Genomic DNA, 57671 nt, shown 5'->3' on the forward strand with positions numbered 1-57671 from the left:
AAGTGCACGGGCGTCGTGTCTGCCGAGATCGTCACCTCGAAACCCGGATTGTCGATCAGAAACCTGTTGAGACGCGGCGCCAGCCACTGCGCCGCGAAACTCGGGGATGAATGCAGGCGCAGCACCAGCGACTGGCGGGCGGATAGCGTCTCCATCGCGCCGCGCAGCAACGCCATGGCCTCGACGACGGGTCGCTGGAACATCAGCCCATCGGCGGTCAGTCGCAACTCGCCGTGGCTGCGGTCAAAGAGAAGCGTGCCGATCTCTCGCTCCAGCTTGGTGATCGCATGGCTGACGGCGCTGGGCGAGAGGTTCAGATCCTTGGCGGCCAGCTTGAATGAGAGATGCCGCGCCGCGGCCTCGAAAGCCGGCAGCCCGCCGATTGGAATCCGCTTCATCAGTTGTCGATCCGTCCGTTTCGCAGTCGCGGCAGGGCTATGACATTTTGTCACCTTGCGAAAGCGAAATGAGAAAATTTCACCCGGCCGGATATGTTTTCACCCGCGGCCATCATTGCTTGTCCAGACAATGTCAACGGCGCAAAACGCGGCGTCACTTTGACCCGCGTCAATTTGCGCGGGCCTTCCAATCACGCCGACCTTTGCCGCGAGGCATCGTCTTTCTGTGAGGCAATCTTGTTATCTAATAGAGGCGCGAAGATCGCGCAGATCATATTCGGAGCGGTGTTATCGTTCCTGGGCTTGTACTTTGCCGCGAATGGCGGCTGGTTGGTGACCTTAGGCGGCACCTTCTATTATCTCATCGTCGGTCTCCTGATGGTCGCCAGCGGCGTCCAAGTGGCGCGCGGCCGCAATTCCGGCTTTGTCATCTATTTCGTGGCCTGGGCCCTGACGCTGGTTTGGAGCTTCGTCGAATCCGGGCTCGACCCGTGGAAGCTCGAGGTACGCCTGTTTGCACCGAGCGTTCTGCTTGCCGCCTTTCTGCTGCCGGGCCTTGGCCGTGGCGTGAAAGCCGCGAGCCCGCGTTTCTGGCGTGGCTTCCAGGCAGCGACGGGTGTCGTTGCCGTGCTCCTGGTGGGCGCGATCCTCTACGCCGCATATGGCCCCGCTTCGGGCGAGACCACGCGGATGACAGCCCAGGCTGCACCGATGCCCCCGACCGACTGGCAGCATTACGGCAATGACGCCGGCCAGAGCCGCTTTGCCGATCTGGCCCAGATCACGTCTGATGCAAGTGGCCTGGAGCTCGCACTCGGGCGACCTGCCTGACGACATCGAAGTGCATCGCAAAGGCCGCGAGTATCACTCGGAATCGACGCCTATCAAGGTCGGCAACACGCTCTACAGCTGCACGCCGCATTCCTGGGTCATTGCCACCGACGCCACCACCGGCAAGGTGAAATGGACCTTCGATCCCAAGCTGCCGCGCACCAATCCGTACATCGTGTGCCGGGGCGTCAGCTACTACGAAGCCCCTCAGGCCGATACCTGCAAGACCCGCGTCTTCGCGCCGACCATGGACGGACGCATGTATGCGCTTGATGCCGAAAACGGCCAGATTTGCGAAGGCTTCGGCAACGGCGGCTTCATCGACCTCAAGGACCAGACCGGCAAGGACGACAATGGCAAGTCCTGGGGCGGTGGCTGGCAGGTCTCGACCTCCACCCCGCTGGTCATGAACGACCGGCTTGTCGTCGGCAGCCGCGTCATCGACAACATGTCCACGGACGAACCCTCGGGCGTCGTACGCGCCTTCGATCCGCTCGACGGACATCAGGTCTGGGCCTGGGACGTTGGCCGCTCGGAAGATGCCCTGCCCGGCCGCCTGCCGGAGGGTGAAGTCTACACCAAGGGCACGCCGAATGTCTGGGGCACCATCACAGGTGATGCCAAGCTGAACATGGTGTATCTGGGTACCGGCAACGCCGCACCCGACTACTACACCGCCTTCCGCCGTCCTTTCGACAACAAGTTCGGCACCTCGCTTGTCGCGCTTGATGTGACGACCGGCAAGCTGCGCTGGCACTATCAGCTCGTGCACAACGACATGTGGGACTTTGACGTGCCGGTTGGCCCGTCGCTCTTCGACATGCCCGACGGCACGCCGGCCCTCATCCAGACCACCAAGATGGGCGAGGTCTTCATGTTCAACCGCGCGACGGGCGAGCCTTTGGTCGAGACCAAGGAAATGCCCTTCGCGCAGAACGGTGGCGCGCCGAATGTTCCCGTCTCACCCACCCAGCCGGTGCCGGTGGGCATGCCCTCGCTGGTCCCGGAGAAACTGACCGAACAAGACATGTGGGGCGCGACGCCGATCGATCAGCTCGCATGCCGCATCGACTTCGCCCGTGCGCGCAGCGAAGGCATCTTCACGCCCATCGGCCCGACGCGTTCGATCGGCAACCCGGCCTTCGACGGTGTGACGGACTGGGGCGGCGCCTCGGTCGATTCGGTGAACAAGGTCATGTACGTCAACACGATGAACATGCCCTTCTATTTCCAGCTGGTCGACCGCGACACGCCTTATGGCAAGGAACTGCTGAAGCAGAAGAGCAGCGGTGGTGAGAACGCCCAGAAGCTCGATGTGCGCCTGCAGGAAAACACGCCCTACCTGGCGACGCTGCGCGCATGGCTCAGCCCCTTCATGGTGCCTTGCGTCCCGCCGCCATGGGGCCAGATGGTGGCGATCGACCTGAAGACGCAGAAGGTGCTCTGGCGCAAAACGCTCGGCAATGCTCGCAAGAACAACGCCTTCGGTCTGACGCGGAACCTGCCGCTGCCCACCGGCACGCCGAACCTTGGCGGTTCGCTGGCAACCGCGGGCGGCCTGGTGTTCATCGGCGCAACCACGGATAACTATGTCCGCGCATTCGATGCCCACACAGGCAAGGAAGTCTGGCGCTACAGCCTGCCCGCGGGCGGACAGGCGAACCCGATGAGCTACGTGGGCGAGGATCGTATTGCCTCATCGAAGAATGCTCCCGAACGGATAGCATATTGCCTCACCAGAATGCTCCCTATGCCCTGCTGAGCTCTGGTAGTTGTTGATCTTCGCCAGGCTCGTTTCCGAATATCATTCTATGCGCGCGATCGCGACGCCAGCCTTTCACCCGTCGTTGCACCGTACGGATTAGTCCATCAGGATACTCGCCGGGATAAATGCTTTGAAGTCGCTCCAGAAGCTCCCGGCCGGTTCTCCATGGCTCAGCTTCAAACCAACTGTAAAGATCATTCGTGACGTTAACCAGCGGGTCAGGCCGCCGACGCTCGCGTTTTAGTTTTGGCTTTGCTTTCGCGGTCGGACGAACTTCGCCCTCCGTCCACGCGATACGCAGGCTTCGCAAAAAGCTCTCGATATCGGGAGCCTCGCTTGAGGGTGTTCCCTGATGCGCAATTTCGGCAAGCCGCTGTTGTCCTGCACGAATGTTGCGGAGGAGCGTCACAGGGTCGAGTTGCTCACTCATGCGCACCAAGGGGTCGCGTACCTCCACCGCCGTCCTTGCATCCGACAATAGCCGTTGATGTGGCGTCGCGGGAGAAGAGTAGAGCTTCTTGACCATCGCTCCATTTCGCTGCTTTTCGAGCAATTTAAACGACGGTTGAAAGAAGTTCACGAACAAGCGTACCGAACGATAAAGCTCCGCAAGTGTCGCTGCAGCTTCAACACCCTCATACCGATGATAGCCAACAATTCGGCGGACGACCGATCCGTTTTTCTGCTCCACATAAGCCTGATCATTTTTGCGATATGGCCGACAGCGCGTGAATTCGATATCTGAATGAACGCAATAGTCCCGGATGGTCTCGTTGATGAATACGCTATCGTTGTCCGTATCAAAGCCAAGCAGCGGGAACGGCATCATGCGGCGAAGCTCGGTCAAAACTTCCGTCAAGAGCTTCTGTTCGCGAACAATCAGAGGCGCGCATTCGGTCCAACCGGTCGCAATATCCGTAAGGACAAGAGTATGAATAAAGCTGCCGCGTGCGTTGGGACCGGAGTGCGACACCAGATCGGCCTCGATGAAGCCAGGTGCGGGATCACCCCAGTCGGAGAACTTTCGAATTGGGATACTCCGCTTCAATGCCGATGAAGCAACGGAACGTCGGCGTCGACGGCCGCCTGCTGTTTCTCGCACGCTTTTCAACGCACGGTCGATGGTAGCCGCACTCATCTGTAGCAGAAGTGTGCGGACCTGATCGTCTAACTTCAAATGGCCATGTTGTTCCATCGATGAGATCAGAATTGGCAGCAAGGGTTTCAATCGCTTGCCACAGATGCGGTCGGAGGCTTCCCACAAAACAATAAGAGCCTGTCGGGTCGCCTCGTCATAAATCTGCGCCCGCGTTCGCGATTGCGGTTGCCTATCCGCCCCCCGCAATAAACGCATCGCGTGTTTGCGATGCATCCCACTAATCGAAACGAACTGATCGAGGATCCGCGATTTTTCCTCCCGCTTTCCGGCCACATAGCGCTTTGCCAGAGCAGCAACCAATTCCTTCTTCGTCGTCACGCTGATCAGCCTCATCTGATTTGCTCCGCACCCACAAATGCTGGGAGCAAATCAGATGAGGCAACGGCCAACAATCAGGGAACATTTCTAGTGAGGCAATGCGGGATGGCCGACAGTATGTCGTCATCACCGCTGGTGGCCATGGCGCGCTCGGCACGTCCTATGGCGACGAAACGATCGCATTCGCCCTGCCGAAATAACCTCGAAAACCTCCACCCGCTCGATCAACGTCGAGTGGGTGGATGTGCCTGTGCAATGAATGCATGTGCATGAACCGCCGCGGCAAGACAGACCGTCGTGCCGCGGCATCGTGACCACCGCTGTCAATATCGGTGGCGCCTGAAATCAAACACGAAAGGAATACCACCATGAAATGGTCCGCACCAAAGTTCATCGAAGTCAGCTGCGGAATGGAAATCAATCGCTACGCACCGGCTGATGGCGGTGAGCCAATCCTGTTCTAAGCAATTGGACATACCGTCTCGCTAAGTCTGCCGGCGACGGCGTTGCGTTGTTTCGACGACTTGTATCGACGCCTCCGCCGGCAGCTCGTCAGTCACCACCATCCGGCTTTTGGACGACATCTTTCACGGAAGCCGCGACCGGTCTCCCATCGACAACATGGCGGCCGCGGATCAGCCCATGCGCTCGGACTTGTAAGAACCGGGGCTCGGCGGGAAGACGATGGTCTTGTTGCCGTTCATGAAGACGCGGTGGTGGATATGGGCATGCACCGCGCGGGCGAGCACCTGGCTCTCCACGTCCCGGCCGATCGAGACATAGTCTTCAGCGGATTGCGCATGTGTGATCCGGGCCACGTCCTGCTCGATGATCGGACCTTCGTCCAGATCTTCCGTGACATAGTGTGCCGTCGCGCCGATAAGCTTCACGCCACGCTCGAAGGCCTGCTTGTAGGGGATGGCTCCCTTGAAGCTGGGCAGGAACGAGTGGTGGATGTTGATGATGCGGCCCGACATCTTCTTGCAGACCGCGTCGGACAGTACCTGCATGTAGCGGGCAAGCACGATCAGCTCCGCGCCCGAGGAGGTGACGATCTCCATCAGCCTCGCTTCAGCCTCAGGCTTGTTTTCCCTGGTCACCTTGATGTGGTGGAACGGGATGTCGTGGTTGACGATCACCTTCTGATAATCGAAATGGTTGGACACGACACCAACGATGTCGATCGGCAAAGCGCCGATCTTCCAGCGGTAGAGCAGATCGTTGAGGCAATGCCCAAAGCGTGAGACCATGAGCAGCACCTTCATGCGCTCGTCGCTGTCATTGAACCGGTACGTCATCGCAAAAGCTTTGGCGACCGGACCAAAGCCTGATCTGATCTCCTCTTCCGAAACGTCTTCCTGTGACAGGAAGGTCAGGCGCATGAAGAACAGACCGGTCTCCTGGTCATCGAACTGTGAGGAGTCGGAGATGTAGCAGCCCTTTTCGGCCAGATAGCCGGTGATGGCTGCCACGATGCCACGGCTCGATTGACAGGAAACGGTCAGGACGTGACTTTTCATTGGTGGATCTCGTGGACAGGGATGTCAAAGTGGTGGCGTGGCCCTTCAGGCCAAGCCAAGTGATGCATGACGGCAAGCTCATGCGGCGAGCAGCGCCTTGAGCCTGATGTCAGGTGACGCGAGCGCCGCGGGGTCGACGGACCTGCCTGACGCGATAAGCATTTCGGCAAGCCGGATGTCGCGGGCAACAGCATTGCCGGGACCTATGCCACTGGCTGAGAGCAACAGGCCGACATCATTCATTTCGAAGATGATGAAGGCGCCGTTGCCGAGGTCACGCCGAACGGATCGGGTGCCGCCGGTGGAGAGGCCCGCGACCTGGAGCGTGAGGTCGAATTGATCGGACCAGAACCATGGCACGGCGGCAATCGTTTCGCTTGCGCCAACAAGATTGGCGGCGGCGATCAGGGCATGTTCCTGGGCGCTGCGCCATGACTCCAGACGAACGCGCCGGCCACCGTAATGAGCAAGTGGGAATGAACAGCAATCCCCGGCCGCCCATATATTTGGGTCGCTCGTCTGCAAATGCCGATCAACGGCGATGCCGTTGTCGATGGCAAGGCCTGCTTCCGCCGCGAGTTCGACATTCGGGAGCGAGCCGATGCCGACAACGAGCATATCCGCCTCGATGACGCGGCCATCCGACAACGTCAAACGAATATCCTCGTCCGAGGCGCATAAAGTCTCAACACGAGCATTGCAGACGATATCAACGCCCTCGGCCTCATGTCGCGCCGCCACCGCGGCGGCGATCTCGGCGAGCACGCCGCGAGACAGGATCCGTGGCAGGCCTTCCAGCAAGACAACATAGGCCCCAAGACGTCGAGCGCTTGCCGCCAGCTCCAAACCGATGAAGCCACCGCCCAGGATAGCGAGCCGACTGTCGTGCGTCAGGTGCTCCCGGATGTGGAGAGCATCGGCGTGTGTGCGCAGCGACAGGACGCGCGGGCATTCAGCCTGATCGCCCGGCAGACCTCGCGCGCGGGCACCCGTGGCCAAAAGCAGCTTGGCATAAGGCAGACGCTCGCCACTATCGAGTTCCACCGCCCTGTTCACGCGATCGAGACGTGTCGCGGATGCGCCAAGCCGCAGCTCGATGCTCTTATCGGCATAATCGCCAAGATTTGCGATGAAGCGCGGATCGGCACCGGCGACGATGCCGTCCTTGGACAGAGGCGGCCGCTCATAGGGCGGATGATCCTCGGCTCCGACAAGCGTAATCGCTCCGTCGAAGCCGCGATCGCGCAGGCTGAGCGCGGCGCGACCACCGCATTCTCCGGCACCGATGATAACGATGGAAGTCATTTAAGAGACCCTTGATGCTGGACGATCGGATCAAGCGGCCCGGCGAGCGAAACGCGGCGCTGCCGGAGCCTCCAGTCGAGGTCAGCCAATCATGCTTTCAAGCAAGACCGGAGCACCCGTTTTTGCCGACAGCGTCGCTCCTTCCGCCATGGCGAGCGCGGCAACGCCATCGTCAAGCGTCACCGGCAAGGACTTGCCGCCGTTGACCGCATCCACGAAGGCTGCCCACTCGGCCGCATAGGCGGGCATGTAACGCTCAAGGAAGAAATAGGTGGGCTTGGCGCCGGTCACGCCCCGCGTCGTTGATTTCACCACGGTGTTCTCAAGCATGTTCTGCGCCTGCAGCAGCCCCTCGGAGCCCAACAGTTCCAACCGCTGATCATAGCCATAGACCGCGCGTCGGCTGTTCTTGATGACGGCGATGCGACCGTCGGCATAGGTCAAGGTTACGACGGCGGTATCGACATCGCCGGCGCTCCCGATCTCGGGATCGACGATCGACGAACCGACCGCCGTCACGGTTGCGGGTGCCGCACCCATGATGAAATTCGCCATGTCGAAGTCGTGGATCATCATGTCCCGGAAAAGGCCACCCGAGACCTTGATATAGGCGACCGGCGGTGGGGCCGGGTCGAAGGAGGTGATCGACAGCAGCTCTGGCTTGCCGATCTCGCCGGCATCGACGGCCTTCTTGAGCGCGGCGAAATTCGGGTCGAAGCGGCGGTTGAAGCCGATCATCACCGGGCGGCCCGCCTTTGCGACGACCTTCTGGCAAGCCCGCGCGCGCTCAAGGCTGAGATCGACAGGCTTTTCGCAGAGCACTGCCTTTCCGGCCGCTGTTGCTCGCTCGATGAGGTCGGAGTGGGTGTCGGTGGAGGTGGCGATCAGGACGGCATCGATCGTGCTATCGCCCAAAATTGCGTCCGTGCTGCGCACTTCGGCGCCATACTGGGCCGCGATCTTTTCCGCGGCGGATGTATTGATATCGGAGACGGCGGCGAGCGTGCTGCCGGGATGGCCGGAGATAGCGGTGGCGTGGACGCCAGCGATACGGCCGGCGCCGAGAAGGCCAACTTTAAGCATCGGATATTCCTTTTCGTTAGAGACCGAGTTCGGTCTTGAAGGCATTGAACTCGCTGTCGCCGATCGCGACATTGTGCTTGGGCTGCGGGTATGCGCCGCTATTCACATCCGCGATGAACTCACGGAATGCGGAAACACGTTCCTTCTGCAGCCGCTCGAACTCGGCGGCGAAGTTGCGATAGGTCTTGGCGTGGCGGGGTCGATGTCCGTCCGTGTGGCCAAGCACGTCCTCTGCGAAGAGATATTGTGCGTCGGCGCCCGGTCCGGCGCCCATGCCGAGCATGATCATCGAGGTGTTCTTGGAAATCAGCTCGCCAACGCGATCCGGCACCACTTCCAGTTCCGCGCCGAAGCAGCCGATCGCCTCCAATTGCTTGACGTGACGAAATACGTCGACAGCCTCCCGCGCCGTCTTGCCAACGGCGCGAAAGCCGGTCCAGGTGATGTAGGACGGGATGAGCCCGACATGCGCGACAATGGGAACGTGATTGTCACAGAGCACCTTCTGGATAGCGAGCGAGGCGGCGCAATAGAAACAATCCCCACCCATGGCGGAGAAATGGTAGGTGCCACGCAGATAGTCCTCGGCGGTTGCCAGCGGCCGCCCTTCGAACTTGCCCCAGCCGCCATAGGGAAGGCCGACCTGGACGAAACAGCGACCGGCAGCCTCGCGCATTTCCGGCGAGAAGAAACGGCCTTCGATCGACAACATGTGGATGCCCGCCGCGTTGGCGGCAGCAGCCTCCTCCAGTGTTGTCACGTAAAGCATCGATATCTTTTCGCCGCGCGCCTTCATGGCGCGAATGTCGGCGACCGTCGGTCGGGTATTCTTGTGAACCATTGGACTACACCGTGAATGCGTTGCGGAAGGCAGTGAGTGCGGCCTCCGGATCGCCGGAAGCAAAGGCTTCCATGCCGACGGGGCCGCTATAACCCATGGCCTTGAGTGCTCTTGCGATGCCGTGCCAGTTCACTTCGCCCGTTCCCGGCTCGCAGCGGCCGGGAACGTCGGCGACCTGGATCTCGCCGATCCATGGCAAGGATTTGCCGCAAAGTTCAATGAGGTTCCCCTCGCCGATCTGCGCGTGGTAGAGGTCGAGATTGAGCCGCAGGCGCGGGTGGTCGATGCTGGAGACGAGTGCCAGCGTATCCTCGGCGCGAGCGAAGGGGACACCCGGATGATCGACCGGCAGGTTGAGGTTCTCAAGCGTGAAGGTCACGTTCTCCGCCTCGGCCATATCGACGATACGACGCAAGGTGTCGCTCGCCTTCAGCCACATGGCGCCGGTAACGACCTCGATCGGCTGGACAGGCAGACCGCCCTCCCCAAGCCCGGTTCCATGCAGGTTGAGACGCTGGACACCGAGCCGCTTTCCGATCTGAGCCGTTTCGCGTGCACTGCGTAGAAGCTCGTCGGCCCCTTCGTCATCCGTCAGCCGCCCCGTGAGGTAGCCATTCATGATGGTGAAGGAGGCGCCTGTCGCCTCGAGCTTGGCAAGATCATGGTCCGGCCAGTTCCAAAGGCCGACGCCGAAGCCCATGTCCTTGAGACGGGAGGCGCGCCATTCGATGGGGCGGTCCCGCCAGATCATTTCGGCGCAAGCCGCTAAAGCAAACTGTGTCATGTGATTATATCTCTATAAAAACGTCGCCATTCTCGACCTTCACAGGCCAAGTCTTCAAGTTGATGCAGGCAGGCGCGCGCTTGGCCTCGCCGTTCTTGTAGTTGAAAACGCCTCCATGTTTCGGGCACTCGATCGTGCCTTCCATCACCAGGCCGTCAGCGAGATGCACATGCTCGTGCGTGCAGATGCCATCGATGCAGAAGAATTCGTCCTCGGGGCTTCGAATGACCAGGAAGGAGCGTCCTCCCTGGTCGAAGACGATTTGCTCTTCGACTTCCATGTCGTCGGCTGCACACGCGCGGGTCCAGGTGCCCATCATTTCATCCTTCGGTATTTCGGTTCATGAATAGTCGACATCAGCCGGCCGCAGTGGAAAGCTGCGCGTGGCCATCATGGGTGGTGCGGTAGCCGTCGATTTGGGCTTCGAGTTCCGCCATGGTCTCGCCGCCCGCCATTAGGTCGGTGATCTCCTCACGCGTCTTCTCCCCCTTGCGGAAATCCGCCGCGATCGCGCCACGGATCAGCACCGCGAAATGATCGCCCACCGCCATGGCATGCATCACCTGATGGGTGATGAAGACGACCGCCAGACCACGGCGCTTCGCCTCGTTGACGATCCGGAGTACATGGGTCGCCTGCTTGACGCCGAGCGCGGCCGTTGGCTCGTCGAGGATGAGCACCTTCGCACCAAAGTGGACGGCACGTGCGATGGCAAGCGACTGCCGCTCGCCTCCGGACAGGCCTCCGACCAGCCGGTCGCCGTCATCGATACGGGTGATGCCGAAATCCCGGATGGCCTTGACCGCGACCTCGTTGGCCTTCCTTCGGTCGAACACCTTGAACGGCCCCCAACCCTTGGTCGGCTCGACGCCGACGAAGAAGCTGCGGCCAATCGACATCAGCGGAAACGTGCCGCCGAACTGATGAACCGTCGCTATTCCACGGCTGCTCGCATCGCGCGGTCCAGTGAACTCGATCGGACTGCCGTCCATCTCGATGGTTCCTGAATTCGGGCGATAGACGCCGGACAGCGTCTTGATCAGGGTGGACTTCCCCGCGCCGTTGTCGCCGAGCAGACAGAGCACCTCGCCTGGACAGATGTTCAGCGAAATGTCGTTGAGGACGTCGATCGGGCCGAAGGACTTGCAGATATTCTTGAGCGTCAGAATGGGCGTGGACATGATCGTTCTCACTTCTTCTTCGGCGAGTAGGACAGGGCCATGCTGCGGAAGGTGTTGTTCATCAGCACCGCGAGCAGCAGCATCACGCCGATGATCAGGCTCGACCAGTTGCGGTCGAAGGACGTGAAGTAGATGCCCTGGTTGACCACCGCGAAGGTGATGGTGCCGAAGAAGATGCCGATGATGGAGCCAAAACCACCTGTCAGCAGCACACCCCCCACCACCACCGAGATGATCGAGTTGAAGATGAAGGACATGCCTGCCGAGACCTGAGCAGAGTTGAACAAGATCGCTTGACACATGCCCACAAAGGCCGCGCTGGTCGACGACAGCACGAAAAGCACGATCGTCAGCTTCGTCGTCGGGATGCCAGCGTTGCGAGCGCTGATCCTGTCGCCACCCATGGCGAAGATCCAGTTTCCAAAAGGCGAGAAGTGGATGAAGAACACATAGATCGCAGTCAGCGCCAGCCACCAGAAGATGATGACCTGGAAGGTGTTGCCGACAAAGGATCCGAACACGAACTTGGCTGCTTCCGGTGCCTTGAGCGCCACGCTGGTCGTACCCGTCAGCATGACCGAGAGACCGAGCACGAAGCCCGCGACCGCGAAGAGCGTTCCAAGCGTGACGATCAGCGACGGCACATTGGTGCGAATGACGAGGTAGCCGTTGATCAGGCCGACCAGCACTCCCAGGCCGAGCGAGGCCGCGATCCCTAGCCAGATGGGCATTCCGTAATAGCCCGAGATGATCGCGACGGTCATGGAGCCGGCCGGAATCATCGAGCCGATGGAGATATCGAGTTCGCCGGCAATCATCAGCAGTCCGATCGGAAATGCGACGATGCCGAGATTGGCGGCGACGTTCAGCCAGCTCGCGGCTCCCGCCGGCTTCAGGAAGTCCATGCTTCCGAAGACGAGGAAAAAGGCGAAGACGCCGACGAGGCCGAGAAAGGCTCCGGCCTCGGGCCTGCGAAACAGGCCGCCAACGGAGAAGCTGGTGACGGACGTTACTTTCGGTGTCCGCGCCATGGCGATTGGCTGGCTTGCGGTTTTCAAACTCATGATGGTTCCCCTTCCCGGCTTGCGGGTTGTCGTAAGGCCGCTCCCTGGGAGGTGCAGGGAGCGGCCGGCGAGCGCGCGTTCTTAGCGGGCGCCCTTCGATACGCCCTGCAGCGTCGAGTCGATGTTGGAGGCATCGACGATACCCGGTCCGGTCAGAACGGGCTTCACCGGAAGGTCCGTGCCGAAATCGATGTGAGAGGCAAGCAGCGTGACGGAGAGAAGCGACTGCAGGTAGGGCTGCTGGTCGATGGCAAAGAACTGCGCCTTGTTCTTGATGCGGTCAAGCGCTGCCTCGTTGAAGTCGAAGGAGCCGAGCTTGACGCTTTCGACCTTGCCGGCCTGCTGAATGCCGCTTGCGGCCGCATCCGCGTCTCCCGCGCCAATGGTGATGACGCCGTCAATCGTGCCGTCCTGCGTCAGCGTCGCCTTGACGGCCTCGGCAATAGCGGTCGGATCGCCAAAGCTCGTCGCCGGGAGCGGCAATTGCTTGCCGGTGCCGCCCGCCTTGGTGATGCCGTCGATCACGCCTTTGCAGCGGGCCTCCTGGTTGGCGCTGCCTGGCAGGGTGTTGACGCAGAGCACATTCTTCTGACCACCCTTGCCGAAATAGTCGCCGCCCGCAACGCCGGCGATATATTCATCCGAGCCGACATAGTTGAATGCACCGAGCTCCTTCGCCTTTTCGAGCGAACCGGCATTCATGAGAATGACCTTGATGCCGGCGCTGGTCGCGGCCTTGATCGCCTCGTCCTCGGCCTCCGGAACCCAGTTCGGGACGACCAGCCCGGTCACGCCCTGGCTGATCGCGGTGCGCACGAGGCCGGCGGCGTCGGGGCCGAGATTGTCGTAGGTCTGCAGCTGAAGATAAGTCACCTTGCCGCCATTGGCCTCGATGACGAAGCGGCTGTCATCGACGCCTTTCTTGATCTTGGTCCAGAAGGCATCGTCCGTCTTGCCACCGACCACGGCGACATTGGCGGCCAACGCCACGCCTGCGGTGAGACAGATAGCAACCGTGGCCGCAAGGGCCTTGGTCATGGTGGTCAGCATTGTCATTGGGTTTCCTCCCCCAGTTTCCGCCGGATGGCGGGTTCAAAGATATGATGCTTCCCCTTCAAGCACCCGCCTCCTCGCGGGTATCTTGGGTCGTCGTCTGCTCAAGAGTTGGCGCGGGCCGCCTTGGCATTCACACGCGCTTTCTTCTTCTCGAAGCGCGCCTCCATCTGCACGTCGCCCTCCTTGGTGCCGTCGTGCCAGGTGCCAAACCACTTATCGAGCGGGATCAGACCGTCGCCGCCGTAATTCACCTCGAAATACTTGTGGTGCAGGTAATGGGCATAGGCATGCGTATCGAGCGGCGTATCCTCGGTGACCTCAAGCTTGTCGAAGCCGATATGCCCGTTGACCGCGCCGAAACCTGCAATGTGAAGCTGAAACAGCGCAATGATCGGGTTCGAGGGGATCACGAGGTGCCACAGGGCGACGGCGTGGTAGAGAAAGCCTTCGACCGGGTGCATCGACAGCGACGACCAAGGTGACGGGTTCACCGAGTTGTGGTGCACCGAATGAACCCAGCGATAGAGCGGCCCCCAGTGGATCAGCCGGTGAATGATGAAGAAGTGCACTTCATGGATCATCGGCGCGGCGACGACGAGAAACGCCAGATAATAGGGATTGTTCGCCCAGGTGAGCCACGGCACCCAGCCATTGGCGAAAACCCAGAGGAAGGCCACTTCGACGACTGTCCAGAGCGGGATCGACAGGAAGAACGAACGCAGGAAATTGTCGATGTTCTGGCTTTTGAACCAGAAAACATCGGACGGCTGCTCGCCGGGGAATTTGGCGTTGTACTTGAACCGGTTGCCTTGCCTGCGCTTGACGTAGAAGAAGAATTCCACGGAGCCGTAGAAGACGAAGATGGCGGTGGCATTGACCGCGTAGAGCCAAAGCGCCCAGCCCCAGCTCAGCGTCTTCATCACTTCCGCGTCGGGCACGACATAAAACCAGTAGAGAAGAGCCGTCGCCATGTGGAAGGCATTCCACGGCCAGATATATTCCGGCAGCCATTTCAGGATGGATGGAATTTTCGGTGGCCACGCCCAGAACGGCGCTATCTCGATACGCCCGTTCGGCGCCCAGTCGCCGCGCTTGTTGCGCTTTCCATATTTGAGATCATCCATCTTCATGCCTCCCCGACGCCGCGTGTCCAATGTTCCTCATGGCGGGAGGCCGCCCGACATCCGGGCATAGTTCCACCGTCTTCGGGCACGTGCCCAAAGCGATCAAACCAACGATGTCGAGACCATTTCCTCCCGAGCCGAGCGACCGCTGCCGCGCTCACCCACCTTCCTCTGACCGGTACAATGCCAACTTGACGCCCGCCAAATCAAGGCGCATTTCTTTCGCAAGATGCATTCGTATCATTCATCTCAGAAAACTCGAGCAATGATATATTTCGTATCACGGAGCCATGATGAAGAGACCGACAATCCGCGACGTCGCCGAAAAGGCGGGCGTCTCCGTGGCGACGACCAACCGGGTATTGTCGGGCGCGGAAAGCGTCAGCGCGAAGACGCGCGAGAAGGTGCGCGAAGCGGCTGAAGCGATCGGCTTTTACGGTCTGGGAGCGATTGCTGCGCGCAACAACGCCGCGCGGCCGCGATATCGCTTCGGGGTCATCCTTCTTCAACCGCACCGCCCGTTTTATCAGCTGGTGGCACGCGCGCTTGCCGAGGCAGCGCGGGCACAAGAGGCTTTCGATATCGAACTCCGGATCGAACATCTGGAGGACCTGTCTCCCCAGAACACGGCGGAGCGCGCCTTGGCCCTCGCAAGCGAATGCGACGCGGTGTGCGTGACGACCGCCGTGCATCCCGTTGTCACCAAGGCGATCGAGGAAATCCGGGCGCGCGGCATTCCCGTCTTCGCGCTGATCTCTCAGCTCGCCGCCACCGGCCAGATCCACTACATCGGCCTTGATCACTGGAAGGTAGGAAGGACCGCCGCCTGGGCTTTTCATCACATCTGCAAGTCTCCGGGAAAAATCGCGCTCCTGGTGGGCAATCCACGCTTTCGGAACCAGGAAATGAACGAGACCGGCTTCCGATCCTATTTTCGCGAGCATGCCAGGGACTTCACGCTGCTTGAACCGTTATCGACGTTCGAATCCTCCGCGGTCGCCGAGGAGATGACGGAGAGGGTATTGAGCGACCATCCGGATCTGGCGGGGCTCTATGTGGCTGGCGGCGGGATTAGCGGGGTGCTCGCCGCGCTGCACACGACAGGCCGCGCCGGCACGCTTGTGGTGGTGGGATACGAACTGATGGACAATGTACGGTCGGCCCTGCTCGACGGCGCGCTGACCTTGTCGATCTCGCATCCACTCGCGCAGCTCGCCGGCGAGGCGATCACCGGGATGATCAGCGCGGTCGCTTCAAAGGAAGCGAATGCCAGTTATACGAAAATAGTACCCTTCAATCTCTATACGCGAGAGAACGTGTGAGATTTCGCAGCGCGCCCTAGTCGTCATTGCGCAAGACGTTCATGCCGCAATGCGTTTGCGAGGTAAAGCGCAAAGACATTCTCACTACAATATAATATATAGATTTTATCGTCTTTTATTCCGATGAGACTTCTTGCACCCCTATTCCTTCAATCCGGAGCGAAGGAAACGGCATGGCACGACATCAGATAGATCGAATTGAACAACGGTCAGCACGCCTGACAAATGAGGAGGAGGCGATTTCGGCGGCTCGCGTGTTGGCGGAACGCTTCAAAATTGAAGCCTCGTCGCGCGACCAGGAGCGCTTGCTTCCCCATCACGAGCTGGATGCCTTATCACGGGCAGGTCTTCTGGCGATTACGGTTCCTCACGAATACGGCGGGATCGATGTCTCCAACAGCGTGCTTGCCGAGGTGACCGCCATTCTCGCCGAGGCAGATGCATCGATCGGCCAGATCCCGCAGAATCATTTCTACATTCTCGAAGCGCTTAGAACGGATGGCACGGAAGAACAGAAACAATTCTTCTTCGCACGCGCGCTGGCCGGCGACCGGTTCGGCAATGCCCTGTCCGAACGCGGCACCAAGACCGTCGGACACTACAACACCCGAATTGTCCGTGATGGGCTCGGCTATCGCATCAATGGCCGAAAGTTCTATTCGACCGGTGTCATATTTGCCGACTGGATCACGGTCTTCGCATTGGACGAGAACGATCGACTGACAATGTCTTTCGTGCAGAAAGGAAGCGATGGTGTAGAGATCATCGATGATTGGGATGGCTTCGGGCAACGCACGACCGGCAGCGGTACGACGGTGCTTGATAATGTCTACGTCCCGGCCGATGCTGTCGTGCACCATCACAAAGGTTTCGAGCGGCCGACGACGATTGGCTCGGTGGGGCAGATCATCCATGCCGGGATCGACCTCGGCATTGCCCGCGCGGCTTTTAAAGAAATGGTCGAGTTCGTGAAGACCCGATCGCGGCCGTGGACAAACAGCGGCGTCGACAAGGCATCGGAGGATCCGTTGACCATCGCCAAGGCCGGCGAAATCGCGATCAGATTGGAAGCGGCGTCCGCGCTGGTCGAACGTGCCGGAAACAAGGTGGACATCGCCCAGATCGACACCACCGAGGAAAACGTCGTTGCGGCAACGCTCGCCGTGGCGGCAGCGAAAGTGCTGACATCGGAAATCGCGCTCGACGCCTCCAACGCCCTCTTCGAACTCGCCGGCACGGCCTCCACGAGCACAGGCCTCAACCTCGACCGGCACTGGCGTAATGCACGGACGCACACGCTGCACGATCCGGTACGCTGGAAATACCATGTGGTTGGCAACTATCATCTCAACGGCGCAATACCGCCGAGAAGCGGTGCACTCTGAGAGACGAAAATAGCCCCGCCGCATGCGACGGGGCTATCTAGCTAGGTCGGGAGCACCACTGTTTAGCTATAGAGGCTGACTTCGGGGATCTTGTCGTTGAGAACGAACTCGCCGACTTCCTTGGCCTTGTAGAAGACGGGATCGTGCAGCGTGTGCGTTCGGACATTTCTCCAGTAGCGGTCGAAACGATAGGACTCAGCCGTCGAGCGGGCACCTGTCAGCTCGAATACGCGGGAGGTGATGTCGAGCGACACGTTTGTGGCGTGCACCTTGGCCGCATAGGCTTCGGCGGCTGCTTCCCCGCGCTCGCGCGCCGTGACGTCAGCACCACGAGACAGCGCATCCTGAACCGCACCGGCCGCCTGATCCGCCAAGGCAGCGGCGGCCTTCACCGACGCCGTAAACTCGCCGACGCGCTCGAGGATGTAGGGATCGTCCTGTGCGCGGGCGACGCCCGACGTGACCCAGGGGCGCGTGGTCGTCCTGACATAGTCGACAGCCTGCGCAAGAGCGCCTTCGGCGGTGCCGAGGTAGAAGTTCACGAATACAAGCTGGATCAGCGGCGTGTTGAAGCTAGCCAGCACCGGGGGTGCTGCTCCCTCCTCCGCCGGTGCGCCAATCAAATCCTCTTCGTAAACGGGGAAATCCCGAAACTCGACGCTACCGCTGTCGGAAAGCCGCTGGCCGATATTGTCCCAGTCATCGTTGGCGATATAGCCCGGCCGATCGGTGGGAACCGCGAAACTCGCGACCTTTCCGTCCAGCGTGGCATTAGCGTTAATGTAGTCGGAGATCCGCGCCGCCGTGGAGAAGGACTTGCGGCCGTTCAGCACATAGCCGTTGCCACGCCTCGTCAGTGTGAGGCCCGGATCGCGAGGATTGACGGCGGCACCCCAGTAAAGGCCCTTGGCGACCGTTTCGGTGCCAAGCGCGTTGGCGCGAGCCGCGTCCTCGAGCGCCCAGTAGATGTATTGGCTGTTGACGAAGTGATAGCCGAGCAGCTGTCCGATCGAGCTTTCACCACGGGCAAGGATGCGAACGAGCCTCAAGCCATCGACCCAGTCGAGGCCGCCCCCTCCGATCGCAGGGGCGTGCAGCGCGTTGAGCAGTCCGGCATTCTTGAGCTTGACGATCTCACTGAGCGGCGGGCGGCCGTCACGGTCGAGTTCGGCGCCTCGGCTTGCGAGGTCAGCTGAAATCTCCTCCGCCCGCGCGAAAAGCTCGGCCCTTGTCGCGCCTCGCGCGGCGACGTGAATGACATTGGATTGGCTCATCGAAAACTCCCATTGAAAATAGAGCAGTCCGGCAGGTGATCCGCCGGACTGGCGTGCCTGCGGTCAGAAAAGCTTTGCTGGAATCCAGGGAGCGGTGACCACGTCGCTGGTGTTGAACTCGGGCAGCTTCTTCGCCAGATCCTCGATCGTCTTGACGTTCGCCGACCTCAGCGCCGCTTGCGTCAACAGCGTCGGCTTCACCGTGATGTTGTGGGGCACCTCTTCGCCGGCGATCTGCAGGGCCGCGGCGCGAATGGATACGGCGCCGACGACGGCGGGATTGGTCGCGACGCTCGCCACCCAGGGGCTTCCCTCCTCGGTGATCTCCTGGATATCGGCGGTGGAAACATCGGCGGAATAGATCTTCAGCTTGGATGCGATGCCGAGGTCGTTGGCCGCCAGTTTCACGCCGCGCGCGAACTCGTCATAGGGAGCGAAGACGACGCTGATGTCGGGATTAGCCGTCAGCGCCGCCTTCGCCTGGTCCGCCGTCGATGTCGCGGTCGTGTCGCTCACATTGCCGAAGCGTGCCTTCTCGACAACGCCTTTGCTATCGGCCTTGAATTTTTCCCAGACCTCGTTGCGGCGATCGAGCGGCGCGAAACCGGCGACATAGACATAACCGGCATTGAAGCTCGCTCCGTTTTCCTTCACCGCCTGCTCGAGCGCCTGCTTCGCAAGCTCATGATCACTCTGCTCGACCTGCGGTATCTTGGGGTTGTTCAAATTGACGTCGAAGGCGACGACCTTCACGCCCTTGTCGAGCGCCAGCTGCACGACGTCGCCGAGAGACTCCGGCAAGCCGTGATCGACGACGATCCCCTGAACGCCGAGGTTGACGGCCTGGAGGATCTGCTCGCGCTGTTCGGCGGCGTTCTGGCGGCCGGGGAAGACGCGGAGGTCTATGCCGAGCGACCTTGCCTGCGCCTCCGCGCCGGCCTGATAGGCCTGGAAGAAATCTCCGGCCGAAATGTAGCTGATCAAGGCAAGCTTGACGCCGCCCTTGTCGAATGGCGCGGGCGCACCGGCCAGCCCCTCGGCGTGAGCACAACTCAAGGCAACGAATGAAATCGCGGCGGCGGAAAGCGCCAGGCGGCTGAAGGTCTTCATGATGCGCTCCTAAAAAGATCCAAGTTATCCGCGGCTTTTCACCCGCATTTTCATTAGGGTATAATTTCTACCTTTTTAGTAGACAAATTGCTCCGATATTTCCGCTGAACAGGAAAAACTTTGTGCGATTTGCGTGCGGGGCGGGAAACGCTTTGCCTGTCGCGACACCGGGTTCCGGTGCAACTTGTCGGCAATGAAACCGGTTTCATTGAGGGCAGATCAGAACGAAATAGCTCGCGTAAAAGACATCTAAATCAGAGTGATGCCTCCCAACAGTCGCCTCTCGATCCCCCTCACTCGTGGTTCGCCCATGTCTCTGCTCTCCGTTGAAAATCTATCCCGAAGCTTTGACTCAACGCGTGCGCTGTCTGGTGCCTCGCTATCGATCGCCCGCGGCGAGATCGTCGCGCTCATGGGCGCGAACGGCGCGGGCAAATCGACACTCGTGAAAATCCTCTCCGGCGTGCTCTCCGCCCATGGCGGAGAGGTGACCATTGACGCTCGACCCTTCGCGCCGCGAACGCCGGCGCAAGCAGCGGCGCGCGGCATCGTGACCGTGCATCAATCGACCGATCTGGTCGGCGCACCGGGGCTGACGGTCGCCGATGTCTTGCTCCTCAATCGCTTCGCCGACCGCAGCCAGCCGTTCTTCGTCTCAAGACGCGCTGTCCGCGCGCGGGCAAAGGCCATGCTCGACACGGCTGGCTTTGAACTTCCGCTCGATCGCGATTTCGCGGACCTCGGCGCCGCCGACCGGCAGTTGGTCGCGATTGCGCGTGCCCTTGCCAACAAGGCGGACCTGCTGATCCTCGACGAGCCGACAGCCAGCCTGTCGTTCGAGGAAAGCCAGCGACTGTTCGACATCCTGCTGCGCCTGCGCGCGCAAGGTCTCGCCGTTCTCTACATCTCGCACCGGACCGCAGACCTGCGGGCCATCGCCGATCGGGCGTTGGTCATGCGCGGCGGCCGTGTGGTCGGCGCCTTCGAAAAACCGATCGACTTCAGCGCCGCGATCGAAACGATGATCGGTCGCAAGCTGGAGAAAGCCCGGCGGGATACGCGCGCTGAAACGGGCCTTGCCATTTTCGAGATGGCGAATATCAAGCTTCTCGCCAACAGTGCGCCATTCGACCTTTCCATCCGCGAGGGCGAAGTCGTCGCCATCACCGGCGTGCTCGGCGCCGGCAAGAGCCGGCTACTGTCGGCCATCTTCGGCACCGGAACGCTGGCCTCGGGCACAATGACACTCGACGGCCACATCTACCGACCCAGCGGTCCTGCCACTGCCATCGCGGCCGGTGTTGTGATGGCCGCCGAGGATCGGCATCATTCCTCCCTCATGCCGCCGTCATGGCCGGGAAACAGCGTGGCCGCGACGATCAGCCTTCCGCACCTGCGCAAATGGTATCCACAGGGCTTCTTGTGGGGCAACCGCGAAACACGCGAGGCCGAGCAGGCGATCAGGCGGCTGCGCATCAAGGCCCCCGGTCCGGACGCATCGATATGGACCCTTTCCGGTGGCAACCAGCAGAAGACCGTTCTCGCTCGCTGGGAAGCGGAACCGAGCCGGCTTCTGTTGCTCGACGAGCCATTCCAGGGCGTCGATGTTGGCGCCCGGCAGGACATCATCGAGGCGATCAGGGGACGGCGCGATCGCGCCACGCTGATCGCGACCTCCGATCCCGAAGAGGCCTTCGAGGTCGCCGACCGCATCCTCGTCATCGATCACCACAGCGTCCGCCCGGCGCAAGAACACGAAGACCAAACCGCTGCCGAAGGAATTCCAGCATGAGCTCCATCCAGGATGAAACCATTGGCGAGACGCCGTCACGGCAAGGCACAGGTCCGTTTCTAAGCCGCGCGGCCGCGGTCATTCGCTCCGGCGCGGTCTTCCTGCTCCTCATCGCGCTGGTGATCGGCTTCACCGCGGCCCAACCTGCCTTCATCAACATCAACAACCTGATGAGTATCCTGCAGGCCGTATCGGTTGTCGCCATTCTCGGCGCCGGCGTTACCGTCACGCTCGCCGTCGGCGGCTTCGATCTCTCGATCGGTGCTGTTGCCGCCTCCAGCGTCATGGCCGCCAGCTATTCGATGATCGTGCTGGGCCTCGACGCTTTCGCGACAGTTCCGCTGGTGCTCGCCTTTGGCGCGCTCATCGGCCTCATCAATGCCTTCGTCATCGTGAGGTTGAAGGTGCCGGATCTCTTGGCGACGCTGTCGATGATGTTCCTGCTCTCGGGCCTGCAGCTGATCCCGACCGCGGGTCGTTCCATCTCGGCCGGCCTCATCCTGCCTGATGGCTCGACGGCACCCGGCGTCTACGATCCACGCTTTTTGCTTATCGGCCGCTACAGCATCGCCGGCACCGTTCCGGTGGCCGTCGTCCTGATGATCGTGGTCGCCTTAGTGCTCTACGTCCTGACGGAGCGCACGCGCATCGGCCGGCTGCTGTTTGCCACCGGCGGAAACGAAGTCGCCACCCGCCTCGCGGGCGCGTCCACCACGCGTCTCAAGACGCTGGCCTACGTGATCTCCGGAACGCTGGCATCGCTCGGAGGCATCATCGTTGCCGCCCGCGTCGGGCGCGGCGACGTGTCCTCGGGCGGTTCGCTGCTGATGGATGCCGTCGCGGCCTCGCTGATCGGCTTCACCGTCATGGGTCTCCGCCGCCCGAACGTGCTCGGCACCATCGTCGGCGCCGTCTTCGTCGGCGTGCTGCTCAACGGCCTGACGATGCTGAATGCGCCCTACTACACCCAGGATTTCGTCAAGGGCGCCGTACTGGCGGGCGCGCTGGCGCTCACCTACGGCCTCGGCCGCGCCAATCCATGAACGAACACGAATGACACGCCATAGCCCAAGGAGAGGCTGACCTATGAAGACCACACTGAAATCCTTCGCCGCCGCGCTCATCGCGGGCGCGTTACTTGCAAGCTCCAGCCTCGCGGCTGGCATCGAAGGCGCGCCGGCGCCGTTCGACAAGCGCCAGGTCAATATCGCGGTTGTCAGCTATCTCGGCGGCGGCGACTGGCTGCAGGCCTTCGAGGCCGGCGTCAAGCGGCAGGCCGACGCGCTCGGGATCAAGACGACGATCTCCCAGGCCCGCAACGACAACGACACGGAACGCACGCTGATCGAGCAGGCGATCAACCTTGGCGTCGATGGCATCATCATCAACAACGGTCGCCCCGAGGTGCTCAAGGACGTCGCGCAGAAGGCGCTCGATGCCGGCATCAAGGTCGTGGCTTACGACGTTGACCTAGACAACCCGGCGATCCCGCAGATCGAGCAAAGCGACAAGGACATGGCGAGCCTCGTGCTCGAGCAGGCGGTGAAGGACAAGGGTGACGGCTTCGTCGGCGGCGCCGTCCATGTCGCGGGCTTCGCGCCGCTCGATCGTCGTTATGCCGTGTGGAAGGACTTCGTCGCCAAGCACAAGCTGACGGAAAAGGCCGTGTGGGGCGCGGTCAACGACACGGTTCCGGCCTCCGTGGCTGATCAGACGAAGGCGGTGCTTCGCGCCAATCCCGATATCTCGGTGATCTTCACGCCCTGGGACGAATTCGCCAAGGGAGCCAAGCTTGCTATCGACGAGCTCGGCGTCGCCGACAAGGTGAAAATCTACGGCGTCGACACTTCAACGGCTGACATCCAGCTGATGATCGAGCCTGACAGCGCCTGGGTGGCGACCGCCGCCACCAACGCGGCCGTCGTCGGTGAAGTCTCGGTCCGCGCCGTATCGCTCGATATCGCTGGCCAGTTCCCGGGCCGCTCGGTACTCCTGAAGCCGACGCTGGTGACCCGCGATGATCTCATCAACAACAAGATCGCCAAAATCGAAGATCTGCAGCAGAAGTTCCCGGCCTTCCTGAAGAGCGATGCGGCGACCGCTCCGTGGATCCAGCCGCTGAACTAACATTCAAGACAATCAGCGCCGCCCCACCGAGGCGGCGCTTTTCCATGTTCAATTCACATTTTACAGGTGACCACATGGCCGACAGCCTCGACCTCCCACGCCCGGACTTCGCCCTCAACATGAAGCTGATCGGGCATTCCGCCATTGGCGGACGCGGCGACGGATTGCAGCTGATGGTGCATCGCGGCCATGCCTATGTCGCCCATCCCTGGTCGCGGGGTTTCTCGATCGTCGATGTCCGCGATCCCAAGCGGCCGGGCGCGGTTAGCTATGTCCCAGCTCCCGCAAACACCTGGAACATTCATTTGCAGACGCATGACGATCTTTTGCTCGTCATCAACGCGCTCGATCTCTTCGCCGACGTCGAGACGTTTTCCAGCGAGAAGGACTACTACACCAAATCGATCGGTGAGACTGTCGCGGGCCGGAAGAAAGGCCGATCCTGGACGGCCGGCATGACCGTCTACGATATCTCGACGCCGGACAAGCCGCGCGGGATCGGCCAGTTGGATGTCGAGGGCGTCGGCTTCCATCGTCTCTGGTATGTCGGCGGCCGCCATGCCTATGCATCGGCGCTCCTCGACGGCTTCTCGGACTACATTTTCGTGACCATCGATCTCGCCGATCCGACGCGCCCCGAGATCGTCGGGCGCTGGTGGCTACCGGGCATGAACCGCGCGGCCGGCGAAACCTCCACGGCGCCGGAGGGCAAGCGCTATGCGCTGCATCACGCACTGGTTTCCGGCAACACGGCTTACGCCTGCTGGCGCGACGGCGGTTTGACGCTGCTCGACATATCCGACCACGCCGCGCCGAAGCTTATCGCGCATCGCAACTGGTCTCCGCCCCATGGCGGCGGCACCCACTCGCCTTTGCCGTTGCCCGGACGCGATCTGCTCGTCGTCGCCGACGAGGCTGTGGCCGACAATGAAGAGGACGGTCGCAAGCACACCTGGATCTTCGATATCCGCGAGCCGTCCAACCCGGTCAGCATCTCCACCTTCCCCATTCCCGACGAAGTCGACTACACCAAGAAGGGCGGCCATTTCGGGCCGCATAACCTTCATGAGAACCGCCCTGGTTCTTTCGTGTCGGAGACGCTGATTTTCGCGACCTGGCAGAATGCCGGCATCCGCGCCTTCGATATCTCCGATCCCTATTATCCCATAGAGACCGGCGCGCTCGTGCCCGCCGCGCCGAGAGCCATGACCGACAAGCGCCCGGGACGCCCTCAGGTCATCCAGTCCGCCGACGTCTTCGTGGATGCGTCAGGCCTTATCTACGCGACCGACTACAATGCCGGCCTGGAGATCATCGAGTACGGCGGCTGAGTGTTTAAGCAGCCTCGACAAAGCTGCCGGCCGATCCGGATTCGGTCGACCACTCCTGGCCTCGTGCCCTTCTGTCGCGCTCCGCGAACCACGCCGAAAAAGCCTATCGGCAGCCCTTCGTTCCTCCGGTTCATTTCCTTCTCACGCCGCCTTTTGGAAAGGCGTTTCTCTCAATTCCATTTAATCTACATATTCTATGGACATTAATCATTGAGGACATCGAGATGACTGAACCAACCTTTTCCGGCCTTGGCCGCCGCGAAATCCTGAAATTCGCCGCCGTGGCTGGCGCGACCTTCGCAGGCACCAGCCTTCTTGCAGGCGCCGGCACCGCTGCCGCGGCCGACGACGAAGGCCTTTCCTTGAAGGGCAAGCGCATCGCCATCAGCGCCACGGGCACCGACCACTATTTCGACCTGCAGGCCTATAACGCCCAGATCGAAGAAGTGAAGCGCCTTGGCGGCGAACCGATCGCGGTCGATGCCGGCCGCAACGACGGAAAGCTGGTCGCGCAGCTGCAGACGCTGGTGGCGCAGAAGCCCGATGCGATCGTCCAGATCCTCGGCACGCTCAGCGTCATCGATCCCTGGCTGAAAAAGGCGCGCGACGCGGGCATTCCGGTTCTCACCGTCGATGTCGGCTCGACCAACTCGATAAATAACACCACATCGGACAACTGGGGCATCGGCAAGGATCTCGCGCTACAGCTGGTCTCCGATATCGGTGCCGAGGGTAACATCGTCGTCTTCAACGGCTTCTACGGCGTGACGCCCTGCGCGATCCGCTACGACCAGCTGGTGAATGTCGTGAAGTACTTCCCGAAAGTGAAGATCATCCAGCCGGAACTGCGCGACGTGATCCCGAACACCGTTCAGGACGCCTTCACGCAGATCACCGCGATCCTCAACAAGTACCCGGAAAAAGGTTCGATCAAGGCCATCTGGTCGGCCTGGGATATTCCCCAGCTCGGAGCCACGCAGGCGCTTTCCGCCGCCGGCCGCACGGAGATCCGCACCTATGGCGTGGACGGAAGCCCCGAGGTCCTGCAGCTCGTCGCCGACCCGAATTCGCCGGCCGGCGCCAACGCCGCGCAGCAGCCCGCCGAGATCGGCCGCACGGCGATCCGAAATGTCGCCAAGCTGCTCGCCGGCCAGAAGCTACCGCGCGAGACCTACGTTCCGGCGCTGCTCGCCAACAAGGCGAACGTCAACGACGTCACCAAGAAGCTCGGCATCGGCTGATTGCGGACGGGTGATGCGGCAGCGCCGCCTCACCCTCGTCTCCACTGGGGTTCCCGACATGACGGCAATACTTCCTCCGCAGCCCGCCAGGCGGCCTGACGACATCATCCGCTTCGATCGCATCGTTAAGCGTTTCGGCGGCGCGCAAGCCCTGGCCGGCGCATCGCTGGCGATTAGGCGCGGCACGATCCACGGCCTCGTCGGGCAGAACGGCGCGGGGAAATCGACGCTGATCAAGATCCTCGCCGGCCTGCACCAACAGGACGAGGGCACGATCGAGATCGAGGGGCAGCGGATCGATCACCTGACGCCGCATTTGGCCGAAACCCACGGTATCCATTTCATTCACCAGGACCGCCTGCTCATTCCGACCTTCACCGTCGGCGAGGCGCTGTTTCTCGGCCGCGAACCGCGCCTTCCTGGAACACCGTTCCTCGATCGCCGCAAGATGCAGCGGCAGGCGAACGAGACGCTGGCCGATTACTTCGGCATCAAGTTGCCCACGCACGCCCTGATCTGCGAGCTCTCGACCGCCGAGAAGCAGATCGTCCAAATCACCCGCGCATTGCTCGATCATCGGAAGGTACTGGTTTTCGACGAGCCGACCGCCGCACTTGTGCGGCGCGAGGCCGATATCCTCTTCCGCCTGATCCGCCGCCTGCGCGACGAGGGCGTCACCATCATCTACATCTCGCATTATCTGAAGGAAATCGAAGAGCTCTGCGACCACGTCACCGTGCTTCGCAACGGCACCGACGTGGCCTCGACGCCGATTGCCGAGACATCGGCCAACGACATCGCGCGACTGATGGTCGAGCGCGATATCGCCGACATGTTTCCAAAGCGACGCCTAGAACTCGGCGAAGAACTTCTCAAGGTCGAGGGACTGACCGCCACAAACCGGTTTTCCGACGTGAGCTTCACGGTCCGGCGGGGCGAGGTGCTCGGGATTACCGGCTTGCTTGGCTCGGGCGCGAAGGATCTCGTGCGCACGCTGTTCGGGCTGGAGCGCGCGCAGTCGGGCCACATCGAGGTCGCGGGCGCGGCGGATCGGGCGCGCACGCCGCAGGCCGCCGTCGTCAGGCAGATCGCACTGGTGCCGGAAGATCGCCGGGGCCACGGCGTCGCGCTGGATCTCAGCGTCGCGGAAAACATCACGCTCGCAAGCCTCGACCGTTACACCAGCCTCGGCGTGCTGAACGGCAAGCGCGAGAGACGCAACAGCGACGATCTCATCAAGCGCCTGCGGATCAAGACCGCCGGCCGCGATGCGCTGGTGCGCACGCTGTCGGGCGGGAACCAGCAGAAAGTGGCGATCGCCAAGTGGCTGAGCCGCCACTCGGAAATCTATCTTCTCGACGAGCCGACCGTCGGGGTCGACATCGGCTCGAAGGTCGAGATCTACACGCTGATCGGCGAGCTTGCTGAGCGCGGCGCTGGCATCATCGTTTTATCCTCGGACTTGCCGGAACTGATTGGGATCACCGACCGGATTCTGGTCCTGTTTCGCGGCCGTGTGACGCGCGAATTCATCTCCTCTGAAACCACAACGGATGAAGTGCTGGCGGAATCGACCGGCGCCTCGGAAAGATTGCGCCATGTCGGCTGATATCCACATCGGCGATCTGGCCGACTTTACCGCGGAACAGAGCAAGGAACGCTCCGCCCGCAATCTGGCGGCGGCATCGCTGCGCTTCGGTTCGCTGATCGCCTTCGCGGTCATCCTCACCGTTTTCTCGCTGACCGCACCCTACTTCCTGAGCATCGGCAATATCGGCAACGTCCTCGGCCAGTCGGCCATCTCGGGCGTGCTGGCGATCGGCCTCACCATCGTTCTCGTCGCCGGCGGCGCCAATGTCGTCACCGGAGGGATCGACCTCTCGCTCGCCGCCAACATGGGCCTCAGCGCCGCCGTCTACGCGACGGTCACGCAGCTTGGCTATAATGACCCTGTCGCAGTTGCCGCGAGCCTGCTGACGGGACTGGCGATCGGTACGGTCAATGCCGCCGCCGTTGTCTTCGCCGGCATCGTGCCGCTGCTTGCAACGCTTGCCGTGATGAATGTCGTGGCGGGTCTCGAGCTGGTGCTAACGCAGAACACAGTGGTTCCCGCATCGACCCATTTTCTGACCGTACTATCGGCCTCCGATGCCCTCGGCATTCCCGTACTCGCCTATGTGCTGCTCGGCTTCACCGCCGTGGTGACCGCGATCGTGCAATACACGCCGCTCGGCCTCAGGCTCTATGCGATCGGTGAATTCCCCGATGCCGCGCGCGCCGCCGGCCTGCCGCTGAAGCGCCTGCTGGCAGGAGCCTTCCTGGCGAGTGGCCTGTGCGGCGGCATCGCCGGCATATTGTCGGTGTCCTATCTGAGCGGCAGCACGACGGGCTCGAGCGAGATGCTGCTTCCGGTCGTCGTCACTGCCCTGCTCGGCGCGGTATTTTCCCGCAGGCTCGTACCGACGATAACCGGCACGCTGCTCTCCGCGCTCCTCGTCGGCTTCCTCGTCAACGGCTTTCAGCTCCTCAACCTCTCGAGCACGCTGGTCAGCGGCGTCCAGGGAATTCTCATCCTGATCGTCGTCTCGACGACGACATTGCTGCGCAAGCGGGAGATCTGACCATGTCGCTTTCGGCCTCCCACTCTCCCGTCGCGCCCTGGCACCACCGTGTGCTCTCAGGTCTCGCGCGGTACGGGCTGATCCTGGCGCTCGTCGTCGTTTTTGCCGCCTTCTCCCTGGCAACGCCGACGTTTCTGACAGCCGGCAATCTGCAGAGCCTTCTCGTCAACAACTTCACGCTGCTTGCGATCGTCTCGGTGGCCATGACCTTCGCGGTATCGGCCGGCGGTATCGATCTCTCGGTCGGCACGGCGGTCGATTTCGCGAGCTTCGCCTTCGTCTCACTGGTCCTCGCCGGGCAACCGGTTGCGATCGGGCTCATTGGAGGCCTTGCCGCCGGTGCCGTCGTCGGCGCGTTCAATGCCGTCCTGATCTCTGGCATCGGTGTGTCGCCATTTCTGGCGACGCTCGGAACGCTGTTCATCGGCCGCAGCGTCCAGCAATTGCTGACCAATGGCGGCAACCCGGTCTATCTGCCGCAATCGGGCGTGCCCGATGCCTTCCGCTTCATCGGCCACGGCGCGATATCAGGCTTTCCGCTGCCGCTTTTGATCGCGATCGTCGTCATTGCCGCCGCCGCATTCGTCTTCGCCCGCACGCGCTTCGGCCGCGTGGTGCTGGCGATCGGCATCCAGCCGAGCGTGGTGCGTTATTCCGGCATCGGCCTTGGCCGGCATGTCGCCGTGACCTTCATTCTGACCGCTCTCATCGCGGCCATCGCCGGCCTGATTCTCACGGCCACCGTCACCGTCTACATCCCCTCCTCTGGCAACGCGTTTCTGCTGAACGCGATTGGCGCGACTTTCATAGGCACGACGCTCTCGCCGCTCGGCCGGCCCAATATCGCAGGCACCGTGCTCGGCGTGCTGCTCCTCAGCATCGTCGCCAACGGGCTGCTGCTCACCGGCCTGAATTTCTACTGGCAGCAGGTCGGCACCGGCACGCTCATCTTCGCCGTGCTCGCCTTCAGCTTCATCAACCGAAAGACCGGTGGCGCCTGATTGGCACGCGCCCCGACATATGCAGGAAGAATGACATGAGCCGTGAAATCAGATTGAACGCCTTCGACATGAACTGCGTCGGGCACCAGTCGCCGGGCCTCTGGCGACATCCGCGCGACAAGTCCTGGACCTACAAGGACATGGACTATTGGGTGCATCTGGCCAAGACGCTGGAGCGCGGCAAGTTCGATGGCCTGTTCATCGCCGACGTGCTCGGCGTCTACGATGTGCTCCATGGCAATGTCGATGCGGCGTTGCGTCATTCCGCGCAGGTGCCGGTCAACGACCCGCTACAATTGATCCCGACCATGGCCTATGTCACGGAAAACCTCGGCTTCGGGCTGACGGCGTCGCTCTCCTTCGAGCACCCCTACACCTTCGCCCGTCGCATCTCGACACTCGACCACCTGACAAAGGGCCGCGTCGGTTGGAACATCGTCACCTCCTATCTCAACAGCGGTGCGCTCAACATCGGGCAATCCGCCCAGACCAAGCACGACGACCGCTACGATCTGGCGGAGGAGTATTTGGAGGTCTGCTACAAGCTCTGGGAGGGTAGCTGGGAAGATGACGCCGTCGTTCGCGATCGTGCCGCCGGCATCTTCACGCATCCGGAGAAAGTCCACCCGATCGGCCATTCCGGCAAGCATTTCACGGTGCCGGGCATTCACCTCAGCGAACCCTCGCCCCAGCGCACGCCGGTGCTCTACCAGGCCGGCGCCTCCAGCCGCGGCAAGGATTTCGCGGGCGAGCATGCCGAGTGCATCTTCGTCGCCGCTCCCTCCAAGGCGGTGCTGAAGCGCTATGTCGCCAACGTCCGCGAGGCAGCCGAGCGCGCCGGCCGCGATCCGCGCGAGATACTCGCCTTCAATCTCCAGACCGTCATCCTCGGCGAGACCGATGCGGAAGCGAAGAAGAAGTTCGACGACTATCGCCGCTACGCTTCCTTCGAGGGCGCGCAGGCGCTGATCTCCGGCTGGACGGGCATCGATTTCGGCCAGTTCTCGCCCGACGAGCCGCTCCGCCACCGCTACACCAACGCGGTGCAATCCGCCGTCGAGACCTTCACGACGATCGATCCTGATAAGGTCTGGTCGGTGCGCGAAATGGCCGACTGGGTCGGCGTCGGTGGCTTCGGCCCGGTCTTTGTGGGATCCCCGCGGACGGTGGCCGACCTGCTGCAGGAATGGGTGGAGGATACCGATGTTGATGGTTTCAACCTCGCCTATGCCATCACGCCCGAAAGCTTCGAGGACGTGGTCGATTTGCTCGTGCCCGAATTGCAGAAGCGCGGCGTCTACAAGAAGGATTATCGGCAGGGCACCTTGCGCGAAAAGCTGTTCGGCCATGGCCCGCGATTACAGGCGCCGCATCCTGGCGCGAGCTATCGTCGGTTCGACAGACAGGGAACGCTGGAACGACGAGCAGGCTAACCTCTCATCGCCATCTCGAAATGCCGCGGCAATCCGATCGCGATGAAGAGGATGTTGTTCATGCGGGCAAGGACATGGATCGCCCCGGCCAATAAGTCCGCCGCCTGAAAGATGCTTCGCAAATCTTCCTCGGAGCGGGGCGGGGCTCTATTTCAGGGACGCTGGCTCGCCCAGCGTATGCATCAGGCGGTTGGCCCGGCCGAAGATCGACGTTGACATGATCAGGTCGAGGATTTCCACCTCGGCGAGACCGACCGCCTTGAAGCGCGCCATGTCCTCATCCGCTGCAGCCGGCGCAAAGATCTCCTCGACGACCTCGGTCGTCTTGGTCGCCTGGTTGTAATGACGGGCATGGACCGCGATGCAATAGATGCAGCGATTGACGATGGAGGAGCCGATCGCTTCGAGTTCGCGGCTGCCGCGATCGAGCCCGTCGCGGGCTGGGGCGACTATGAGATTGCGTCAGAAATCACCCCCGGAATTACCACGATACAACCCCATAGCTATGAAATGGGCCAGCGGGCGATGACATTGATTGTGGAGCGGGCAAGCGGTATCGACCGTCGCGGCGTCAGCCATGACACGGGCTTTCAAGTCGTTCGGCGCGAAAGCGTGTGACTGCGGGCGCTTCTGAGCGGACGCAAAGGTTCGGCAGCTTATCTGTTTATCGCAGCCATGGATTGATCACACTTAGCCCGGCGGCCTCGAATGGGCTCGTATCGCGAGTCGCCACCCCGAAACCATTCGCGGCTGCTGTTGCGGCTATATATCCATCAGCTTTGGCGATCGCCTTTCCCGACAAACGAGCACGCGCCATCAGTTGCACATAGGACTGCGACGCCGCGAGATCAAAAGAGAGGATACGCCCAGCGAAAAGCGGAAGCACCTCACCTTCGAGCCGATCGTGAAGAATGGCCTGGCGTTTGCCCAATGGCAGAGCAGAGATCCCAAAGCGAAGTTCAGCAATCGTTACCGCGGAAAGAAAAAGCGTCTCGACCGCTTGAGCATCCAACCAGTCCACCACTGCATGGTCAGGAACTGGCTTCCAAGGCTCGGATATCACATTGGTGTCTAGAAGGATCATTCGAAAGTCATAGGTTCGGCAGGCGTATCATCACGTGTGCGCTGCAGGGCTTCGACATCCGCATTGGAGAGCTCGGCATTGCGACCGATACCCACCAACAGAGAACCAAGCTTAACGCGCTGAGGAGGGCGAACGGCGGCCTCGATAATGTCGCGGATTTCAGCCTCTGTGCTGCGGCCATTGTGAGCCGCGCGCACGCAGAGCGCGATGTGTTTCATCAGGAAGATTGCGGATCGTTACGGCGGGCATTGATATCACCTCGGCCTTAGTGATGACACTGATATCGATATATGTGAAGTGACACCAACATCCAAACAGAATTCGGGTTGCGGGCAAAGCTGCTCTTGTGGGATCGCCCGACGGTGAACGCGCATCCACATCGGCTGGCATGACGGTCTCGAGGAGTTTAACATCACGACCCCAACCAGTCACGACGAGCTCCTATCTGGGCTCCGGGTTGTGCTTTGGAGGCGCCTCTCCATTTGCCTCGGCGCGATCCCGGTGCAAGGCAGCGCGCGCCAGCATCATCAGCGTGATGGGTGTCGTTACCGTCACGAAAATGCCGATCAGGATCTCGTGGATCGCCAATCGCGACGACGCCACGGAAAAGAAGATCATCGAGCCGAGCATGACGCCACCGATCCCCCAGCTAGTCCCGAGGGTGGGCGCGTGAATGCGTTGGTAGAAGCTTGGCAGACGCAGAAATCCGATCGCGCCAATCAGCGCCAGAAGGGCGCCGAGCACGAGAAAGAAGGCTACCAGCGCCGCCACCCAAACAGGCATATCCATAGCCGGGTGCATCATTCGATCACCTCTCCGCGCATAAGGAATTTCGCCAGCGCGACGGTCGCAACGAAGCCGATCATGCCGATGACCAGAGCGGCCTCGAAATACACCACCCGTCCCGTTCCGACGCCGAATGTCACCAGAAGCAGCATGGCATTGATGTAGAACGTGTCGAGGCCCAGGATCCGGTCCTGCGCGCGGGGCCCGACGAACATGCGGATCGATACGATGGCCATGGCGGCGACGAGCATGATCTGGGCGACCGACACGGCCGTGAAGAGGATGATTGCACTCATGCGAATATCTCCAGCAACAGCGCTTCGTAGCGGTTCTTGATCGTATCGCGCCATACGGCTTCGTTCTGGATGTCGAGAACGTGCAGCAGCACCGAATGATCGTTGGAATCATATTCCAGCCAGGCGGATCCCGGCGTGCTCGTCAAAATGACGGCCAATACGGCGAGCGCGAACTGGCTGCGGAGTTCCAGATTAATCGTGATAAAACCGGGATTGTGCCGGCGTTTGCCGCTGCGCAGGATGATCCACGCGACGTCGATGTTGGACTTGACGATATCGCGGAACACCAGGCCGAAGAGCTTAGGGAGCAGGTACCACTTCTTCAGCCGCATCGGCTCCGGCTGCAGAGATGCCATCGCCCAACCCGCGAAGACCGCGATGATAAGGCCGAGGATGAAATGGCCAAGGGTGAAGCCGTTGAGCAGCAGCCACATGATGAGGAGGCACGTCGCGAGAATGGGATAGGGAAGCATCACTCGCCCTCCGTTCCGGCTTTAACGCCCTTGATCGGCAGCGCGTTGTTGACCGCGTCGATATAGATCGATGGCTTGCTCAGCGTCCGGATCGTCGTGTCCATGTATTGCATCGCAGGCCCGGCCTGCACGGTAAGCGCCAGCGTCAGGGCGAGCAGGAACATCACCGGCACGATCTCGATCACCAGCACGCGGGGAACCGTTCCCTCGATCGAGCTCCAGAAGGTGCGGATGCCGACGCGCGTCATGGAGATCAGCGCCGCGATGCCGGAGAGGATGACGAGCACGACCAGCGCCCAAATCGCCGCCGTGGGCGGCACGCCGATGGAGCCGGTGCCCATCATCGCCGAGAGCATGGCGAACTTGGCCACGAAGCCCGAGAGCGGCGGGAGACCGGACAAGAGAATGCCGCAGGCCGCGAAGCAGATGCCGAGAACGGCCATGGTGCCGGGCATGGTCACGCCCTCTTTCTCGTTTTCAGGCTCGTCGTCGGCCTCGCCATAGGCTTCCATGGTCACGGCTAGCACGTTTGCGCCGGCATCCTGGCCGCGCTCGACGAGTTCGATCAGCATGAAGAAGGCGCTGATCGTGAGTGTCGAGCTGACGAGATAAAGCAGCGCGCCGGAAGAGACGGCGCCGTCGTTGATGCCGAGCACCATCAGCAGCGTGCCCGAGGAGACGAGTACGGAAAAGCCAGCGAGCCGTCCCAGCGCCTGCGACGCGAGAACGCCGACGATCCCGAAGATCAGCGTCGCCATGCCGCCATAAAGCAGCACCGGCGCACCGAACCCGGCCGAAGGTCCCTCGCCGAACAAGAGCATCGTCAGCCGCAGGATCACGTAGATGCCGAGCTTGCTCATGATCGCGAAGATACCGGCCACCGGCGCCGAGGCGGCGCTATAGGCGGTGGGCAGCCAGAAGCACAGTGGCCACATGCCGGCCTTGATGAGGAAGACGACACCCAATATGCCCGCACCTGCCTCCATCAGCATGCGCCGGTCGGGCTCGATCTCGGGGATGCGGGCGGCAAGGTCGGCCATGTTGAGCGTCCCGGCGGTTCCGTAGATGAGGCTGACGCCGATCAGGAACAGCAGCGCGGCCACGAGGTTGATGGCGATATAATGCATGCCGGCCTTGACGCGCAGCGGACCGGAGCCGTGCAGCAGGAGGCCATAGGATGCTGCCAGCATGACCTCGAAGAAGACGAAGAGGTTGAAGAGGTCGCCAGTGAGGAACGCCCCGTTGACCCCCATGAGGAGCAACTGGAACATGCTGTGAAAATGCGCGCCGACGGCATGCCAGCGCGCCAGCGAGAAGACGAGTGCCGACACGGCAAGCAGCGCGGTCAGAAGCAGCATCATGGCTGATAGGCCATCGAGAACGAGCACGATGCCGAAGGGTGCCGACCAGTTGCCGACCAGATAAACGCCCTCGAAGCCGTTGGGGCCGCTTTCGATCCTGAATAGGATGAAGGCGATCACGGTAAGCAAGATCGCGGAGGCGAGGCTGACCATTGCCTTGGCGACGCGGCGACGCTCGTCGATGAACAGCAGGAGCGCGCTAGCGATCAGCGGAATTAGGATGGGCGCGACGATGAGATGATGGGACCAACCGTTCATTTCGGCTCGTTCCTTCCGTCGACATGGTCGCTGCCCGTCAGCCCGCGCGACGCCAGGAGGACGACGAGAAACAACGCCGTCGTCGCGAAGCCGATGACGATCGCGGTCAGCACCAGGGCCTGCGGCACAGGATCGGCGAGAATGGACGGATCGTCATTGCCCAGGATCGGCGGCACGTTGGCTTTCACGCCGCCGACGCCGAAGATGAACAGGTTGACGGCATAGGAGAGCAGCGAGAGCCCGATGATCACCTGATAGGTGCGCGGGCGCAGGATAAGCCAGACCCCGCAGCTCGTCATGATGCCGATGGCGATCGACAGAACCAGTTCCATCACCGCTCCTCCGATTTGGCCGCTTCGATCGTGCGCAGGCGATTGATCCGCAGCGATTGGTGGGCAAGGGCGACAAGGATCAGCACGGTCGATCCGACGACCAGGGAGAAGACGCCGAGATCAAAGAGCAGCGCCGTCGCCGCCGGTATTTTGCCGATCAGGGGCAGCTCGAGATAGCGCGAATGCGAGGTCAGGAACGGATAGCCGAGCAACCAGGCGCCGGCGCCCGTCAACACCGCCGTCAACAGCCCCGCGCCCATCCAGCGCAGCGGCAGAATGCGGATGCGGTCCTCGGCCCAGCGCGTACCGCCGGCGAGATATTGCAGCAGAAAGGCGATCGAGAGCGTCAATCCCGCGGAGAACCCGCCGCCCGGCAGGTCATGCCCGCGCATGAAGAGATAGACCGAGAAGGTGATGATAACGGGGAACATCCACTGCATGATCACCGATGGCACGAGCAGGTAGTCGCGCACCGTGTCGCCAGCCGAACGCTCCGGGCGCTCCTCGTCGAAGCGATTCTGAACCTGTTGCTGCTCCGGCATCCCCATGCTGTCTTCAGCCGGGCGGAAACGACGCAGCAGACCGTAGACGGTGAGCGAGACGACGCCGAGCACCGCGATTTCGCCCAGTGTATCGAAGCCGCGGAAATCCACGAGGATCACGTTGACGACGTTTCGTCCGCCGCCGAGCGAATAGGCATGCTCGAGGAAATAGTTGGCGATCGCGTCGGGCACCGGCATCGTCATCACGGCATAGGCGACTGCCGACATGGCGACACCGCAGAGGACCGCAAGCGCGAAGTCGCGGAAGCGCCGGAACCGGGCGCGGATCGTCATGGATTCGCGAATGTCTTCGGATCGCTTCGGCAGCCAACGGAGTCCCAACAGGATGAGAACGGTGGTGACGATCTCCACCAACAGCTGGGTGATGGCTAGGTCGGGTGCCGAAAGCCATACGAAGGTGATGCAGACGATCAGGCCGACACCGCCGAGCATGATCAGCGCGGCCAGTCGGTGGTATTTGGCCGTGTAGGCGGTTGCGATCGCCAGACACACCCCGATCATCCATAGCGCGGCGAAGACAGGATCGACGCCGGAATAGGCAAAGGGCCGATGCTCAAAGCCCCGCAAGTAAAGTGGCAGAGCGCCGGCAAGCAGCCCAGCGAGCACCAACCACCGCAATTGCGGCTGCAACTTGCGTGTTCCCAAGCGCCGCTCGGCAACGCGCGCCCAGCGCCAGGAGACTTCCACGAGGATTCGCTCGAAAATGCGCTGCCCCTTCAGCCGCCGGATAAAGGGCGGTCCATCGTCACAGCGAGACAGGTAACCTTTCAATGCCCAGTATATCGCGGCTCCAGCGATCAGCGCGATGACACTCATGATCAGAGGAAGATTGATCCCGTGCCACAGTGAGAGGCTGTATTCAGGCGTGTCGTCTCTCAGAACGCTGATCACCGCGCTATGGAGAAATGGTCCGATCGAGAGTGCTGGGACGATACCGACGACCAGGCACAGCACGACGAGAAACTCGATCGGAAAGCGCATCCAGCGCGGCGGCTCGTGCGGATGCGCGATCGGCAGGTCTGTTGGCGGCGGCCCAAAGAAAACGGTGTGAATGAAGCGCAGGGAATAGGCCACGCTGAAGGCGCTGGCGAGCGTTGCGACATAGGGTAGAATTCTGTCGAGGATGGAATCGGCATGGGTCTCGACCGCTTCCGCGAAGAACATTTCCTTCGAAAGAAACCCGTTCAGCAGCGGCACGCCCGCCATGGCGGCGCTGGCGACGACGGCAAGCGTCGCCGTGATCGGCATGAACCGGTACAGCCCGCTCAGCTTGCGCATGTCGCGCGTCCCGGTTTCGTGGTCGATGATGCCGGCCGCCATGAACAGCGACGCCTTGAACGTCGCGTGATTGAGCATGTGGAAAATCGCCGCCACCGTCGCCAATGGGCTTCCCAGGCTCAGCAGTGTGGTGATCAATCCAAGATGGCTGATTGTCGAATAGGCCAGAAGCCCCTTCAAATCGCGCTGGAATATCGCGAAATAGGCGCCAAGCAGCAAGGTGATCATGCCCGCGGCGCCTAGGATCCAGAACCACTCGTAGGTTCCCGACAGGACGGGCCAGAAACGCACGAGCAGGAAGACACCCGCCTTCACCATCGTCGCCGAATGCAGGAACGCCGACACGGGCGTGGGCGCCGACATTGCGTTGGGGAGCCAAAAATGGAACGGAAACTGCGCGCTCTTCGTCAATGCTCCAAGCAGAATGAAGATCAGCGCGGGCACATATAGGCTATGATTTCGGATCAGGTCGCCCGAGTTTAGGATCTTGTCCAGATCGTAGCTGCCGACGATCTTGCCGAGCAGGATCAGGCCGATCAACAAGGAGAAGCCACCGATCCCGGTGATCGTCAGCGCCATTCTCGCGCCATCGCGCGCGGCGGAATTGTTGTGCCAGTAGCTGATCAGCAGGAAAGAGAAGATGCTTGTCAGCTCCCAGAACACCGACAGCAGGATGACATTGCCTGATATGACAATGCCTATCATTGCACCCATGAATGCAAGCAGGAACGAGAAGAACCGCGGGACCGGATCGTCTTCCGACATGTAATAGCGGGCGTAGAGGATCACCAGAAAGCCGATGGAGGTGATCAGCATGGTGAAAATCCACGCAAATGCGTCCATTCGCAGCGTCAGATCAAGACCGAGCTGCGGCAACCATTCCGCGTTAAAGCGAATGACGCCACCATCAATGACTTGCTGGTAAAGAGAGGCGGTGAGCAAAAGGGAAATGAGGACGACGAAACCAGCAAGACCAGCGGGCAGACGACGTGATGCCGTCCTCAAAAAAAAGACCGATAGAATGCTTCCGATGAACGGCAGAAGCAGCAGCGCAACGAGCATGAACGGTCCGGCTGTTATCCCAATGCGTCGATCCTTTTCGAATTCTGATCCCCCGGCTGAGCACCTTAGGTGCCCACCTAGAAATCTATCTGAAATTAGCCTATATGATCTATGTCAACCAATATGGGCGATAGTCGAACATGGGTCAAGCTTACGACCATAAGATTTTGTCACCGGCTCTCTGTCGAGCGGCCCGCGGTCTTCTGGACTGGACACAGCTCGAGCTGTCGGCACGTGCGGGTGTGTCGCGAAGCACGGTTCGCGATTACGAAGGTGGGCGCCACGATGTCCACCGTGCGACGGCGGCACAATTGAAGTTCGCGCTGGAAAATGGCGGTGTCAATTTCGTTACTCTGGATGACGGCAAGATAGCCGTTTGCGCCAACCAATCGCCGGGGCAGCCTTGACATATAGTAAAATGTGGATCTTTGCGCATGAGTAAGAAACCCGACCACTCTGCGGACCTTCTTGTGACGGAGAAGGACGGTGTGGTGGCAAGGCTCGTCGTGCGCGGCGCAGCGCGTCGCCCCGATGCTTTACAACGCTTTTTGAATGCCTTTGCCTCGGCAATGCTCTCCTCCAACGCCTGTCCAACGGCAAGCTTCATTGCGGGAAAGGTGCTTCAGCGAACGGAACGAACGGGGATTTTCAATCTCGAGGAAACGGCGTCGCGCAAGCAATCCTTCGAAACGGCATTGCGCCACGCTCGCCAATCATCCGGGTTTCCCCACCAAGGCTTGGCCACTGAACTCGCTCAACTGAGCCCATATATCGCCTGGCAAAGCGGTCGCTCCGGTCCGTTTGCGAGCGTGAACTTCTCGAAAGCGCACGCGCACAGCATTTTGATCGGTCCGTCGGGCATTGAGACTCGACCAGACATCCGGATTTGTTTGATCCTGATGGAGCCGTATACGCGGTTTCCCGATAACGTTCAGGCCCGCTCCAAGGCTTTCCTGCTTCTAAGCCCCTCGGAAATATGCATCGATGGTGAAGCTTGGTCGAGGGCTGGCGCAGGATCGGTTTTCGCGGTCGAGGCAGGGCAGACATTCGCGATACGGTGCACCTCTCAACCGCTACTCGCCATCTGGTGCCAACTTGAAGAGGGCTTCAAGTAGCCGCTCGTTTCCAGTCTCTCCCCTCTTTACGCAAACGATTTTGCTGAAGGTTTCGGACCGAGATACGGAAATGCCGCGCGGCTTTCGCGGTCGTCGATTCCGGATCCCATTCCGCTCATTCACGAGCATGATCCTCCGGCGTCTCGCCGCGGGTCTAATATTTGGTCGACTGCTTCGGGCCTCCCGCGAATAGCTTGTGAAAATCGAGCAAAAAGATCGAAGAAGGGCGATAAACGCTCCAGCGATATCTTGACTCGTTTAGTAATGTTTTTATTGATGCGCCGGAAAGGCGACGTGCCTTTAGGCGGCGCGAATTGCCGCCTTTAAAATTTTGGTCTTGCGTCGGCTATTTGCCGGCGCCTCTGCTTGCCGAGAAAGGTCGCGCAATGGCATTTTCTTTCAAACGAACTCGCACGCATCGCGGCCTGCTCAATTCCACCATGCTCGTGGGAGTGGTCACTGCCGCCGCTCTGAACGTGGCGCCAGCCTTCGCTCAGGACGGCAGCAGCACCGAGCTTGAGAAGATCACAGTCACCGGCAACGGTTCGAACCCTCTGTCAATTAAAGAGGACAATGCCACGGTCGTGCCCAAGCGCACGATATCGGCCACGAAGACGGATACGCCGCTCGTCGAGACGCCACGTTCGGTCTCCGTTGTCACACGCGAAGAAATGGATGAGCGTGCGGTCACCGACATGATCCAGGCGGCACGTTACGCATCGGGCGTCACGACCGGTGCCTTCGGTTATGATCCGCGATTCGATCAGATCTATATTCGAGGTATCGAGACAACCACCACCGGCGACTTCCGCGATGGCCTGCGCCAACCGATCATGAACTACGGTTCGTTCATGACGGAAGTATACACGCTCGATCGCATTGAGGTCCTGAAAGGCCCGGTATCTGTGATGTACGGCGCGGCGAGTGCCGCCGGTATCGTCAATCGTATCTCAAAGCTGCCGCTGGATGAAGCACATCACGAGATTGAGCTGCAATACGGCACCTTCGGCCGTAAGCAGGCAGCCTTCGATTTTGGCGGACCGATCAATGACGAGATAGATTACCGTCTGGTCGGGTTGGCCCGCGCGGGGGAAGGAAGCTACGACATTGATGATGACCGTTATCTCCTGCAGCCATCCGCGACCTGGAAACCGAGCGAAGACACAACCTTCACCGTTCATGGAGTGGCGCAAAAGAGCGAGACTGGTGCAAGCGCTTGGAGCTACCTGCGGGACAACGACGTCTTCCTCTACACCGACCCTGACTTCAATAGCCAGAAGGTCGAGCAATATCAGCTGGGTTACCAGCTGGAGCATGAGTTCGAAAACGGCCTGACCTTCCGCCAGAATGCCCGCGCGGGCGATGTGGATCTGAAGGCCCATTACCTCAACCGCATCCTGGTCAACACAGACGGCGGCTGGCCGACGACCGCCGTGACGGAGGACTTACGCAGCTATCAGATCGACAACCAGCTGGAAGCCAAATTCGATACCGGTGACGTCTCTCACACGCTGCTCGGCGGCCTCGACTACACATGGGTTTCGTCCGACTTCGCCATGGGTAGCGGTAGCGTCGCGGCGAATACACCCGGCTCAATCGTGCCAGTCCCCGCGCTTACCTCGTTCACGGGAAGCAGCCTCACCCAAACTGGCATTTATGCACAAGATCAGATGGAACTCGGCAATTGGCGCGCCGTGGCGGGCCTTCGCTATGACTGGGCGCATCAGGAAGCCACTGTAAAGGGCGCCGGCGGCTCGACGGATGAGAAGGACGATGGCGTTCTTTCCCGCCAGGTGGGACTACTCTACCTGTTCGACAATGGTATCGCACCTTACGTCAGCTACGGAACGTCGTTCGTACCATCGACAGCTCTGTCGGAAGATGGCTCGGTTCTGGACCCCACCAAGGGGCAGCAGATCGAGGTTGGCGTGAAGTACCAGCCAGAAGGCGAGAACTACTCACTGAGCGGCGCCGTCTATCGCTTGGTCGAGACGAACAAGCCCCAATACGCCTCGAGCTTTCTGTTTTCCGAGAACTCAGGAGAAAACACCTATACGGGTTTCGAACTTGAGGGCCGCACGCAGTTCGACAATGGCATCAGCCTCATTGCCGCCTACACCTACTCCCATGCGGAGATCACCGGCAACAACGATGCGACCTTGATCGGCAATGCTCCTTCGACGGTGCCGCGCCACGTTGCTTCGTTGTGGGTGAACTACGCGATGCCGGAGACCTCCGCCATACCTGGGCTGAGCATTGGGGGCGGCATTCGCGCGATGAGCGACTCCTTTACGAGCGACTCCAACACGGCCAAGAACGCAGGCGTCGGCTATCTCGATGCAGTCGTTTCCTATGACTTCGGCGTGAGCTCTCCGGAACTCAAAGGACTGTCGCTGTCGGTAAGCGCCACAAACCTCGCCGATCGTCGCGAGCAGGTCTGCACAGATGGCTACTGCTACACCGGCCAGGGTCGTACGGTCATGGGATCGCTGAAATTCAAGTGGTAGCGAGCATTGCAACGACTTGTCGATCGACCAAGCGATAATCGGAATGACTATGACTGATCAAGCCTACGCCTTGCCCGGAACATTTCATTTCGACCTTGAGCCAGCCGACGGTGGCGACCCATACCGCATCTTCCTGTTCATACCAAAAGGCGAGCCGCCTGTCGGCGGCTGGCCTCTTTTGGTCACGACCGACGGCAATGCGACATTCCCCTTCGCTTTCGCCAGTCTGGTGACGCAAGCCCCTTACCCGACTGGAACCAACGTCAACTGGGGTGTTGTGGCCGCGATCGGCTACCCCTGCGAGGAACCTTATGATGCCTTCCGGCGGGCTTGGGACCTTGGCCCTCCACCGATCAAGTCCTATCCGCCCTATTTCGAGGGAGGACCGCCGGTCCGTATTGGCGGGACCGGGCGACTCGTCGACTTCATCGAGCACCGCCTCTTCCCGCGGCTCGACGCGATCACGCGCATCGATCGAACGCGCAGGTCGCTGTTCGGCCATTCGTTCGGCGGGCTTTTCACGCTTTATACCCTTTTCGAACGGCCGAGCCTTTTCACCAACTGGATTGCCGCAAGTCCGACAATCTATTGGGAAGCAAGCGAAATCCTGAACAACGAGGCCGCGCGGCAGCCCATCGTTGGCCGAGCCGTCTTCCTTCATCTGTCTGCCGGCGAGTATGAAGGCGACGAGCTCGCCCCCTTCCAGTATCGCAACGACGACGCTGCATCCCGCGCGGAGAAACGCAAGACCGAACGCACGGTCGCGCTCGCACGGGAAATGGCGGATCGGCTGCATGATCCCGCCACGGGTATTCAGACGCAGTTCGAGCTCTTCGCGGGACAGACGCACATGTCCGTGCTCGGACCAGCCGTCAATCGAGCCGTTGGTATCGCGTTTGAGAGCGGCGGTGTGGACGACAATCAACCGTCGGCCCGATAGTCAGTGAAAAGGGGAAACACCTTGACCTCGCTAGAACCCGCGCAAGCGGTCACCCAAATGGTATCGGCGTTCGACGTCAGAGGCGTTGGGCTCTCCATCCAGGACAACATCATCCTGTCCAACGTCAGCCTTGAATTCCCCGCAGGCGAAGTCGTGGCTCTGGTCGGGCACAATGGATCAGGCAAATCCAGCCTTTTGAAGATTCTTGGGCGCCAACAGTCGCCCACCTCAGGAACTGTTACCTGTAGCGGCCACCCACTCGATCACTATGGCGACCGCGACTTTGCGCGAGCGGTCGCTTATTTGCCGCAGGATCTGAGCACGGGTCTTGAGATGACAGTTCGCGAGCTTGTCGGTTGCGGGCGTTATCCGTGGCATGGCGCCCTCGGTCGTTTTTCGGAGATCGACAAGAGCAAGGTCGATGCCGCCCTTGCAGCAACACACATAGGGATGCTTGCCGAACGCCTCGTCGGCACCCTGTCCGGTGGCGAACGGCAACGCGCCTGGATCGCAATGCTGGTCGCTCAGGATGCTCGCTGTCTGCTCCTCGACGAACCCACCGCGGCACTCGACATCGCCCACCAGATCGAGGTTCTTTCGCTAGTCCGGCGTCTGGCACATGAAGGCGGGCGAAGCGTGGTGATCGTCCTTCACGATATCAACATGGCAGCGCGCTTCTGTGATCGGATCCATGCTCTGAACCACGGTCACGTGGTTGCCAGCGGCACGCCGGCCGACATACTCGTGCCCGAGACGCTACATGACATTTATGGGATCGACATGAACGTTATCGCCGCGCCCAATTTGAACCACCCACTTGCCTATGCCTGCTAGGCCCGGTGGTTTGATGCCCATCTCGCGAAGGACCTTCCTGCAATATGCGGCTGCGATGGCAGCCACGTCCACGCCGGTATTCGCTCAAGCGCCGGACCAAAGAATCGTCAGTCTTGACTATGGCCTGTCATCGACGCTTCTTTCACTCGGCCTACCGCCGGTCGGCATTTCCGATCTCGCGGACTGGGGTCGGTGGGTGGTAGAGCCTGCAATGCCGGATTCCGTCGTCGATATCGGCAGCTCCTTCGAGGTGAATTTCGAGATCCTGCTCCAACTGAAACCCGACATCATATTGACGACGCCCTACCTCGACGAATTGCTGCCCAGGCTGAAGCCTTATGGAAGGATCGTGCGCCTGGAGATATTCACGCCTGATAGTGGACCCGCTCTTCAGTCGGCGATATCGGGGACGCACAAGCTTTCGGTGGAAATTGGACGGGAGAAGGAAGCTGAGGCATTCCTAGCGCGTTCAGAGGCGTTCCTTGATCGTTGCCGCGAGCGACTGGCAGGGAAAAACATCCCGCCGATCGCTTTGGTGAACTTCATGGACGCGCGTCACGTCCGCATCTATTCAAATCCCGGACTGTTTCATGGTGTGTTCGAGCGGCTAGCCGTCAGGAACGCATGGACGAGGGAATCGAACTATTGGGGGTTCGAAACCATCGGCATCGAAGATCTCGCCAAGATAACCGACCCGGATGCCCGGCTCGTGGCTTTCGATCCCGTCCCGCCAGACGTCCTTCCCAAACTTGCGGAAAGCCCTCTATGGAACCGGCTCCCATTTGTTCGTCCAGGACATCTATCGATCCTTCCCGCGGCCCTGATGTTCGGGATGGTGAATGAAGCCATCCGGTTTGCTGGTCTTCTGACTGATCTCCTGGAGCGCGACGCATGAAGATTTCCCGTCGAGACGTTGTCGGGCCGGCACTCGTGGTCATCATTTTTCTCATCATTGGAGGCTCCGCATCCCTGTTGCTCGTCACCCCTTCCCTGAGGGCGCCTTCCGAGACAAGCTACGATGCGACACGGCTGGTGCTCTACTATTCGACCCTACCCCGTCTTGCGACAGCGATCCTCGCGGGCGCGGCACTTGCCTTGGCGGGTGCGCTGTTCCAGCAGGTGTTGCGAAATCCTCTCGCAGATCCGACAACGCTTGGCGTATCTGCGGGCGCCAACCTCACCTTGGTGGTAGCTTCGCTCTTCATCCCGGGACTGCTTGGAACCAATCGCGATCTCGTCGCCCTGGCGGGGAGCGCGGCCGCCGCAGCGATTGTTCTCACCCTTGGCGCGCGGCGTGGGTTTTCGCCCTATTCCCTCGTGCTGTCAGGGCTGGTGCTTAGTCTATGGTGCGGCGGCCTCTCCGCCATCCTAACCTATCTCAATCAGCGCTACCTTGCGAGCCTGTTCATTTGGGGAAGCGGGTCACTTTCTCAGCAGAGCTGGGTCATACCGTTGTCCTTGTTCTGGAAGATGGCGGTGGTGGCGGTTATTTGCGCCTTGATCGTAAGGCCATTGTCCCTGCTAGATCTCGGTGAGAGCAGTTCAGTATCCCTCGGCGTCCGGGTGGGCCGGCTTCGTGTCATCGCCATCGGCTGCGCCGTGGCCCTTTCCGCCTTCGTCACCAGTGCCATAGGTGTGATCAGCTTTATCGGTCTGGTCGCGCCGACGCTGTCGCGACTGTCGGGCGCGCGGCGTCCCAGACAGTTGATCTTCTGGTCTCCACTGATCGGCGGCAGCCTTCTTTTCTGTGCCGACGCTGTGCTCCAGCTGGTTGCGGGTGGGCTTGGGGACTTCCTACCGACGGGCGCGGTCACCGCGATATTCGGGTCCCCCCTGCTGTTGGCGCTTTTACCCCGGCTGAAAATCCGTCACCGGATCCAGCAGTCCGCCGTCTGGAACAGACCCCGGCGTACCAGCGCAGCGACATCGATCGCCTTTGTCGCGGTTGGACTGCTTCTGGCCGTTGGCGTGAGCATGATCGTGGGACGCGGTATTGATGGCAGCCTTTCAATTCTTTCCGGTGATACGTCATCGGACATCCTCGCCATTCGAGCGCCAAAGGTTTTTGCGGCTTTGGCCTCAGGCGCGATGCTCGCGGTCGCAGGTTCGATCCTCCAACGGCTCACCGGCAACGAAATGTCGAGCCCCGAGGTTCTCGGCATCAGCGCTGGATCGACATTCGGCGTTGCCATCGGACTGTTTGCCCTCGCGCCGGGCCTGTTTGGCCAGTTTACCTTCGCGGTCGCCGGCGCGATCGGTGTGCTTGCCGTCATTTTCTTGAGCTCGCGCCGATCCGGCTTTTCTCCCGAACGCGTCCTGCTTGCCGGGATCGCGCTGAGCGCGATGGTCGATGCAGTCGTCGGCGTCTTGAGCTCCACCGGCGATCCAAGAGCCGCACTTCTCATGCGATGGATGAGCGGCTCGACCTATCTCGTCGACGGGCCGACGGCCCTCGCGGAAATAGGCATCGGTATCGTGTTGATGACCATCGCGTTCTTTACCCGACGCTGGCTCGATATCCTGCCACTCGGGCCGTCACCAACATCAGCCGTCGGCATATCATTGGCGCGATCAAGACTTGTTCTCTTCGCATTGGCGGGCCTGATGACGGGCGCGGCAACGCTCACTGTCGGACCCCTGTCATTCGTAGGATTGATGGGACCGCATCTGGCACGGGAGGCGGGCCTGACGCGTGCATTGCCGCAGATGATCGGCGCAGCCCTGATCGGCGGCGCACTCATGGTGGCTGCCGATTTCCTGGGACGCACGCTCGTATCGCCCTATCAAATCCCGGCCGGACTGGTTTCCGCGATGATCGGTGCGCCATTCCTGATGTTCATGATGCGGAAGAGAGCCTAGGTCAGGCGCCGCAACATGATCCTGCGTTGCGTCTTAACACGCAGGCGCGATGCGCTCGGGCTTGCGGCAATTACCGCGATCGACCAAGCGCTTTGGGATATCACCCCCAGATTGCCATGCGTATCATCATCCGTATGGCCCGACTGCAAGGCGCTCGAAAACTCATGAATGTTTCGCCGGTCCATATCGCTGGCTGCGTGTACACCGGACCGGGTTGCCTGGCCTTTGCGGAAAAACTTCGCGATCGGGGTGGCAAGGTTGTCGTGCCGACAACCTTGAACTCCAGTTCGGTCGACCAACGGCGATGGCAGCTACAGGGCGTCGACCCAACCGTCGCCGAGCCCGCGAGCAAGCTTGGCGACGTCTACACCCAGATGGGCGCAACGCCGACTTTCACCTGTGCGCCTTATCTGCTCGACAGCAAGCCAAAAGAGGGAGAGCAGATTGCCTGGGCTAAGTCGAATGCTGTTGTCTATTGCCAATAGCGTGCCTGGTGCAAGAACCATGAATATCCGGACTTTCTCGATATTTGCATCGCGTTGACGGGGCGTGCTCCGCTCGCAGGGCCGCATATCGATGTGAACTGGAAGGCGACATTAAGGGTGCGACGCCTGTCGGAATTGTGCGGAGGCCGAACCAAAAACGCCAGCGCAACCATCATAGTGACAACAGGCCGCGCCATCTACGAACGGGGGCTTGCTGAAAACCTGGTTCAGAATTTGCATGCGTTCGGCGCGTAGTTCGTCACGGACACATGCTGGTGCATGATTGCCGATTCAGTCATACCCCCTTCGGCCGAGACCATCATGACGAATTCCGGGAAGTATGCCCATTATGGGCCAGGCATCACGGGCAGGAATTTCAGGTTCGGAAATCTAGCTGATTGTGTTCATGCCGCCTGCGCGGGCTACCACGGGCATGAGTTGCCGCAATGGATGGAGCTGGGCCGAGGCTGAGGGAGCGGCACGCGAGTGTTCACAAGCGGTGCAACGAGGAGACATGAAGTGACTGAATTCGAACAATTGTGGGATTGGCGTCAGAAGATCGCTAACCTCTACTATGAGATACGTTCCACTGCCGACCCGGAAGGCGCATGGAGGATTTGGTGCGACACCCGCGAAACGCTATTTCGCACCCATCCTCAATCGCCCATTGAGCTGGCGGATCGCGGGGCGTTTACAGGGCCGGTGACATTTCCTTACGACCCAGCGCTTCGTCTCATTGTGCGGACAGCTCCGGCGCATCCCGAGCGCAGGACTGTTTCGACGGGAGCCGACGGGGAGGTGTCGATGGGTGCCTTTGCGCGCACGGAAGGGCTGCAAGCCAAATTTGGTGGCGAATTGACGCTCTACTGGATTGAAGGTTACGGCGGCGGCGTTTTCCTGCCGTTCACGGACGCAACCTCTGGCAAGGAAACCTATGGAGGCGGCCGTTACCTTTTCGATACGATCAAGGGCGCGGATCTCGGAAATGTCCGGCCAGACGGCACGTTGCTGCTTGACTTCAACTTCTCTTATTTTCCCTCCTGTGCATACTCTTCTCGCTATGTATGCCCGTTGTCGCCTTCAGCCAATGCCCTGAAAAGCGCGCTTCGAGCTGGGGAGAGACATCGCTAACTATCTCGCCAGCGAAGTGCACACTTTTCCGACATGAATTGAACAGTAACCTCTCCGAGACAACGATCCAACCAGCTTTGCATCGAAAGCTACCGCGGGCTAGTGGCAAAATAGCCGCGCGCGAAAAATATGAATTCTACAATCAACTTTAATATTGCGCCGCTCCGCTCTTGGATGCTAGCAGCGTCCTATGACCAGCGCTCACCGTCCTGAAATTCTTGATACGTTTCTTCACGTGCGAACGCGTCTTTCGGCTGTCATCTACCGGCGAGTGAAATGCTCGGCAACGACCGCGGACCTGTTGCAGGACACATTCCTTCGATTTTGGGAGCGGCGGTCGTTGTTGCGAGAGGTCGCTGACCTAGCTGGATACTTCATGACGACCGGTCGCAATCTCGCCGTGGACCATGAGCGGCGCAAAAGGATCGCGCCCTTCGTTGATGGCATCGATGGATTGGAGGGAGTATCCGATCCCTCTCCATCCGTGGAGCAGATAGCGATCGGGGTGCAGGAACTGAGACGTATCTCCGCGATCATTGACAACATGCCGCCTCGCGCCAAGCAGGTCTTCCTCATGTCTCGTATCGACGGCCTCACCTATGTGGAGATCGGGAGCCACCTCGGGATTTCCCCTAAGACGGTTTTCAGCCATATGGTGGTTGCGCTTGAACGTCTTCGGAGCGAAATGGCGTCGGGCAAGTAACCACCGGCAACGGGATCAACACACGGGCGGGTGGGACCGTGAGAGATATGCACAAAGACATCGGGAAATCGCAGCAACCATCGGTCGATGCATCGACAGGCGCCGCAGAGTGGTTCGCGCGCTTGCTGGATGACAGTGCGACGCCGAACAACCTGGTGGATTTCAGGGCATGGCTAGAAGCCGACCCGTCGAATGCTGCGGCCTATGCCGAAATTGAAAGGCTTTGGCTCGGCGCCGGCATGGTGCCGGACAAATCGGAATCAGATCGCCTGTCGCGACGAAAGCTGCTGAAATCGGGGGGCGCGCTCGTGGTCGTCGCCTCATCCGCCCTGGCAACAGCCGCGTATTTACGCACCTTGCCCTCAGACTTCAGGACAGGAAAAGGCGAGACCAAAACCATTACTCTACCGGATGGATCGATCGCAGAACTCTCTACGGAGTCTGCAATCTCGCTTGACTATACGGCGACACAGCGCGCCGTCTCACTGGTCGAGGGAGAGGCATTTTTCACCGTGACAAAGGACAGTTCCCGTCCCTTTGTCGTCAATGCCGGAATACTGCGGACCGTTGCACTCGGAACGCAGTTCTCGGTTTCCGAGGAAGGCGACCGCATCACAGTTGCTGTCGCCGAACATTCAGTCCGAGTGTCTTCGCCGTTTGAGGCTTTCGAGGTGCAGGAGGGGCAATCCGTCGTGTTTGCCAACGACAGGATCTCAAAGCCGTCCGAAACCGATATTGGATCACAGCTTTCGTGGCGCGAGGGCAAGCTGGTCTTCATTTCCACGCCCCTGGAAGACGTCGTTCGAGCACTGTCGAAATGGCGTCGTGGCAAGATGATCGTCATGGAAAGCGAGCTTGCCAGACGGCCGGTCACGGTAATCGTCGATATCAGGCGAGCCAGCACTATCCTTCAGACGCTTGAAAACGGACTACCTATCCGCGTGGACACCTATTCTCCCTGGCTGGCGCTGATCTACCCGAGATAAAATAGTTTCAAAATGTACTCAGGTTTTTTCCAGCCTACGTCGTCCCCTTTTTGAAGCCCCACATCACTGGGGGGGGGTGCAGACTATTTTTCAAGGGGACGTCCGTGTCTGTGTTGAACTATTTCGCAAGAGATCACCGAAGCAAACTGAAGATGGCTCGCGGCGTTCTTCTGGCGACCTGCGTCGTCTTCGGCCCGCTTGCCGCGGCGACACTTCATGCCCAAACAGCCGGCAAAGGCTACCAATTCTCGATCCCTGGGCAGTCGCTATCGGCCGCGCTCGTCCGCTACTCGTCGATCACAGGCGTCGATGTTGTGTTCGATGGGGCGATGCCCGGCAATCTGCGTACATCAGGGCTCTCGGGCGACATGCCAGCTGAAGCCGGACTGTCGCGCCTCCTGGCGGGGACGGGCCTCTCCTACCGCTTTTCATCAGCGAATACAGTCGTTCTGGTCAATCCAGCCGGAGGAGTAAGCGTCGCCCCCTCCGATGGTTCAACCGTGCTGCAGCCAATCAGCGTGACCGGCGAACAAGCGCTCGGGCCCGTCGACGGCATTGTCGCTAGACAGAGCGCAACCGGAACCAAGACCGACACGTCGCTCAAGGAAACGCCACAGGCCATCAATGTCGTCACCAAGGATCAGATGACGGCACAAGGGTCGGCGACGCTGACGCAGGCACTGCGCTATACGCCGGGCGTGATCAGCCAGTACGGCGACGATTCTCGCTATGACTGGTTCACCATCCGCGGTTTCCGCCCGGGCCGTTATCTCGACGGTCTCCGCTTGCCGTTCGGCTCGCGTGGCTATGCGCAGCCGCGCGTGGAACCCTACAGCCTCGAGCGCGCGGAAGTCCTGAAGGGCCCCTCGTCCGTGCTCTATGGGCAAGGCGAGCCGGGTGGCTTGATCAACATGGTGTCGAAACGGCCCAGCGCGACGGCCAAGAACGAGGTCGAACTGCAGCTAGGGACCGACAACCGCGTCCGGACGGCTTTCGATCTCGGCGGCCCTGTGAACGGCGACGATGCGTTCCTCTACCGCATCGTGGGCGTTGGCCGCATCACCGATACGCAGTACGATTTCGTCAAGGAACGGAAGGCCTATATCGCGCCGTCGTTCACGTTCCAACCGGACGACGCGACATCGCTGACGATTCACGCCGGCTATCAGAAGATCTATTCGCCCGGTGGCGGCGGCGCGCCGGCGCTGATCGCAAACGGAACGCTCTACACCAACATCTATCCCGAGTTGCCGCGTAGCACATTCCCCGGCGAACCCGGATATGACTACTACAAAAGCGATCAAGCCTCGGTCGGCTACGAATTCGAGCACGAGTTCGACGACACGTGGACGGTTCGCCAAAACCTGCGTTACTCCTACATCGGAACCGACACGCAGCGCGTTCAGCCAGCTTGCGTCTTGGCTTGCAGCCCGGCGGGATTTGATCGCTACGCCTGGGCCTTTCCGGAAAGCGCTCGCGCCGTCACCCTCGACAATCAGGCGATTGCGAAGTTCTCCACCGGCGCGCTTGACCACACCGCTCTCTTTGGTCTCGATTACTCGTATGAGAGCAGCCGCTACGAGGAATCCGCCCTCAGGTTCATTCCTGCGCCATTCAATGGCTACGACCCGGTTTACGGCGCCACTACCATTACACGTCCCGCTATTGCGACGAGAATCGATCAGCATCGTAGCCAGCTCGGCATCTATGCTCAGGACCAGATTGAATGGGACCGTTTCGCGTTTTCCATCGGCGGTCGCTATGATTGGGCCAACACCGACACCCGGACGCGGACAAGTACGTCCAATACGCTTGTCGATCAAAACGACGGACGCTTCACCTGGAAGACCGGCCTCGTCTACAACTTCGACGATGGAATTTCACCATACGCGGGCTACTCGACGTCCTTCAACCCTGCCAGCGGCACCGATCGTCTCGGAAATGTGTTCAATCCGACCACGGGCGAGCAGTTCGAAGTCGGCGTGAAATACCAGCCTGACGGCATGAACAGCTTCGTTACGCTGTCTGCATATCACCTCACCCAGGACAACGTACTGTCTCCGGATCCGCTCAACACCAATTTCCGGGTCCAGACAGGCCAGGTCACCATGAAGGGCGTTGAGGTCGAAGGAAAAGCCGAGCTGAACGATGCCTTCTCGGTGATTGCCTCCTATGCCTATACCGACAGCGAAATCACTAAGGACAATCCGAATGCTGCAGGCGTCAGCAACGAAGGCAACCGCTTCGCCTTCGTTCCACGCCACCAGGCGTCCGTCTGGCTGGACTATGCCTTGCAGAGCTCGACCAACTGGGACGGCCTGAGCGTTGGCGCAGGCGCGCGCTACACCGGCCAGACATTCGGCGACAATGCCAACAAGTTCGACATCCCGAGCTATACCGTCTTCGACACCGCCGTCCGCTACGATTTCGGCAAAGCGAACCCGAAGCTCGAAGGCCTGAAGGCGGCGCTCAACGTCAGCAACCTGTTCGACCGGAAATACGTCTCGACCTGCATTGCCGCGACGGGATGCTACTGGGGCGAAGGACGCACCGTCTATGCCACCTTGAAGTATAGCTGGTGACGTTGACAAAGCCTCGACACACGCGGCCCGTTCAGCTGACGCGGCGGCAATTTGCCGCCGCGTTCGGTGCGTTTATGATGCCGCGTATCGCTTGGGCTGAACGCCCTTCTTCCAAGATCGCTGTCCTGGACTGGGGCTGGGCGGAAAGCCTGCTTGCGATCGACGTCGCGCCGCAGTCGGTCGCGGAGGCTCCGCTCTATGGCGACCGTGTTGTCGTGCCGGCGCTTCCCAAGGACACGATCGATCTCGGTCTTCGTTCGTGGCCCAACATGGAACTGCTGAGGTCGCTACGGCCCGACCTGATCCTGTCGCAGGCGAATTACGGCGTCTCTCAAGCGCGATTGCAAGACATCGCGCCAACCATGGCGCTGCCACTTTATACGGCCGAGCAACAGCCCCTGCGACGATCGCACGAGGCTTTGGTCGCGATCGGTGAGCGTATCGACCGCTACCCCGCAGCCGAAGCCTTCCTTGATCGCAGCTACGCAAGGCTCGCCGCCATCAAGACGGAGATGACTGCCTATGACGGACGCAAACTCCTGATCGTCAAGTTCACCGATGACCGCGTGATCGACATCTATGGCGCCGGAAGCCTGTTCGACGACGTGCTTGCGAAGATCGGAATCGCAAACGCCTGGAACGAACCCACCAACAATTGGGGTTTCGCGACCGCCGGCCTCGACGCCATCGCCCGATACCCTGAGGCGCGGTTGCTGATCATCGAACCCGGTCCGCCCGATGCGTTTCTCAGAAGCGCGCTCTGGCGGTCGCTACCTGCGGTGCAGCGCGGCGATGTCGCCACCATTCCGCCCACCTGGGTGTTCGGGGCATTCCCATCAGCAATGCGATTTGCCGAAGTTCTTCGAAAGGCCCTTGGTCTTGCATAGAAACCAATTCGTGACGCCCGCCCGCGTGTACTGGCTGGCCATGACCCTCACGCTCTCCTTCTGCGCCCTGGGACAACTGAGATACGTTTCGCCGGCGCACATTCTCGACGCGTTGTTTCATCCAGATAGCGCCTCGTTCGGTCAGACCTATGTTCATTTCTCCCTTCTGCCTCGCATTGTCGTTGCTTTGCTTGCCGGGACAGCGCTTGGGTTTGCGGGCACGATCTTTCAGCAAATACTGAAAAATCCACTGGCGGAGCCATCGACGCTCGGCGTGCTCTCCGGCGCTCAACTGGCAATAATAGTGGTATCTCTCTCTCTTGCTGGCGTCTCCGCTGAACAGCGAGAACTCGCCGGCGTCAGCGGCGCGTTGGCTGCCGTCGCGCTCGTCTGCGGACTTTCCTACAGAAGCGGGTTCGCGCCGGTCACCCTACTCCTGTCGGGAATGATCGTGAGCTTTGCAGCCGGCTCCGCGTCCGTGGTGATGGCGTTATTCCACCACGAGTATCTGCGAAGCGTGTTCATATGGGGAAGCGGGTCGCTTATCCAGAACGACTTTTCTAATGCCACCGCGCTTTCATGGCGGATGCTAGTGCTGATTCCCGCGCTCCTGCTTTTCGTTCGACCGCTCGCAATCGCTGGGCTTGACGATACCGGCGCTCGAAGCCTCGGTATATCTCCTTCGAAACTACGCCTGGCCGTCCTCTGTCTGGCGACAGTGCTGTCGGCGATGGTTGTTGCCCGGATTGGCGTGATCGCGTTCATTGGCTTGGCCGCCCCTCACATCGCGCGGCTTGCCGGCGCCCGGACACTGCCGCAAAGGCTTCTCTGGGGAGCGTTGATCGGCGGCGCCGTGTTGCTGATGGCGGATGGTATCGTGCTGATCATCACCCCCTTCATCGGAGAGGTGCCGACAGGAACGATAACCGCACTCGCCGGTGCGGTTGCGATGCTTTTTATGCTGCGCGAAGTGCCACCGGCCCCATTCCAGGCAGGCGCCGAGGGTGCCCGCCACGTCGTGGTCCCGATCAGGCGAAGCCTGGCGCTGCCGCTGTCTGTCGTGTTGATGGTCGTTGTCGCTGGCCTGTCGCTGACCGAGCATGTCTTTTCCAATGACATCGACATGTCGGTTCTCGTACAGGGGCGTTGGCCGCGTGTCCTCACATCCGCGTCAGCGGGCGGCATGCTGGCCTTGGCAGGAGCCGTTCTGCAGGCGGTTGCCAGAAACCCGATGGCCAGTCCGGAGGGCCTGGGCGTCAGCGGCGGTGCCGGCTTGGGCATCATCGCAGCCCTGTTCCTCGGCGGCATGAGTTCACCCATCATGCCCTTGGCGGGCGGCATCATCGGCGCGCTCCTTGCACTGGCCATAATCCTCTTTGTCGCCAAGCATCATGATTTCGCGCCCGGCCCAGTGATGCTTGCAGGCGTCGCGGTGGGCGCGTTGGTCACGTCAGTCATTTCCGTCATCGTCGCCAGTGGCGATCCGCGCGCAACATACGTTCTCGCATGGACGATGGGACCGACGTTCCGCGCCACCGGCGTGGTCGCAATCATCGCCGCGATTATTTTACTCGTCGCACTTTTGCTTTCGCCCCTGTTCCGGCGTTGGATCGAAATCCTGCCGATGGGCGACGCATTCGCGCGATCGATCGGCATGCACCCGGTGCGCATTCGCGCAACGCTCTTGTTGTTTTCCGCAACGTTGACTGCGGCCGCTACGCTCATGGTCGGGCCACTTAGCTTTGTCGGCCTCATGGCCCCGCACATGGTACGGATGACGCGCCCACGGGGACCCGGATCGTTCATGCTGATGTCGGGCGTCATCGGAGGGCTGCTGATGATGCTCGCAGACTGGATTGGCCGAAGCGTCGACTTTCCTTATGAAATTCCAGCGGGCGTTCTGGCGGCATTTATTGGATGCCCGTATTTTATCCTCTTGGTTTTCCGACAAGGCGCCAAAAGTAGATAAGGAAACCGGGACTGCCGCAGGCTCGGTTCTCGCACTTTTAAAGAAATCGAACCATCGGTTCCCTTGATTACGGCCGTTGAAGCATATTGCCGGCCGGCATCATCGCAGACTATCTTCAGATTGCTCAGATCAGCTCTCCAAATCTCTGGCATCAACTGTTTAAGCTCTTGCTCCAATTTTCGCGGAGAGCTCAGGCTATACATACCCGCACCGCGATGGGCGCGGGATCGCTGCCGAGCGATATTCCGGTTGAGATCGAGGCAGTGTTCGACGTGTCACGAGACTGATTGTAAACGATCATCCGGCACGCTAGCGATAACACTCCAGCGAACCCATAGTCGACCGGAGAGAACGCGCTCCAGCCATGATGAACGCAGATCCGGTGCGTTGCGGTCACGGATGCCGCATTAGCCTCGAAACATAGGTGAAGCGGTCGCCCGGATGGATGCTGATTGAAGCGAGTACGAGTTCACTGGTTCCCAGGAAATAGCGGCGGGTGATTTCCAGCGCGTGGCCGTCGACTGGCGCCTTCAACGCTTCGGCATATTGGGCCGGAACGCCGACGCCGCGAAGTGCTTGCTCCACCTGCGAGATAGGCCGGCCCGCCGCCTCCTCCACCAGTTGTGAGACCGCTCCCACGTGCAGCGCCATGCGGTCCGACACGAAACTTGCATATCGCCTGTCGACGTACACGTCGGTCCAGCAGATGGGCGGTGCGGTGTTCACAAGCTTGTCGACGCGGCGGTAGGAGATCTTTAGCCACTTCGAACCGGGATTGGTCTGCAGGCGGGTCGCGAGACTATCATCCAGCACAATCTGCTCAAACGTCAGGCCGTCCCGCAGCGTAATGGCAGCATATTGGACGATGGCCTCGATCGAGCTGAATGTCTGCGAAAAGCTTTCACCCGATGTCAACGGCTCAGATGCCTCGATGCGCGTGCCGAGGCTCGGTCGCCGTGACACCATGCCGAGTTTCTGCAATTCGCCAAGCGCGGCGCGGACCGTCGAGCGGCTGACGCCCAATGCTTCGGCCAAGACGGGCTCGCTGGGTAGGGTCGACCCCACCGGATAGACGCCATTTGCGATGTCGAGAGACAGCTGTTGAGCGATCTCCGCATAACGCTTGCTTGCCTTCATTCGCCGAAAATCTCCATCTTTACTGAATGTTATAGGCAGCGCAGGGGGAGCAGACAAGGCGACCTGATTTTGTTCGTACAAAATGTTTTGTTCGGATAATGACGGGGGACTAAATAGGTGCCCAAACCGGCCTGGGCGCGCGCGAGTGCGGCTTCCGCATCAAGACAGCGGCCAACCAGGGCTTCATCGCTGAAGACCGCGCATCGCGGCCGTCCCGAACATATGAACAGCAGAGAGTCGAATACCGTGCTTGACACCATTCCCGCTTCCGCCGGCGAGGCGATAGATGCCGCACGTGACCCGCGATGGTATTGCCGAAGTCGTACTTTCCTCGGTCTCGTCACCAGCTCGCTCGCCGAGACGCCACCGACGTCATGCTGATGATGGCGACCAAACTCGGCGAAGTTTCGGAGCCCTTCGTTCCCGGTCGCGGCGCGTCTTCCACGATGCCGCAGAAGCGCAATCCGATCTCCAGCGAACTCATCCTTGCGGCCGCCAAATCGGTCTTGACCGCTTCCGCATTCGCCAATGCCCGCTACATGCTGGATGGGGCTGGCGGTTCACGAAGAGCGGATGCGCGCCAATCCGGACCTCACCAATGGCCTGATCGTGGGGGAAGTCGTAATGCTGGCGGCCGCCCCCAAGCTCGGCCGCCAGCATGTGCATGACGTGGTCTACGAGGCATGCCGCACTGCAATCGAACACGCCTGAGACCCCGCCGATCGAGAGATGCCGAGGCTGTCGCGGAATGTCGCAGAACGACGCACTAGGTTTCGAACCTAGAAAGATCATAGCCTTAGCCCGGTCCCGGTGCTTCCCTTGAAGGACACCGGTACCGCATTTGCCGCCGCTCCCGCTGCCCAGCGCGCTGCCCGAAGAAAGGAGCATGACCATGTCACGACCTCAAGGACTGACGGAACAACACATCTCCAAATTGCGGCGGGCACGAACCCCAAGCAGGTACGACGTCCCCGTCG

The 57671-nt window shown here is 60.7% G+C and carries 53 protein-coding genes and 4 pseudogenes (2 of these 57 running past the window's edge); 32 read left to right on the forward strand and 25 right to left on the reverse strand.

Annotated elements, in window-relative coordinates:
* Positions 1 to 398, reverse strand: the start of a protein-coding gene (locus tag ACCD05_RS12450; protein ID WP_413392982.1) for a LysR substrate-binding domain-containing protein. 481 nt of this gene lie to the left of the window's left edge; the window shows 398 of its 879 coding nt (coding positions 1–398); its start codon is at positions 396 to 398; the stop codon falls past the left edge of the window.
* 333 nt (positions 399 to 731) lie between these two features.
* Here ACCD05_RS12450 and ACCD05_RS12455 point away from each other — a divergent pair, with 333 nt between their 5' ends.
* Both ACCD05_RS12455 and ACCD05_RS12460 read left to right on the forward strand, forming a co-directional pair.
* On the forward strand, positions 732 to 1229 hold the full coding sequence (locus ACCD05_RS12455; RefSeq protein WP_413392984.1) for a hypothetical protein: 498 nt from the start codon (positions 732 to 734) through the stop codon (positions 1227 to 1229).
* Positions 1189 to 2991, forward strand: a complete 1803-nt coding sequence (locus ACCD05_RS12460; protein WP_413392986.1) for a pyrroloquinoline quinone-dependent dehydrogenase — start codon at positions 1189 to 1191, stop codon at positions 2989 to 2991. The genes ACCD05_RS12455 and ACCD05_RS12460 overlap by 41 nt, the downstream gene beginning before the upstream one ends.
* Here the strand turns inward: ACCD05_RS12460 and ACCD05_RS12465 are convergent.
* Positions 2978 to 4486: an integrase catalytic domain-containing protein gene (locus tag ACCD05_RS12465; RefSeq protein WP_413392988.1), complete on the reverse strand. Its 1509-nt coding sequence runs from the start codon at positions 4484 to 4486 to the stop codon at positions 2978 to 2980. The genes ACCD05_RS12460 and ACCD05_RS12465 overlap by 14 nt on opposite strands.
* Before the next feature lie 353 nt (positions 4487 to 4839).
* Here ACCD05_RS12465 and pqqA point away from each other — a divergent pair, with 353 nt between their 5' ends.
* Positions 4840 to 4935: a pyrroloquinoline quinone precursor peptide PqqA gene (gene pqqA, locus ACCD05_RS12470; protein ID WP_047510835.1), complete on the forward strand. Its 96-nt coding sequence runs from the start codon at positions 4840 to 4842 to the stop codon at positions 4933 to 4935.
* A gap of 171 nt (positions 4936 to 5106) precedes the next feature.
* On the opposite strand, the gene purU is transcribed toward pqqA, so the two are convergent.
* The 10 genes from purU to ACCD05_RS12520 form a co-directional block, all read right to left on the reverse strand.
* Complete coding sequence (purU, locus tag ACCD05_RS12475; RefSeq protein ID WP_413392990.1) at positions 5107 to 5991, reverse strand: formyltetrahydrofolate deformylase; 885 nt, start codon at positions 5989 to 5991, stop codon at positions 5107 to 5109.
* A gap of 78 nt (positions 5992 to 6069) precedes the next feature.
* Positions 6070 to 7296, reverse strand: coding sequence for an NAD(P)/FAD-dependent oxidoreductase (locus ACCD05_RS12480; protein ID WP_413392992.1), 1227 nt, complete (start codon positions 7294 to 7296; stop codon positions 6070 to 6072).
* Between the two features lie 81 nt (positions 7297 to 7377).
* Positions 7378 to 8379, reverse strand: a complete 1002-nt coding sequence (gene iolG, locus ACCD05_RS12485) for an inositol 2-dehydrogenase (protein WP_413392994.1) — start codon at positions 8377 to 8379, stop codon at positions 7378 to 7380.
* Positions 8380 to 8395: 16 nt separating this feature from the next.
* The gene (locus tag ACCD05_RS12490) at positions 8396 to 9220 is read right to left on the reverse strand and encodes a 3-methyl-2-oxobutanoate hydroxymethyltransferase (protein ID WP_413392996.1); all 825 of its coding nucleotides are present in this window, start codon (positions 9218 to 9220) and stop codon (positions 8396 to 8398) included.
* A 4-nt stretch (positions 9221 to 9224) separates the two neighbouring features.
* The gene (locus ACCD05_RS12495; RefSeq protein WP_413392998.1) at positions 9225 to 10004 is read right to left on the reverse strand and encodes a TIM barrel protein; all 780 of its coding nucleotides are present in this window, start codon (positions 10002 to 10004) and stop codon (positions 9225 to 9227) included.
* A 4-nt stretch (positions 10005 to 10008) separates the two neighbouring features.
* Positions 10009 to 10323, reverse strand: coding sequence for a MocE family 2Fe-2S type ferredoxin (locus tag ACCD05_RS12500; RefSeq protein WP_413393000.1), 315 nt, complete (start codon positions 10321 to 10323; stop codon positions 10009 to 10011).
* A gap of 37 nt (positions 10324 to 10360) precedes the next feature.
* The gene (locus tag ACCD05_RS12505) at positions 10361 to 11185 is read right to left on the reverse strand and encodes an ATP-binding cassette domain-containing protein (RefSeq protein ID WP_413393002.1); all 825 of its coding nucleotides are present in this window, start codon (positions 11183 to 11185) and stop codon (positions 10361 to 10363) included.
* Between the two features lie 8 nt (positions 11186 to 11193).
* The gene (locus ACCD05_RS12510) at positions 11194 to 12216 is read right to left on the reverse strand and encodes an ABC transporter permease (RefSeq protein ID WP_413393080.1); all 1023 of its coding nucleotides are present in this window, start codon (positions 12214 to 12216) and stop codon (positions 11194 to 11196) included.
* Positions 12217 to 12330: 114 nt separating this feature from the next.
* Positions 12331 to 13287 (reverse strand): substrate-binding domain-containing protein, encoded by a 957-nt coding sequence (locus ACCD05_RS12515; protein WP_413393082.1) that lies wholly within the window; start codon positions 13285 to 13287, stop codon positions 12331 to 12333.
* A gap of 119 nt (positions 13288 to 13406) precedes the next feature.
* Positions 13407 to 14429 carry a sterol desaturase family protein gene (locus tag ACCD05_RS12520; protein WP_413393004.1) on the reverse strand — a complete coding sequence of 341 codons (1023 nt, stop codon included), beginning with the start codon at positions 14427 to 14429 and terminating at the stop codon, positions 13407 to 13409.
* A 293-nt stretch (positions 14430 to 14722) separates the two neighbouring features.
* Here ACCD05_RS12520 and ACCD05_RS12525 point away from each other — a divergent pair, with 293 nt between their 5' ends.
* Complete coding sequence (locus tag ACCD05_RS12525) at positions 14723 to 15751, forward strand: LacI family DNA-binding transcriptional regulator (protein ID WP_413393006.1); 1029 nt, start codon at positions 14723 to 14725, stop codon at positions 15749 to 15751.
* A gap of 173 nt (positions 15752 to 15924) precedes the next feature.
* Complete coding sequence (locus tag ACCD05_RS12530) at positions 15925 to 17136, forward strand: SfnB family sulfur acquisition oxidoreductase (protein WP_413393008.1); 1212 nt, start codon at positions 15925 to 15927, stop codon at positions 17134 to 17136.
* A gap of 62 nt (positions 17137 to 17198) precedes the next feature.
* Here the strand turns inward: ACCD05_RS12530 and ACCD05_RS12535 are convergent, their stop codons facing one another.
* Positions 17199 to 18410, reverse strand: a complete 1212-nt coding sequence (locus ACCD05_RS12535) for an acyl-CoA dehydrogenase family protein (RefSeq protein ID WP_413393010.1) — start codon at positions 18408 to 18410, stop codon at positions 17199 to 17201.
* Between the two features lie 63 nt (positions 18411 to 18473).
* Positions 18474 to 19520 carry a substrate-binding domain-containing protein gene (locus tag ACCD05_RS12540; RefSeq protein ID WP_413393012.1) on the reverse strand — a complete coding sequence of 349 codons (1047 nt, stop codon included), beginning with the start codon at positions 19518 to 19520 and terminating at the stop codon, positions 18474 to 18476.
* A 310-nt stretch (positions 19521 to 19830) separates the two neighbouring features.
* Between ACCD05_RS12540 and ACCD05_RS12545 the strand changes: the two genes are divergently transcribed.
* From ACCD05_RS12545 to ACCD05_RS12585, 9 genes are all read left to right on the forward strand, one after another.
* Positions 19831 to 21312: a sugar ABC transporter ATP-binding protein gene (locus ACCD05_RS12545; protein ID WP_413393014.1), complete on the forward strand. Its 1482-nt coding sequence runs from the start codon at positions 19831 to 19833 to the stop codon at positions 21310 to 21312.
* Positions 21309 to 22355: an ABC transporter permease gene (locus ACCD05_RS12550; RefSeq protein WP_413393016.1), complete on the forward strand. Its 1047-nt coding sequence runs from the start codon at positions 21309 to 21311 to the stop codon at positions 22353 to 22355. The genes ACCD05_RS12545 and ACCD05_RS12550 overlap by 4 nt, the downstream gene beginning before the upstream one ends.
* A gap of 43 nt (positions 22356 to 22398) precedes the next feature.
* Positions 22399 to 23439, forward strand: a complete 1041-nt coding sequence (locus ACCD05_RS12555; RefSeq protein ID WP_413393018.1) for a substrate-binding domain-containing protein — start codon at positions 22399 to 22401, stop codon at positions 23437 to 23439.
* A gap of 74 nt (positions 23440 to 23513) precedes the next feature.
* The gene (locus ACCD05_RS12560) at positions 23514 to 24770 is read left to right on the forward strand and encodes an LVIVD repeat-containing protein (protein ID WP_413393020.1); all 1257 of its coding nucleotides are present in this window, start codon (positions 23514 to 23516) and stop codon (positions 24768 to 24770) included.
* Positions 24771 to 24994: 224 nt separating this feature from the next.
* A complete protein-coding gene (locus ACCD05_RS12565; RefSeq protein WP_413393022.1) occupies positions 24995 to 26011 on the forward strand; it encodes a sugar ABC transporter substrate-binding protein in 1017 nt (338 codons plus the stop codon).
* A gap of 58 nt (positions 26012 to 26069) precedes the next feature.
* Entirely contained in the window at positions 26070 to 27620 is a 1551-nt protein-coding gene (locus ACCD05_RS12570) for a sugar ABC transporter ATP-binding protein (protein ID WP_413393024.1), read from the forward strand.
* Entirely contained in the window at positions 27610 to 28632 is a 1023-nt protein-coding gene (locus tag ACCD05_RS12575) for an ABC transporter permease (RefSeq protein ID WP_413393026.1), read from the forward strand. The genes ACCD05_RS12570 and ACCD05_RS12575 overlap by 11 nt, the downstream gene beginning before the upstream one ends.
* Before the next feature lie 2 nt (positions 28633 to 28634).
* Positions 28635 to 29633, forward strand: a complete 999-nt coding sequence (locus tag ACCD05_RS12580) for an ABC transporter permease (RefSeq protein WP_413393028.1) — start codon at positions 28635 to 28637, stop codon at positions 29631 to 29633.
* A 35-nt stretch (positions 29634 to 29668) separates the two neighbouring features.
* The gene (locus ACCD05_RS12585; RefSeq protein WP_413393030.1) at positions 29669 to 31066 is read left to right on the forward strand and encodes an LLM class flavin-dependent oxidoreductase; all 1398 of its coding nucleotides are present in this window, start codon (positions 29669 to 29671) and stop codon (positions 31064 to 31066) included.
* A gap of 147 nt (positions 31067 to 31213) precedes the next feature.
* Here ACCD05_RS12585 and ACCD05_RS12590 read toward each other — a convergent pair whose 3' ends face one another.
* On the reverse strand, positions 31214 to 31339 hold the full coding sequence (locus ACCD05_RS12590) for a hypothetical protein (protein WP_413393032.1): 126 nt from the start codon (positions 31337 to 31339) through the stop codon (positions 31214 to 31216).
* 39 nt (positions 31340 to 31378) lie between these two features.
* Positions 31379 to 31453 (reverse strand): annotated as a pseudogene (locus tag ACCD05_RS12595) (alkylhydroperoxidase); the annotation flags it as partial.
* Here ACCD05_RS12595 and ACCD05_RS12600 point away from each other — a divergent pair.
* Positions 31418 to 31684, forward strand: coding sequence for a hypothetical protein (locus ACCD05_RS12600; RefSeq protein WP_413393034.1), 267 nt, complete (start codon positions 31418 to 31420; stop codon positions 31682 to 31684). The pseudogene ACCD05_RS12595 and the gene ACCD05_RS12600 sit on opposite strands and share 36 nt — an antisense overlap.
* Before the next feature lie 46 nt (positions 31685 to 31730).
* Here the strand turns inward: ACCD05_RS12600 and ACCD05_RS12605 are convergent, their stop codons facing one another.
* From ACCD05_RS12605 to ACCD05_RS12640, 8 genes and pseudogenes are all read right to left on the reverse strand, one after another.
* Complete coding sequence (locus ACCD05_RS12605) at positions 31731 to 32150, reverse strand: type II toxin-antitoxin system VapC family toxin (protein ID WP_413393035.1); 420 nt, start codon at positions 32148 to 32150, stop codon at positions 31731 to 31733.
* Positions 32147 to 32540 (reverse strand): annotated as a pseudogene (locus ACCD05_RS12610) (FitA-like ribbon-helix-helix domain-containing protein). The gene ACCD05_RS12605 and the pseudogene ACCD05_RS12610 overlap by 4 nt, the downstream one beginning before the upstream one ends.
* Positions 32541 to 32591: 51 nt before the next feature.
* Positions 32592 to 32954, reverse strand: coding sequence for a monovalent cation/H(+) antiporter subunit G (gene mnhG, locus ACCD05_RS12615; protein WP_413393036.1), 363 nt, complete (start codon positions 32952 to 32954; stop codon positions 32592 to 32594).
* Positions 32951 to 33232, reverse strand: coding sequence for a K+/H+ antiporter subunit F (locus ACCD05_RS12620; protein ID WP_037185734.1), 282 nt, complete (start codon positions 33230 to 33232; stop codon positions 32951 to 32953). Before ACCD05_RS12620 ends, mnhG begins: the two co-directional genes overlap by 4 nt.
* Positions 33229 to 33705: a Na+/H+ antiporter subunit E gene (locus tag ACCD05_RS12625; RefSeq protein WP_413393037.1), complete on the reverse strand. Its 477-nt coding sequence runs from the start codon at positions 33703 to 33705 to the stop codon at positions 33229 to 33231. The genes ACCD05_RS12620 and ACCD05_RS12625 overlap by 4 nt, the downstream gene beginning before the upstream one ends.
* A complete protein-coding gene (locus tag ACCD05_RS12630; RefSeq protein WP_413393039.1) occupies positions 33705 to 35324 on the reverse strand; it encodes a monovalent cation/H+ antiporter subunit D in 1620 nt (539 codons plus the stop codon). Before ACCD05_RS12630 ends, ACCD05_RS12625 begins: the two co-directional genes overlap by 1 nt.
* The gene (locus ACCD05_RS12635; RefSeq protein WP_018897795.1) at positions 35321 to 35656 is read right to left on the reverse strand and encodes a Na+/H+ antiporter subunit C; all 336 of its coding nucleotides are present in this window, start codon (positions 35654 to 35656) and stop codon (positions 35321 to 35323) included. Before ACCD05_RS12635 ends, ACCD05_RS12630 begins: the two co-directional genes overlap by 4 nt.
* Positions 35656 to 38577 carry a monovalent cation/H+ antiporter subunit A gene (locus ACCD05_RS12640; protein ID WP_413393084.1) on the reverse strand — a complete coding sequence of 974 codons (2922 nt, stop codon included), beginning with the start codon at positions 38575 to 38577 and terminating at the stop codon, positions 35656 to 35658. The genes ACCD05_RS12635 and ACCD05_RS12640 overlap by 1 nt, the downstream gene beginning before the upstream one ends.
* 122 nt (positions 38578 to 38699) lie before the next feature.
* Here ACCD05_RS12640 and ACCD05_RS12645 point away from each other — a divergent pair, with 122 nt between their 5' ends.
* From ACCD05_RS12645 to fhuB (ACCD05_RS12715), 15 genes and pseudogenes are all read left to right on the forward strand, one after another.
* Positions 38700 to 38966 (forward strand): helix-turn-helix domain-containing protein, encoded by a 267-nt coding sequence (locus ACCD05_RS12645; RefSeq protein WP_413393041.1) that lies wholly within the window; start codon positions 38700 to 38702, stop codon positions 38964 to 38966.
* Positions 38967 to 38993: 27 nt separating this feature from the next.
* Entirely contained in the window at positions 38994 to 39674 is a 681-nt protein-coding gene (locus tag ACCD05_RS12650) for a dimethylsulfonioproprionate lyase family protein (protein WP_413393043.1), read from the forward strand.
* Positions 39675 to 40060: 386 nt separating this feature from the next.
* A complete protein-coding gene (locus ACCD05_RS12655; protein WP_413393045.1) occupies positions 40061 to 42181 on the forward strand; it encodes a TonB-dependent siderophore receptor in 2121 nt (706 codons plus the stop codon).
* 49 nt (positions 42182 to 42230) lie between these two features.
* Positions 42231 to 43121 (forward strand): alpha/beta hydrolase, encoded by an 891-nt coding sequence (locus ACCD05_RS12660; RefSeq protein WP_413393047.1) that lies wholly within the window; start codon positions 42231 to 42233, stop codon positions 43119 to 43121.
* Between the two features lie 57 nt (positions 43122 to 43178).
* Positions 43179 to 43955, forward strand: a complete 777-nt coding sequence (locus ACCD05_RS12665; protein ID WP_413393049.1) for an ABC transporter ATP-binding protein — start codon at positions 43179 to 43181, stop codon at positions 43953 to 43955.
* A gap of 13 nt (positions 43956 to 43968) precedes the next feature.
* Entirely contained in the window at positions 43969 to 44850 is an 882-nt protein-coding gene (locus ACCD05_RS12670) for an ABC transporter substrate-binding protein (RefSeq protein WP_413393086.1), read from the forward strand.
* On the forward strand, positions 44847 to 46814 hold the full coding sequence (gene fhuB / locus ACCD05_RS12675; protein ID WP_413393051.1) for a Fe(3+)-hydroxamate ABC transporter permease FhuB: 1968 nt from the start codon (positions 44847 to 44849) through the stop codon (positions 46812 to 46814). The genes ACCD05_RS12670 and fhuB (ACCD05_RS12675) overlap by 4 nt, the downstream gene beginning before the upstream one ends.
* Positions 46815 to 46906: 92 nt before the next feature.
* Positions 46907 to 47299 carry an aconitase X gene (locus ACCD05_RS12680; protein ID WP_413393088.1) on the forward strand — a complete coding sequence of 131 codons (393 nt, stop codon included), beginning with the start codon at positions 46907 to 46909 and terminating at the stop codon, positions 47297 to 47299.
* A gap of 267 nt (positions 47300 to 47566) precedes the next feature.
* Positions 47567 to 47770: pseudogene (locus ACCD05_RS12685) on the forward strand (aconitase X); the annotation flags it as partial.
* Positions 47771 to 47818: 48 nt separating this feature from the next.
* The gene (locus ACCD05_RS12690; RefSeq protein WP_413393053.1) at positions 47819 to 48430 is read left to right on the forward strand and encodes a DUF1684 domain-containing protein; all 612 of its coding nucleotides are present in this window, start codon (positions 47819 to 47821) and stop codon (positions 48428 to 48430) included.
* 190 nt (positions 48431 to 48620) lie between these two features.
* On the forward strand, positions 48621 to 49133 hold the full coding sequence (locus tag ACCD05_RS12695; RefSeq protein WP_413393055.1) for an RNA polymerase sigma factor: 513 nt from the start codon (positions 48621 to 48623) through the stop codon (positions 49131 to 49133).
* Between the two features lie 47 nt (positions 49134 to 49180).
* Positions 49181 to 50119: a FecR family protein gene (locus ACCD05_RS12700; protein WP_413393057.1), complete on the forward strand. Its 939-nt coding sequence runs from the start codon at positions 49181 to 49183 to the stop codon at positions 50117 to 50119.
* Positions 50120 to 50223: 104 nt separating this feature from the next.
* Complete coding sequence (locus ACCD05_RS12705) at positions 50224 to 52701, forward strand: TonB-dependent siderophore receptor (protein WP_413393059.1); 2478 nt, start codon at positions 50224 to 50226, stop codon at positions 52699 to 52701.
* Between the two features lie 77 nt (positions 52702 to 52778).
* Positions 52779 to 53588, forward strand: coding sequence for an ABC transporter substrate-binding protein (locus ACCD05_RS12710; protein WP_283193687.1), 810 nt, complete (start codon positions 52779 to 52781; stop codon positions 53586 to 53588).
* A 10-nt stretch (positions 53589 to 53598) separates the two neighbouring features.
* Complete coding sequence (gene fhuB, locus ACCD05_RS12715) at positions 53599 to 55557, forward strand: Fe(3+)-hydroxamate ABC transporter permease FhuB (protein ID WP_112435647.1); 1959 nt, start codon at positions 53599 to 53601, stop codon at positions 55555 to 55557.
* 393 nt (positions 55558 to 55950) lie between these two features.
* Here the strand turns inward: fhuB (ACCD05_RS12715) and ACCD05_RS12720 are convergent, their stop codons facing one another.
* The gene (locus ACCD05_RS12720; RefSeq protein ID WP_413393061.1) at positions 55951 to 56694 is read right to left on the reverse strand and encodes a GntR family transcriptional regulator; all 744 of its coding nucleotides are present in this window, start codon (positions 56692 to 56694) and stop codon (positions 55951 to 55953) included.
* Positions 56695 to 56986: 292 nt separating this feature from the next.
* Here ACCD05_RS12720 and ACCD05_RS12725 point away from each other — a divergent pair.
* Together ACCD05_RS12725 and ACCD05_RS12730 are read left to right on the forward strand one after the other, a co-directional pair.
* A pseudogene (locus ACCD05_RS12725) lies at positions 56987 to 57396 on the forward strand (lyase family protein); the annotation flags it as partial.
* Positions 57397 to 57580: 184 nt separating this feature from the next.
* Positions 57581 to 57671 carry the 5' end (the start) of an Arm DNA-binding domain-containing protein gene (locus ACCD05_RS12730; RefSeq protein ID WP_413393063.1) on the forward strand. Its footprint extends 320 nt past the window's final position, so the window shows 91 of its 411 coding nt (coding positions 1–91); its start codon is at positions 57581 to 57583; the stop codon falls past the right edge of the window.

The sequence above is a fragment of the Rhizobium sp. Rhizsp42 genome (assembly GCF_047304155.1).
Classification (GTDB): domain Bacteria; phylum Pseudomonadota; class Alphaproteobacteria; order Rhizobiales; family Rhizobiaceae; genus Rhizobium.

Coding starts and splice junctions, on each gene's coding strand:
- purU (WP_413392990.1), bottom strand. CDS start 5,991: ATGAAAAGTCACGTCCTGACCGTTTCCTGTCAATCGAGCCGTGGCATC.
- pqqA (WP_047510835.1), top strand. CDS start 4,840: ATGAAATGGTCCGCACCAAAGTTCATCGAAGTCAGCTGCGGAATGGAA.
- ACCD05_RS12600 (WP_413393034.1), top strand. CDS start 31,418: ATGGACCGCGATGCAATAGATGCAGCGATTGACGATGGAGGAGCCGAT.
- ACCD05_RS12545 (WP_413393014.1), top strand. CDS start 19,831: ATGTCTCTGCTCTCCGTTGAAAATCTATCCCGAAGCTTTGACTCAACG.
- ACCD05_RS12710 (WP_283193687.1), top strand. CDS start 52,779: ATGCCGCGTATCGCTTGGGCTGAACGCCCTTCTTCCAAGATCGCTGTC.
- ACCD05_RS12500 (WP_413393000.1), bottom strand. CDS start 10,323: ATGATGGGCACCTGGACCCGCGCGTGTGCAGCCGACGACATGGAAGTC.
- ACCD05_RS12565 (WP_413393022.1), top strand. CDS start 24,995: ATGACTGAACCAACCTTTTCCGGCCTTGGCCGCCGCGAAATCCTGAAA.
- ACCD05_RS12460 (WP_413392986.1), top strand. CDS start 1,189: ATGCAAGTGGCCTGGAGCTCGCACTCGGGCGACCTGCCTGACGACATC.
- ACCD05_RS12540 (WP_413393012.1), bottom strand. CDS start 19,520: ATGAAGACCTTCAGCCGCCTGGCGCTTTCCGCCGCCGCGATTTCATTC.
- ACCD05_RS12700 (WP_413393057.1), top strand. CDS start 49,181: ATGCACAAAGACATCGGGAAATCGCAGCAACCATCGGTCGATGCATCG.
- ACCD05_RS12585 (WP_413393030.1), top strand. CDS start 29,669: ATGAGCCGTGAAATCAGATTGAACGCCTTCGACATGAACTGCGTCGGG.
- ACCD05_RS12535 (WP_413393010.1), bottom strand. CDS start 18,410: ATGAGCCAATCCAATGTCATTCACGTCGCCGCGCGAGGCGCGACAAGG.
- mnhG (WP_413393036.1), bottom strand. CDS start 32,954: ATGATGCACCCGGCTATGGATATGCCTGTTTGGGTGGCGGCGCTGGTA.
- ACCD05_RS12580 (WP_413393028.1), top strand. CDS start 28,635: ATGTCGCTTTCGGCCTCCCACTCTCCCGTCGCGCCCTGGCACCACCGT.
- ACCD05_RS12650 (WP_413393043.1), top strand. CDS start 38,994: ATGAGTAAGAAACCCGACCACTCTGCGGACCTTCTTGTGACGGAGAAG.
- ACCD05_RS12575 (WP_413393026.1), top strand. CDS start 27,610: ATGTCGGCTGATATCCACATCGGCGATCTGGCCGACTTTACCGCGGAA.
- ACCD05_RS12495 (WP_413392998.1), bottom strand. CDS start 10,004: ATGACACAGTTTGCTTTAGCGGCTTGCGCCGAAATGATCTGGCGGGAC.
- ACCD05_RS12560 (WP_413393020.1), top strand. CDS start 23,514: ATGGCCGACAGCCTCGACCTCCCACGCCCGGACTTCGCCCTCAACATG.
- ACCD05_RS12525 (WP_413393006.1), top strand. CDS start 14,723: ATGAAGAGACCGACAATCCGCGACGTCGCCGAAAAGGCGGGCGTCTCC.
- ACCD05_RS12630 (WP_413393039.1), bottom strand. CDS start 35,324: ATGAACGGTTGGTCCCATCATCTCATCGTCGCGCCCATCCTAATTCCG.
- iolG (WP_413392994.1), bottom strand. CDS start 8,379: ATGCTTAAAGTTGGCCTTCTCGGCGCCGGCCGTATCGCTGGCGTCCAC.
- ACCD05_RS12490 (WP_413392996.1), bottom strand. CDS start 9,220: ATGGTTCACAAGAATACCCGACCGACGGTCGCCGACATTCGCGCCATG.
- fhuB (WP_413393051.1), top strand. CDS start 44,847: ATGAAGATTTCCCGTCGAGACGTTGTCGGGCCGGCACTCGTGGTCATC.
- ACCD05_RS12510 (WP_413393080.1), bottom strand. CDS start 12,216: ATGGCGCGGACACCGAAAGTAACGTCCGTCACCAGCTTCTCCGTTGGC.
- ACCD05_RS12670 (WP_413393086.1), top strand. CDS start 43,969: ATGCCCATCTCGCGAAGGACCTTCCTGCAATATGCGGCTGCGATGGCA.
- ACCD05_RS12480 (WP_413392992.1), bottom strand. CDS start 7,296: ATGACTTCCATCGTTATCATCGGTGCCGGAGAATGCGGTGGTCGCGCC.
- ACCD05_RS12720 (WP_413393061.1), bottom strand. CDS start 56,694: ATGAAGGCAAGCAAGCGTTATGCGGAGATCGCTCAACAGCTGTCTCTC.
- ACCD05_RS12505 (WP_413393002.1), bottom strand. CDS start 11,185: ATGTCCACGCCCATTCTGACGCTCAAGAATATCTGCAAGTCCTTCGGC.
- ACCD05_RS12620 (WP_037185734.1), bottom strand. CDS start 33,232: ATGAGTGCAATCATCCTCTTCACGGCCGTGTCGGTCGCCCAGATCATG.
- ACCD05_RS12570 (WP_413393024.1), top strand. CDS start 26,070: ATGACGGCAATACTTCCTCCGCAGCCCGCCAGGCGGCCTGACGACATC.
- ACCD05_RS12695 (WP_413393055.1), top strand. CDS start 48,621: ATGACCAGCGCTCACCGTCCTGAAATTCTTGATACGTTTCTTCACGTG.
- ACCD05_RS12635 (WP_018897795.1), bottom strand. CDS start 35,656: ATGGAACTGGTTCTGTCGATCGCCATCGGCATCATGACGAGCTGCGGG.
- ACCD05_RS12665 (WP_413393049.1), top strand. CDS start 43,179: ATGGTATCGGCGTTCGACGTCAGAGGCGTTGGGCTCTCCATCCAGGAC.
- ACCD05_RS12605 (WP_413393035.1), bottom strand. CDS start 32,150: ATGATCCTTCTAGACACCAATGTGATATCCGAGCCTTGGAAGCCAGTT.
- ACCD05_RS12530 (WP_413393008.1), top strand. CDS start 15,925: ATGGCACGACATCAGATAGATCGAATTGAACAACGGTCAGCACGCCTG.
- ACCD05_RS12550 (WP_413393016.1), top strand. CDS start 21,309: ATGAGCTCCATCCAGGATGAAACCATTGGCGAGACGCCGTCACGGCAA.
- ACCD05_RS12645 (WP_413393041.1), top strand. CDS start 38,700: ATGGGTCAAGCTTACGACCATAAGATTTTGTCACCGGCTCTCTGTCGA.
- ACCD05_RS12520 (WP_413393004.1), bottom strand. CDS start 14,429: ATGGATGATCTCAAATATGGAAAGCGCAACAAGCGCGGCGACTGGGCG.
- ACCD05_RS12515 (WP_413393082.1), bottom strand. CDS start 13,287: ATGACCAAGGCCCTTGCGGCCACGGTTGCTATCTGTCTCACCGCAGGC.
- ACCD05_RS12590 (WP_413393032.1), bottom strand. CDS start 31,339: ATGGCGCGCTTCAAGGCGGTCGGTCTCGCCGAGGTGGAAATCCTCGAC.
- ACCD05_RS12555 (WP_413393018.1), top strand. CDS start 22,399: ATGAAGACCACACTGAAATCCTTCGCCGCCGCGCTCATCGCGGGCGCG.
- ACCD05_RS12660 (WP_413393047.1), top strand. CDS start 42,231: ATGACTGATCAAGCCTACGCCTTGCCCGGAACATTTCATTTCGACCTT.
- ACCD05_RS12655 (WP_413393045.1), top strand. CDS start 40,061: ATGGCATTTTCTTTCAAACGAACTCGCACGCATCGCGGCCTGCTCAAT.
- ACCD05_RS12625 (WP_413393037.1), bottom strand. CDS start 33,705: ATGCTTCCCTATCCCATTCTCGCGACGTGCCTCCTCATCATGTGGCTG.
- ACCD05_RS12465 (WP_413392988.1), bottom strand. CDS start 4,486: ATGAGGCTGATCAGCGTGACGACGAAGAAGGAATTGGTTGCTGCTCTG.